General features: G+C 56.6%; 46 protein-coding genes (2 of these 46 only partly in view). 22 read left to right on the plus strand and 24 right to left on the minus strand.

Features of this window, described 5'->3' with window-relative positions:
- Positions 1-268, minus strand: the start of a protein-coding gene (locus HCH_RS05160; protein WP_011395097.1) for a LysR family transcriptional regulator. 635 nt of this gene lie to the left of the window's left edge; the window shows 268 of its 903 coding nt (coding positions 1-268); it begins with the start codon at positions 266-268; its stop codon lies off the left edge, out of view.
- A 137-nt stretch (positions 269-405) separates the two neighbouring features.
- Between HCH_RS05160 and HCH_RS05165 the strand changes: the two genes are divergently transcribed.
- The 5 genes from HCH_RS05165 to HCH_RS34110 all read left to right on the plus strand — a co-directional run bounded on the left by HCH_RS05165 (position 406) and on the right by HCH_RS34110 (position 3,589).
- On the plus strand, positions 406-1,035 hold the full coding sequence (locus HCH_RS05165) for an NAD(P)H-dependent oxidoreductase (RefSeq protein ID WP_011395098.1): 630 nt from the start codon (positions 406-408) through the stop codon (positions 1,033-1,035).
- Positions 1,036-1,126: 91 nt separating this feature from the next.
- Positions 1,127-1,678 (plus strand): TetR/AcrR family transcriptional regulator, encoded by a 552-nt coding sequence (locus HCH_RS05170; RefSeq protein WP_158304925.1) that lies wholly within the window; start codon positions 1,127-1,129, stop codon positions 1,676-1,678.
- 1 nt (position 1,679) lies between these two features.
- A complete protein-coding gene (locus tag HCH_RS05175) occupies positions 1,680-2,498 on the plus strand; it encodes a GNAT family N-acetyltransferase (protein ID WP_011395100.1) in 819 nt (272 codons plus the stop codon).
- A gap of 94 nt (positions 2,499-2,592) precedes the next feature.
- Positions 2,593-3,339, plus strand: a complete 747-nt coding sequence (allE, locus tag HCH_RS05180) for a (S)-ureidoglycine aminohydrolase (RefSeq protein WP_011395101.1) — start codon at positions 2,593-2,595, stop codon at positions 3,337-3,339.
- Between the two features lie 91 nt (positions 3,340-3,430).
- Entirely contained in the window at positions 3,431-3,589 is a 159-nt protein-coding gene (locus tag HCH_RS34110) for a hypothetical protein (RefSeq protein ID WP_158304926.1), read from the plus strand.
- Between the two features lie 79 nt (positions 3,590-3,668).
- On the opposite strand, the gene HCH_RS05185 is transcribed toward HCH_RS34110, so the two are convergent.
- From HCH_RS05185 to HCH_RS05230, 11 genes are all read right to left on the minus strand, one after another.
- Entirely contained in the window at positions 3,669-4,895 is a 1,227-nt protein-coding gene (locus HCH_RS05185) for a hypothetical protein (protein WP_011395103.1), read from the minus strand.
- Between the two features lie 6 nt (positions 4,896-4,901).
- On the minus strand, positions 4,902-5,384 hold the full coding sequence (locus tag HCH_RS05190; RefSeq protein ID WP_011395104.1) for a CesT family type III secretion system chaperone: 483 nt from the start codon (positions 5,382-5,384) through the stop codon (positions 4,902-4,904).
- 150 nt (positions 5,385-5,534) lie between these two features.
- Positions 5,535-5,753 carry a hypothetical protein gene (locus tag HCH_RS05195; RefSeq protein ID WP_011395105.1) on the minus strand — a complete coding sequence of 73 codons (219 nt, stop codon included), beginning with the start codon at positions 5,751-5,753 and terminating at the stop codon, positions 5,535-5,537.
- A gap of 167 nt (positions 5,754-5,920) precedes the next feature.
- Complete coding sequence (locus HCH_RS05200) at positions 5,921-6,151, minus strand: hypothetical protein (protein WP_011395106.1); 231 nt, start codon at positions 6,149-6,151, stop codon at positions 5,921-5,923.
- Complete coding sequence (locus tag HCH_RS05205) at positions 6,151-6,555, minus strand: type II toxin-antitoxin system YafO family toxin (RefSeq protein WP_011395107.1); 405 nt, start codon at positions 6,553-6,555, stop codon at positions 6,151-6,153. Before HCH_RS05205 ends, HCH_RS05200 begins: the two co-directional genes overlap by 1 nt.
- A complete protein-coding gene (locus HCH_RS34115) occupies positions 6,545-6,709 on the minus strand; it encodes a hypothetical protein (RefSeq protein ID WP_011395108.1) in 165 nt (54 codons plus the stop codon). The genes HCH_RS05205 and HCH_RS34115 overlap by 11 nt, the downstream gene beginning before the upstream one ends.
- Before the next feature lie 509 nt (positions 6,710-7,218).
- The gene (locus HCH_RS05210) at positions 7,219-8,721 is read right to left on the minus strand and encodes a CoA-acylating methylmalonate-semialdehyde dehydrogenase (protein WP_011395109.1); all 1,503 of its coding nucleotides are present in this window, start codon (positions 8,719-8,721) and stop codon (positions 7,219-7,221) included.
- A 110-nt stretch (positions 8,722-8,831) separates the two neighbouring features.
- Positions 8,832-9,731 (minus strand): myo-inosose-2 dehydratase, encoded by a 900-nt coding sequence (gene iolE / locus HCH_RS05215; protein WP_011395110.1) that lies wholly within the window; start codon positions 9,729-9,731, stop codon positions 8,832-8,834.
- A gap of 31 nt (positions 9,732-9,762) precedes the next feature.
- Positions 9,763-11,613 (minus strand): 3D-(3,5/4)-trihydroxycyclohexane-1,2-dione acylhydrolase (decyclizing), encoded by a 1,851-nt coding sequence (gene iolD, locus HCH_RS05220; protein WP_011395111.1) that lies wholly within the window; start codon positions 11,611-11,613, stop codon positions 9,763-9,765.
- A gap of 241 nt (positions 11,614-11,854) precedes the next feature.
- A complete protein-coding gene (locus HCH_RS05225; RefSeq protein WP_011395112.1) occupies positions 11,855-13,777 on the minus strand; it encodes a bifunctional 5-dehydro-2-deoxygluconokinase/5-dehydro-2-deoxyphosphogluconate aldolase in 1,923 nt (640 codons plus the stop codon).
- A gap of 431 nt (positions 13,778-14,208) precedes the next feature.
- Entirely contained in the window at positions 14,209-15,048 is an 840-nt protein-coding gene (locus HCH_RS05230; protein ID WP_011395114.1) for a TIM barrel protein, read from the minus strand.
- Positions 15,049-15,701: 653 nt separating this feature from the next.
- Here HCH_RS05230 and HCH_RS05235 point away from each other — a divergent pair.
- The 3 genes from HCH_RS05235 to HCH_RS05245 are packed head-to-tail and all read left to right on the plus strand — an operon-like array spanning position 15,702 to position 19,300.
- Positions 15,702-16,631, plus strand: a complete 930-nt coding sequence (locus HCH_RS05235; protein ID WP_011395118.1) for a sugar ABC transporter substrate-binding protein — start codon at positions 15,702-15,704, stop codon at positions 16,629-16,631.
- Positions 16,632-16,670: 39 nt separating this feature from the next.
- Positions 16,671-18,218 carry a sugar ABC transporter ATP-binding protein gene (locus HCH_RS05240; protein ID WP_011395119.1) on the plus strand — a complete coding sequence of 516 codons (1,548 nt, stop codon included), beginning with the start codon at positions 16,671-16,673 and terminating at the stop codon, positions 18,216-18,218.
- 59 nt (positions 18,219-18,277) lie between these two features.
- A complete protein-coding gene (locus HCH_RS05245; RefSeq protein ID WP_041598434.1) occupies positions 18,278-19,300 on the plus strand; it encodes an ABC transporter permease in 1,023 nt (340 codons plus the stop codon).
- An 87-nt stretch (positions 19,301-19,387) separates the two neighbouring features.
- Here HCH_RS05245 and HCH_RS05250 read toward each other — a convergent pair whose 3' ends face one another.
- The 3 genes from HCH_RS05250 to HCH_RS05260 form a co-directional block, all read right to left on the minus strand.
- Positions 19,388-20,419 carry a LacI family DNA-binding transcriptional regulator gene (locus HCH_RS05250; protein WP_011395121.1) on the minus strand — a complete coding sequence of 344 codons (1,032 nt, stop codon included), beginning with the start codon at positions 20,417-20,419 and terminating at the stop codon, positions 19,388-19,390.
- A 14-nt stretch (positions 20,420-20,433) separates the two neighbouring features.
- Entirely contained in the window at positions 20,434-20,895 is a 462-nt protein-coding gene (locus HCH_RS05255; protein WP_011395122.1) for a thioesterase domain-containing protein, read from the minus strand.
- Positions 20,896-21,059: 164 nt separating this feature from the next.
- Positions 21,060-21,875 carry a substrate-binding periplasmic protein gene (locus tag HCH_RS05260; protein WP_011395123.1) on the minus strand — a complete coding sequence of 272 codons (816 nt, stop codon included), beginning with the start codon at positions 21,873-21,875 and terminating at the stop codon, positions 21,060-21,062.
- Between the two features lie 99 nt (positions 21,876-21,974).
- Between HCH_RS05260 and HCH_RS05265 the strand changes: the two genes are divergently transcribed.
- On the plus strand, positions 21,975-22,319 hold the full coding sequence (locus HCH_RS05265) for a hypothetical protein (RefSeq protein ID WP_011395124.1): 345 nt from the start codon (positions 21,975-21,977) through the stop codon (positions 22,317-22,319).
- Between the two features lie 6 nt (positions 22,320-22,325).
- Here HCH_RS05265 and metE read toward each other — a convergent pair whose 3' ends face one another.
- Positions 22,326-24,611 carry a 5-methyltetrahydropteroyltriglutamate--homocysteine S-methyltransferase gene (gene metE / locus HCH_RS05270; protein WP_011395125.1) on the minus strand — a complete coding sequence of 762 codons (2,286 nt, stop codon included), beginning with the start codon at positions 24,609-24,611 and terminating at the stop codon, positions 22,326-22,328.
- Between the two features lie 102 nt (positions 24,612-24,713).
- On the opposite strand from metE, the gene HCH_RS05275 reads away from it, so the two are divergent.
- Positions 24,714-25,607: a LysR family transcriptional regulator gene (locus HCH_RS05275; RefSeq protein ID WP_011395126.1), complete on the plus strand. Its 894-nt coding sequence runs from the start codon at positions 24,714-24,716 to the stop codon at positions 25,605-25,607.
- Positions 25,608-25,639: 32 nt separating this feature from the next.
- Here the strand turns inward: HCH_RS05275 and HCH_RS05280 are convergent, their stop codons facing one another.
- The gene (locus HCH_RS05280) at positions 25,640-26,914 is read right to left on the minus strand and encodes a cation:proton antiporter (protein ID WP_011395127.1); all 1,275 of its coding nucleotides are present in this window, start codon (positions 26,912-26,914) and stop codon (positions 25,640-25,642) included.
- Between the two features lie 427 nt (positions 26,915-27,341).
- Here HCH_RS05280 and HCH_RS05285 point away from each other — a divergent pair, with 427 nt between their 5' ends.
- Positions 27,342-28,406 carry a MarR family transcriptional regulator gene (locus HCH_RS05285; RefSeq protein ID WP_011395128.1) on the plus strand — a complete coding sequence of 355 codons (1,065 nt, stop codon included), beginning with the start codon at positions 27,342-27,344 and terminating at the stop codon, positions 28,404-28,406.
- 184 nt (positions 28,407-28,590) lie between these two features.
- Here the strand turns inward: HCH_RS05285 and istB are convergent, their stop codons facing one another.
- Both istB and istA read right to left on the minus strand, forming a co-directional pair.
- Positions 28,591-29,346 (minus strand): IS21-like element ISSpu5 family helper ATPase IstB, encoded by a 756-nt coding sequence (gene istB, locus HCH_RS05290; protein ID WP_011395129.1) that lies wholly within the window; start codon positions 29,344-29,346, stop codon positions 28,591-28,593.
- Positions 29,347-29,357: 11 nt separating this feature from the next.
- Positions 29,358-30,899: an IS21 family transposase gene (gene istA / locus HCH_RS05295; RefSeq protein WP_011395130.1), complete on the minus strand. Its 1,542-nt coding sequence runs from the start codon at positions 30,897-30,899 to the stop codon at positions 29,358-29,360.
- An 88-nt stretch (positions 30,900-30,987) separates the two neighbouring features.
- On the opposite strand from istA, the gene HCH_RS05300 reads away from it, so the two are divergent.
- The 6 genes from HCH_RS05300 (at position 30,988) to HCH_RS05325 (ending at position 36,514) form a co-directional block, all read left to right on the plus strand.
- A complete protein-coding gene (locus tag HCH_RS05300) occupies positions 30,988-31,767 on the plus strand; it encodes a hypothetical protein (protein WP_158304927.1) in 780 nt (259 codons plus the stop codon).
- Positions 31,768-31,841: 74 nt separating this feature from the next.
- The gene (locus HCH_RS05305) at positions 31,842-32,240 is read left to right on the plus strand and encodes a helix-turn-helix domain-containing protein (RefSeq protein WP_011394583.1); all 399 of its coding nucleotides are present in this window, start codon (positions 31,842-31,844) and stop codon (positions 32,238-32,240) included.
- 22 nt (positions 32,241-32,262) lie between these two features.
- On the plus strand, positions 32,263-32,850 hold the full coding sequence (locus HCH_RS05310; protein ID WP_148212451.1) for an IS630 family transposase: 588 nt from the start codon (positions 32,263-32,265) through the stop codon (positions 32,848-32,850).
- A 440-nt stretch (positions 32,851-33,290) separates the two neighbouring features.
- Positions 33,291-34,157 (plus strand): MBL fold metallo-hydrolase, encoded by an 867-nt coding sequence (locus HCH_RS05315; RefSeq protein WP_011395133.1) that lies wholly within the window; start codon positions 33,291-33,293, stop codon positions 34,155-34,157.
- Positions 34,151-34,837, plus strand: a complete 687-nt coding sequence (locus HCH_RS05320; RefSeq protein ID WP_011395134.1) for a DsbA family protein — start codon at positions 34,151-34,153, stop codon at positions 34,835-34,837. The genes HCH_RS05315 and HCH_RS05320 overlap by 7 nt, the downstream gene beginning before the upstream one ends.
- A gap of 138 nt (positions 34,838-34,975) precedes the next feature.
- Positions 34,976-36,514, plus strand: coding sequence for a DUF11 domain-containing protein (locus tag HCH_RS05325; protein ID WP_011395135.1), 1,539 nt, complete (start codon positions 34,976-34,978; stop codon positions 36,512-36,514).
- Between the two features lie 83 nt (positions 36,515-36,597).
- Here HCH_RS05325 and HCH_RS05330 read toward each other — a convergent pair whose 3' ends face one another.
- Together HCH_RS05330 and HCH_RS05335 are read right to left on the minus strand one after the other, a co-directional pair.
- Positions 36,598-37,713 (minus strand): alkene reductase, encoded by a 1,116-nt coding sequence (locus tag HCH_RS05330; protein ID WP_011395136.1) that lies wholly within the window; start codon positions 37,711-37,713, stop codon positions 36,598-36,600.
- A 13-nt stretch (positions 37,714-37,726) separates the two neighbouring features.
- The gene (locus tag HCH_RS05335) at positions 37,727-38,170 is read right to left on the minus strand and encodes a VOC family protein (protein ID WP_011395137.1); all 444 of its coding nucleotides are present in this window, start codon (positions 38,168-38,170) and stop codon (positions 37,727-37,729) included.
- Positions 38,171-38,243: 73 nt separating this feature from the next.
- Between HCH_RS05335 and HCH_RS05340 the strand changes: the two genes are divergently transcribed.
- Entirely contained in the window at positions 38,244-39,167 is a 924-nt protein-coding gene (locus HCH_RS05340) for a LysR family transcriptional regulator (protein WP_011395138.1), read from the plus strand.
- A gap of 46 nt (positions 39,168-39,213) precedes the next feature.
- Here HCH_RS05340 and HCH_RS05345 read toward each other — a convergent pair whose 3' ends face one another.
- Both HCH_RS05345 and HCH_RS05350 read right to left on the minus strand, forming a co-directional pair.
- Positions 39,214-40,959 carry an alkaline phosphatase D family protein gene (locus tag HCH_RS05345; protein WP_011395139.1) on the minus strand — a complete coding sequence of 582 codons (1,746 nt, stop codon included), beginning with the start codon at positions 40,957-40,959 and terminating at the stop codon, positions 39,214-39,216.
- A gap of 115 nt (positions 40,960-41,074) precedes the next feature.
- Positions 41,075-41,989 carry a LysR family transcriptional regulator gene (locus HCH_RS05350; RefSeq protein WP_041598437.1) on the minus strand — a complete coding sequence of 305 codons (915 nt, stop codon included), beginning with the start codon at positions 41,987-41,989 and terminating at the stop codon, positions 41,075-41,077.
- Between the two features lie 170 nt (positions 41,990-42,159).
- Here HCH_RS05350 and HCH_RS05355 point away from each other — a divergent pair, with 170 nt between their 5' ends.
- Positions 42,160-42,864: a pirin family protein gene (locus HCH_RS05355; RefSeq protein WP_011395141.1), complete on the plus strand. Its 705-nt coding sequence runs from the start codon at positions 42,160-42,162 to the stop codon at positions 42,862-42,864.
- Between the two features lie 80 nt (positions 42,865-42,944).
- Positions 42,945-43,928 carry a hypothetical protein gene (locus HCH_RS32130; RefSeq protein ID WP_011395142.1) on the plus strand — a complete coding sequence of 328 codons (984 nt, stop codon included), beginning with the start codon at positions 42,945-42,947 and terminating at the stop codon, positions 43,926-43,928.
- On the opposite strand, the gene HCH_RS05365 is transcribed toward HCH_RS32130, so the two are convergent.
- Entirely contained in the window at positions 43,917-44,408 is a 492-nt protein-coding gene (locus HCH_RS05365) for a lasso peptide biosynthesis B2 protein (protein ID WP_148212483.1), read from the minus strand. The genes HCH_RS32130 and HCH_RS05365 overlap by 12 nt on opposite strands.
- Positions 44,409-44,572: 164 nt before the next feature.
- Here HCH_RS05365 and HCH_RS05370 point away from each other — a divergent pair, with 164 nt between their 5' ends.
- On the plus strand, positions 44,573-45,346 hold the full coding sequence (locus HCH_RS05370; RefSeq protein ID WP_011395144.1) for a substrate-binding periplasmic protein: 774 nt from the start codon (positions 44,573-44,575) through the stop codon (positions 45,344-45,346).
- A gap of 398 nt (positions 45,347-45,744) precedes the next feature.
- Positions 45,745-57,671, plus strand: partial view of a LysM peptidoglycan-binding domain-containing protein gene (locus HCH_RS05375; protein ID WP_011395145.1) — the 5' portion only. Its footprint extends 4,243 nt past the window's final position; only the first 11,927 of its 16,170 coding nucleotides appear in the window; its start codon is at positions 45,745-45,747; its stop codon lies beyond the right edge, outside the window.

The following is a 57,671-nucleotide window of genomic DNA, read 5'->3' on the forward strand; positions in this document are numbered from 1 at the left end:
CCTCTTTTTGCTGGCGCAGACAATCACTGACTTCATCCAGAGAGATGACCAGCGGCGCCGCCTCTTCATACAAACGCTGACCTTGCTGGGTTAACGCAACCATGCGCGTGCTGCGGGTGAACAGCGCCACATTCAGCTCTTTCTCCAGCTCAGTTATCTGTCGGGACACGGACGATGCGGACAAATGCAACTCGGCGGAAGCCTGGGCGAAGTTCAAATGTTTAGCGACGGACAGAAAAACGCGGAGGGCGTGCAGGGATCGGATCATTGTTGCGAATATTCAAAGTATGAAAAAGATAATTCGAGATTAAACAATAATGCCCGCCTCGCTAATCTACAACCCGTTTATATAGCCAAGGCGCTGCGAGCTATGAGTGGCGGCGCCGAATAACAGGAGCATGACGGATGAATAAGGTATTGATCGTAAACGGCGCGGAACCTAAAGCCGGGGTGGCGGACGGAAGCTTCAATGAGGGGCTGATCAGCGTGGCGAAACAGACGCTGCAACCGTTCGCAGAGGTGCGGACCACTCGAGTTATGGACGGCTACGATATCGCCGAGGAGCAGCAAAAATATCAATGGGCGGATTTGATTATTCTTCAGTTTCCCGTGTATTGGTTTTCCGCCCCCGCGGCATTGAAGCGCTACATCGACGATGTGTATGCGCATGGCGTTTTCTTCGCCGGCGCAGAGCGATATGGCGAAGGCGGATTACTCAAAGGCCGACGCTATCTGCTTTCCACCACCTGGAACGCCGCTGAAAAAGCCTTCCATCCTGACGGCGGCGTGCTGGCCGGACTGGCGGCGGATCAAGTGCTGACCTCCATGCATATCACCCAGCGATATGTCGGCCTCACGCCGTTGGAGAGCTTCGCTGCGTTCAATGTCATCGATGAACCGCGTTTCGAATATTGGGCGGAGCGCTGGCGGCGTCATATCAACTCACTCTATTCATCACCTTCCTTTGAGTTGTTGAATGGACATTCGCCGCAACATATTCGGCTGAATCAGGCGGACCTAAGCCCGTCAACTTGACAGAAATGATGTCGCGCCTCATCATCTTAACTGACTGCGTGGTCAGTTAAGATGATTGATGGGAGGTTTGGTGAGACCGCAGACGGGAAGAATGAAGTTACTGCAGGCGGCAATGACGCTGTTTGAAGCAAATGGCTACTTCGCTACAACAATTGAGCAAATCTCGCAGCAGGCTGGAGTTTCCAAAGGACTGACATACAACTACTTCAGGAGCAAAGAAGAACTGCTCATCGCCTTGGTGGAAGACGCTACCAGTAGAATGGCGTCAGTATCCTCTGAGTTGTCCGAAGGACGCAGCGCTTCTGAGTCTGTTGCTAGTTTCCTGAACGTGTTTTTTACGTTTCTAAAAACGGAAAAGACTTATCTAAAGCTCCAGCTAACCATTCTGCACACACCCGAGTTGCGCAAAATTGTGGACGCCGCCGTGAAGCAGCGAGCGGAAATGCTGCTGAAACAGGTGAGCCGTTGGATGAAGGATTTGGGGGTTGAGAAAAGTCGCGATAACGCCCGAATCATCCTGGCCATGCTGGATGGCGTCGCCCTGCATTATTTATCGATCTACGACAAATATCCGCTCGACGCCGTGCAGAAACAGCTCACGCGAAACATATTAGATCTCTGTCGCCAACATAAGGATGAGTGACATGCTGAAAATTACGCCTGTTGAAAACAATGACTCCCTGACGCCGCTAAAAATCGCCTATCTGAAGGGTTGCGTCGCCCCTCTCGATGGCATGTGGTTGAACGGGTTCCTGCCTTTTTCGCAGCATCTTGGGCTGTTCGACGGCGGTGCGCTGACGGGGTACGCCTGCGTCAACAGTGAGGGGTATGTATTGCAGCTTTTTCTGCCATCCAGCCACCAAAACCAGTACGCGCCAACATTGCGCCGTATTCTCGAACAGGGTGGAAAAGACTATTCACAAATTGCAGGAGCTTTTGTCAGCACTGCTGAGCCTGCATATCTATCGGCGTGTCTGGATGTGTTCAACAGTTTCCAGGTGAATGCATTGATGTACGAATACGACGTTAACGCCACAGAGACGCAAAGTGTGTCAGACATGCTGCCGATGGCGTTCGCCAGTAACGAACAGCTCTCAGAGTTTGTGGCTTTTACCGCGCATAATATTCAAGCGCCGGAGGAGTGGCTGAATTATTATCTGGGGGGCTTGATCGAGCGCAGGCAACTTTTGGGCTACTGGCGGGAAGGCGAACTAGTCGCCAGTGGGGAAATGCGGCATGATCCGACCTTTCAATCCGATTGTGTGGATATTGGCGTGATTGTGGCGCGGGAGCACAGAAAGCAAGGCATCGCTGAAAAAGTGATCCGAACCTTGTCCTCCCGAATCAGAGAAACTCAGCGGCGTCCAATCTGCTCCACAGAAAGAGAAAATATCGCTGCGCAGACAGCCATCGCCCGGGCGGGTTTCATCTCCAGGCACAGAATTGTGCGGTTTGATTGTTGATACCGTTCTGACAATGGACGGAGTGAAGCCTGCGTTGCAGAGTGGGCTTAGAGTTGCAGACTCATCGTGAACCATAACTAGAAGGCTGACAAACATGACCCTGACCGGCGCTACCCGCAGTAAATTGTCCCGCAACTATTCTCTGATGTGTCCCGACTCCCATGTGCCATTGAATCTGCCGCAGTGGAAAAACTGTCAGGTGATTTATACGGCGTCGCCGGAGATGGGGGCGAAGTTTTGTCAGTTTCTGGTGAATATGAAAGCCGGCGGTAGTTTTTGTTCGGAGAGCCAGACGGATGAGTTTCTGTTGTTAGTGTTGGAAGGCGCTATCGAACTGACTTTTGGCGGCGCTACACACCGCCTGCAGCAGGACGGATTCGCGCACTTGAAAGCGGGTGAGCGCTTTGAGTTAAAGAATCCTGGCGATACTGGACGGATATTAGCGTTTCAGAAAAAGTACGCGCCTATGCCTGGGGCGACCGGCGCTGTCATATCTTTCGTCAGTTCCTTGGCGCAAACTTCGGCGAAGCCGTTTCTCGGCGATGACGGCGCCTTACTGCAAACCTTGTTGCCCGAGGATTCGGCTTGGGATTGGGGCGTCAATGTATTTGAGTTTCAACCCGGCGCCACACTGCCCATCGTGGAAATGCATTTCATGGAGCATGGTCTGTACTTTCTGCAGGGGCAGGGCGTTTACCGTCTGGGAAGCGACTGGCATCTGGTGGAGCAGGGCGATGCGATCTGGATGGGGCCTTATCTGGAACAATGGTTCGCCGCGACGGGGAAAATCTCCAGCAAATATATCTACTACAAGGAAATGAATCGGGCGCCGGGGCTTTAATAAACGGCGTTCGCCGAAGATTTTGTATTTAAATCTCCTCTCGCATAAGCCATTATGACGCAAGACTTTCTACTGTTTTCGAGAACCTTTGATGTTAAAAAAGCTGCTGTTTCTTGTCGGGTGCGTGCTAGCCATTGTCGTCGCCTGGTGGGCGTTCAAATTAATCGGCAAGCTGGTGTTCTTCGCGGTGCTGGCTATCGGCGCCTATCTCCTGTGGACTAAGGTTATCAAGCCCAGTTCAGATGGGTGAAGTGGCGCTACGGCGGTCGTTATTTTTCTCGGGAAGCAGTTTGAAGACCGCTTCCCGAATGTGCTATTCGTCGGCCTGATTAGTAATTAGCTTTATGTTCGCTTTCAGAGTCGCTGCTGCTGTGCTCTGAGTCTGTATCGGTCGACCCATTTATTACCGGGTGAGATTGCGCGTTAATCTGGCCGTTCAGCAGGTTATTTACTGTGGTGTCGACGTTACTTTTGCTTCCCAGTGCGCCTTCGGAAATGCCTTGAATGCCTGGAAACACGACGCCTGGTCGGTTGCTGGCGCGGTGCAGGTAAAGCTCTCCGCTTTCCCCGAAAGGCGAATCCTGCAATGAGGCGGCGGAGCGTTCAACATGATCGCACACGGCGCAGGGGCGTTTTACCCCCGCTACGGGGATCAACAGCGGCCCTTCACTTTTATCTGAAGGCAAATTCTTGGCGAGATAGTCGTAAAGAGATTGCTCTGCGTGCATACACGCTTTGCCTTCATCGTTCTTTTTAGTGCCGCCTTCAACCAGGGACTTGTTTTTATCTGGATGCACTTGGCTATCGACCACTTTCACATATTGGTTGATCTGGCTATCATCGCCGCTTTGTAGCGCCTTGGCTGCATTTTGAATGGTATCGAGAATGGGGCCCACCTGCTGCTTAACTCGCTCTGCCTCCGCGTCCGACATTTGACGTCCCAAGTCATTGGCGGACACCTTTTCAGTCTGCGTGGCGGCTGCGCTCTTAAATTTGGCGAAGCCACTTTCATCAAGTAATTGGCTTGAGATGTTTTGTCGGTGACGGTCGTTGCGTTCATTGCCCGTTATCTTGCCAAGGTCTTGAAAAGACGCTTTCAGCCCTTCAAGCAACCCGGCTGTATTTTTATTGCAACTGATAAGCAGCTTGCCTTCATGAACCGTCGCCTGGACTTCCACTGCGCCCTTGGTATTTTCCAGCGCGAGGCTGGAAATCCACCTTAACGCCTGGTTTGTGGTATTGAGCCCTTCGTATTTCTTGCTCCCGGCGCTTTCTTGCGAACCATGCGCCTCTGCTCTTGTATTATTGTGTGCGTTGGCGCCGTCCATGCTGATGCGGACTAGCGGAACGTCACCGGGTGTGCTTCCGGTAAGGCGGCTGCTGCTGGTAAGCGGTGTAGAGGAGGTGGAGGCCATGGAGGTTCCAGTCTGCTGGGTCGCTTCCTGACCAAGACTCATGGTTTGCGGATGATTTTGCGAAGTTGATGACGACTGTTGGGTTGCAGCGGTATCTATGTGATGAACGCCGCTCTGTTGATTAACGCCGCTGGTTTGCATGGTGCTCTAGCCTCTGATCATGTGCATGTGATTGGGGGATGGCGCTTTGGGAGCTGGGGCGGGTGCTTGCCCGGTTGGCGCTTCATGTTGATAGTCGGCTATCACGGCGCGGAAGTGCACGGCGGTTTCAATGAAGTTTTTGAGTATGTTGGAAAACAGTATGGCGGTCAGCCCCTCTATTTCCTGTACAAAGCTCAACACCAGTGAGTGCTCCTTCGGGTTGACGCTGATCGCCGCGCCTTTGGTTCTTAGGCCAGGGAAGCTGTACTCAAGAACTTTAACTAACGCATTGGAGCTAAGCTCATCCAGGGAAACTAAGTCGCTCAAAAATACCAGTTGATTTTGATCATCGGGAAGGAACAGCGTTATGACCGTGTCGCCGACATACTGAAATCCGCAGACATTTTCTTCATTAAGCTGAAACTCTGGGAGATCATTTATCTGAGAAAACTCTTTTAAAAGCGTATTGATTCTCTGCTTGGGGTTCATAATCCAAACCTTCGTTAAGGGCTTTGAGGGTGTGAAGTGAGCTAATGCTAACTACACCTGATATATCGTTTGGTAACGACGGCGGTGATGAAGTTGCATTAACAAGCAGAGAGGTAGCGGAAGAGGGTAAGCAGAATGGAGGCGGACTGCTCAGTCATTAGCGTCCGTTTTATTTCCTTGTTTCTCGGCTGTGTTCGCATCAAACGTATAAAACAACTGCCAGTAGCAGTAAAGCGCTGCGCCGCTGGCGATCATGCCCCACAGAGGTTCGCCGGTGGCCCATTCCAGCGTCGCCCAGAACAAGCAGAATACCGTGATGGCGACACGTCTCCATACCGGGCGGAAAAATTCCAAATCTCGTTGCTGCATGGGCGTTGTCTCTATGTTCCGGGTGATGAGTTGACGCGACGTTTAGGGTAAACATCGACGGGACGGATAGTTTGCAGTATCCCGGAATGGTTGGCCAGTCCGGGAGAGTATTTTAGTAAATGCAAAAAAATGATCAGGAAATCCGGGTTGTCTCTGAGCTGGGAGCGCTATTCTTGATCTTCCCACGCATACGGCAGCAACTCGGCGACATCATCAAAGTCGATAAATGCAACGATCTTGCCTGACTGATCCTTGATTTCCCAGCCTTCGAGTGGACTCCACGCACTGAAGTCGTAAGCACCCAACCCACACTCATGCTCAATAGCTACAACGTAACGCCCTGCTTTTTGGGGCGCCTCTGCTCGGGTCCACTGGACCTTCTTAAGTTCGCGTTTCATTACCATTTCATCCTAAACTCTAGCGCTTCTTCCGCATAACTTTTGAGAGTTTTTTCCTCAGTTCGAAGAAACTCGTGACCATTATTCCATATAATTGTAAGTAGCATATAATAATCTGGGTTTAAGTATCCTGGACAATATAGCAAAAATGCATCACTAGTTCTTTTGTCCTGGATTCGTAAATGAAGTTTCTCAACTCGGAATCGCTTTTCGTCAAGCAAGTGGACGTGTTTGACCTTCTCTTCCCAAGCTAGCTTGGGGCTCATAGTGAGAACATCCTTGCCAAACATTTTACCTGGATCTCCGGTTTCAACATAATATTCGAAGGCATCAATCACCTTCTTTACAGCAGGAATGTTTTTCTGATATTCAATGTCTTTACCGTAGAAAAGTTTAACCGCCATGTCCTTTAAATCCTTTTGACTTCATTTCCTCTCGAATTTCTCGCTCTTTACGGGCCTTCGTCATAGCTGCTTTAATTTCTTCCAGCTCATGAATAGTTAGTGCCTCTGGCTGTTTAAGTGCTTTTTTCTTACCTTGAACGTCTTTTTCTGACATAAAAATACTCCTCTAGAAATCTACTTCCATTATATGGCTTGGTAAATTTGGTGGAATAGTGAGTTGGGCCTATATCAGAAAAGCTGCTCATCCGGTGCTAGTATGAAGCTCAAGATAGACGATGCTCTAGTGGCAATCATCTGCGATAAATTGGAGAGTGCCTGTAAATTATATTTTACAAATATTGACTAATGGACAGGAGTGAATTTTTAAGTGATATGACTATTTGGAGGGGGCGTAAATTTATGTATTTAATGCGTAAAGGGTGTTTTTTAATATTTTCTCTTATTAAGTGAGAAATATGACGAGTCTCGGGGTAATCAGAATATGTCGTGAAGACACTAGGTGATACATTCTGTGCGACCATTTATATAAAATTACATTTTGATAAAGAGGCGAGAGTTTAGCCGCACATCCCTGCCTCTTTGAAAATCAATTAGTTATTATTGTAGATGCTTTTTGTATTTGTCTGATTTGCTGAATCGTTAGGTTTTTCCGCCAGAAAGCGTCTACTTCATCGTCGGCATGGAAAACTCGGCGCCGGCGCGGAGGCCTGTTGGCCAGCGGCTGGTGATGGTTTTCATGCGTGTGTAGAAGCGTACGCCGTCTGGGCCGTGCATGTGCAGGGGGCCGAACAGGGAGCGTTTCCAGCCGCCGAAGCTGTGGAACGCCATGGGGACGGGAATGGGGACGTTGACGCCGACCATGCCGACCTGGATTTCTTCGCAGAACTGACGGGCGGTGTCTCCGTCGCGGGTGAAGATTGCGGTGCCGTTGCCGTATTCGTGTTCATTGATCAGGCGAATGGCCTCCGCGTAGCTATCGACGCGCACCACGCACAACACCGGCCCGAAGATTTCCTCTTTGTAGATGCGCATGTTCGGCTTCACATGATCGAACAGCGTGGGGCCGACGAAATATCCTTTCTCATTGCCGGCGCAGACGAAGTCGCGGCCATCGCGAATCAGCGCGGCGCCTTCTTCGATGCCAGAACCAATATAACTGCGCACCTTGGCGGCATGCTCTTTTGACACCAGCGGTCCCATATGGGCCTCTTCCGGCAGGCCCAGGCCGGGGCCGACGCGCATGTTGTCGATTTCGCTTTGCAGGCGGCTGACCAGGGTGTCCGCGACCTCATCGCCCACACAGACCGCGACGGAAATCGCCATGCAGCGTTCACCCGCGGAACCATAGGCGGCGCCCACCAACGAGCCGACGACCTGCTCAGGATCGGCGTCCGGCATGACCACCATGTGATTTTTAGCGCCGCCGAGAGCCTGCACCCGCTTGCCATGCGCGGACGCGGTGGCGTAAATGTATTCTGCAATAGGCGTGGAGCCGACGAAGCTCACCGCCTGCACGCGCTCGTCGGTCAGCAGCACGTCGACGGCTTCTTTGTCGCCGTTCACCACGTTGAAAACGCCATCAGGCAGGCCGGCTTCTTTCAGCAGTTCAGCCAGTCGCAACGGAACGGACGGATCTTTTTCCGATGGCTTCATCACAAAGGTATTGCCGCAGGCGATCGCCACCGGGAACATCCACATGGGCACCATGGCCGGGAAGTTGAATGGCGAGATGCCGGCGCAAACCCCCAGAGGCTGCATCAGGCTGTAGCTGTCGACGCCGCGGCCCACATTCAGGCTGTGCTCGCCTTTTTGCAGATGGGGAATGCCGCAGGCGAATTCCACCACTTCCAGACCCCGCACCAGTTCGCCCTGAGCGTCGGAGAACACTTTGCCGTGCTCCAGGGTGATCAGTTCCGCCAGTTCGTCCGCATGTTGCTCCATCAGTTCTTTGAATTTGAACATGACGCGGGCGCGGCGCAGCGGTGTGACTTCCTTCCAACTGGCGAACGCGGTTTGCGCTGCGGTGATGGCCGCTCGGGTCTCGTCAGCGCTGGACAGGGCGACGTTCAGGCGCTGCTCGCCGGTGGCGGGATTGAAAACCGGACCGACGCGGCCCGAGGCGCTGTCGCAACGAACGCCGTTGATGAAGTTACCAAGAGTTTGCATGTCGAATACCTTTTTCATTTGCTGCGGCGCGCCTGCGCAGAGGCGCGCGTCATCGGAGATGCAGGGCCCATGCCGGGCCGGATTTTGCTGTGTGGATCAGGCGCTGGCGGTTATGCCGATAGCGTTATGCCTGCTTCGGCGCACAGCCGTTTCAGGTTGTTGGCGCCCAGGGTGGCGAAAGTCAGGGGATGGGCGACCGCTGGGTCCTGCTCCGCTTCCACCACCAGCCAGCCGCTGTAACCGCTGGCATGCAGGCCTTTGAACAGGGTCGCGTAGTCAATGCCGCCGTCGCCGGGAACCGTGAACACGCCGTTGAGCACCGCATCCAGAAAACTCAGATCCCGGTTTTTGGCGTCCGCCAGCACTTGCATACGAATGTCTTTACAATGCACATGGTTGATGCGATCAGCGTGACGTTGCTGCACCGCAATGGGATCGCCGCCCGCGTAGGTAAGATGCCCGGTGTCGAGCAGCAGGCCCACGGAATCGCCGGTGTTGGCCATCAGCGCGTCGATCTCCTCTTCGGTTTCCACCACGGTGCCCATGTGATGGTGATAAGCGATCTTCACGCCGTGCTCCAGGCAGTAATCCGCCACTTGCGTCAGTTTGGCGCCGAAGGTTTCCCATTGGTCTTCCGCCAGGCGCGGACGGTGGGACACTGGCGTGTTTTGATCGCCATGCACGCAGCCTGTGACCTCGCAATACACCATCGCGGTGGCGCCAAGGGATTTCAGCAGATGCAGATGATCCTGAATGGCGGCGATTTCCGCTTCCACGCTGCGCTCCAGCAGTTGGCCGCTGAACCAGCCGGACACCAGACGCAGTCCGTGATTGTCCAGAATGGGTCCCAGTACTTCCGGCTTACGCGGGAATTTATGGCCGAGTTCGAAGCCGGCGAAGCCTGCTTGTTTACCCTCGCTGAGGCACACTTCCAGCGGCGTGTCGCCACCCAGGGAGGGCAGGTCGTCGTTAGTCCAGGTCAGAGGGTTGATGCCGATACGTACGCTCATGAGATATCTCCAGATATTCCGCCAAAAGTGATTACAGATTTTTGAACTGACGAGCCTTGAAGCTCTCGTAACGGCGGCGGGCCTCCTCGACCTGCGGACGTTCGGATACTTCTGCGACCGCCACGTCCCACCAGGCCCCGCCGTCTTCAGTGACTTTCAGGGGATCGGTGTCGATGGCGATCAGATAACTGATGTCGGAAGCCTTGGCGCGCTCCAGGGCGGCTTCCAGCTCCTTGATATTACGCACGCTTTCCGACTTGGCGCCCAACGCAGCGCCGTGGGCGGCGAAGTCGATTTTGGGCGCCCCGCCGTCAGCGGTGAGGCAATCGTCCAGCAGATTATTGAAACCGGGACCGCCGCAGGCTTGTTGCAGACGATGAATACAGCCGAAACCGCGGTTATCCAGCACCACGATGATGATTTTCTGCCCCAACATGACCGAGGTGGCGATTTCGGAGTTGAGCATCAGATAAGAGCCGTCGCCGACCATGACGAACACATCGGAATCCGGCTTCGCCATTTTGGCGCCGACGCCTCCCGCCAGCTCATAACCCATGCAGGAATAGCCGTACTCCAAGTGATAGCCTCTGTCATAGCGGGTGCGCCAGAGCTTTTGCAGATCTCCCGGCAGACCGCCGGCGGCGCAAACTACAATGTCTTTTTCCCCGGCGGCGCGATTGACCGCGCCGACCACTTCTGCATCGGTGGGCAGGTCGGCCTGATGGTCGGCGGTGGCGTTGTCCACGGTTTTATGCCACTGCGCGCGTAAGCGTTCGGCCTTTTCAATCCACTCTCCGTCGGGGCGCCAGTCGCCCAGAGCATCCTGCAATTGCGCCAGCGTCAGTCTGGCGTCCCCCACCAGGGGTTGTCCCTTGTGTTTGATCGCGTCGAAAGAGGCGACGTTGATGCTCAACAACTTGGCGTGGGGATCAATGATCGCGCGGGAGCCGGAGGCGAAATCGCCCAGGCGCGTGCCGACGGCGATGATCAGGTCCGCCTCCGCAGCGAGCGCATTGGTGGAAGCGGCGCCGGTGACGCCCAGCGAACCGATGTTTTGACGATGATCCCAGGGCAGGGCGCCTTTACCTGCCTGAGTTTCTCCGACTGGCAGAGCATATGTCGAAGCCAGTCTGTCCAGCTCCGCCAGCGCGCCGGAGTAATGCACGCCGCCGCCGGCCACCAGCAACGGCTTTTTCGAGGCTTTGATCATGGCGATGGCGTCAGCCAGCTCGGTGGCGTCCGGCGCCTGCCGACGCAGCCGATGGATTTTCTCCACAAAGAAACTTTCCGGATAGTCGAACGCCATGGTTTGCACATCCTGCGGCAGCGCCAGCGTCACCGGACCGCACTCGACGGGGTCCGTTAAGACACGCAAGGCCTGCGGCAGCGACGCCAGTAATTGCTCGGGACGAGTGATGCGATCGAAAAAGCGGCTCACCGGTTTAAAGCAGTCGTTGGAAGTCAGGGTGTAGTCGTGAAAGTTCTCCACCTGCTGCAACACCGGGTCGGGAATACGGGTGGCGAAGGTGTCGCCGGGCAGGAACAGTACAGGAATGCGATTGACGTGCGCCACGGCGGCGGCGGTCACCATATTCACCGAACCGGGACCGGCGGAGGCGGTGCAGGCCATCATCTGACGGCGGTTCTGGGTTTTTGCGTAGGCGATCGCGGCGTGGGCCATGCCCTGTTCATTGTGGGCGCGATAGGTGGGAAGCGCGTCGCGCACATGATGCAGCGCTTCGCCCAGACCGGCGACATTGCCGTGGCCGAAGATGGCCCACATCCCTGCGAACAGCGGCTTGATCTCGCCATCCACGTCCACCTTTTGCGCGATCATATATTTGATCACCGCCTGCGCCATGGTCAGTCTTATTGTTTTCATTCGGCTTAGCCTCTCGTCTTTGCTGATCCGGACCTTGGTCCGGTCGCCTTCCCCATGTGTTTCACGCAGGGATGGCGGGCTGTTATTAACATGGCAATCATATTGGCATGTTGATAATCAGGCGTATGAATGCGCCTGCGCGGCGGTTAGCCGCGGGAGACAGGGTCTGACCTGTGCAGTTCCTGTCGTTGCAGACAAATAGAAGGAAGCGATTTGTCTGCCGGGTGAATAAGTAAATCGGTCAGGGCTGCAGGCTGTTGCGTTGCTTCCAGCAGGCGACCAGTTCCAGGTAATTGGCGGCGACCGCGTCGATCAGCGCCTGATCGTTGAATTCGCCGCGCAGCCACTTGCGGCTGGGGGCGCTGAAAATCGTGCGGCCCACGGCGAAGCCTTTGCAGATATCGAAGCCGGCGCTGTCCATAAAACCTTTTTTCAGTTCCTCCGCCGGCGCGTCCAGACCCAGCATCACCACGCCGCGGCAATGGGGCGAACGTTGCGCAATCAGGTCGCTGATGCGACGCCAGTTGGCGGGCGACTGCGGCGGCAGTTTCCACCAGTCCGGTTTGACGCCCAGATTGTAGAAGCGCGCCATGGCGTCGATATAAACATTGTCGGTGACGTCCTGGTCGCGGGGCGGAATCAGCTCCAGCAGCATTTCATGACCGGAATCGCAACAGGCTTTGTACAGTTCGCGCACCTGACGCTCCTGCGCCATGCGCAGGTCGATGCAGTCTTCCGGGTGGTAGAACACCAGACATTTGACGATATGCTCTTTGGGCCAGGTCTTCAGGCGCGCGCTGACGCTGCGGCCGCCTTCCAGTTCCAGGGGGCGGGAGCTGGGAAACTCCACCGGGCGACCAATCCACCAGCCGCGTCCGCTGACGTCATTGAGCGCATCCTGTCCATAGGTGTCGTCGACCAGGACGCCGACCTGACTGTCGCCGATGCCTTTGGCGCCCAGCTCAGTGGCTTTTACCAGCAAGCGCTTTAGTTGTTTGATGCGGGACAGGTCGGCGCCTTCTTCTCTGGCCATATCGAACAACTGCTTGCGATGGTCGAAAGCCAGAATGCACAGGTCGCTCCACTGGGCGCTGTTGCGCTGGGTGGTGACCCGATGCAGATAATTCAGGCGCTCGTCCAGATCCGGGCGGGGAATGGATTGCGCCCGCGCCATATAGTCGTCCAGCTCTTCCGCACTGGGAATGGCGGGCGCGCAGCCGTGCCGGGACACCACCAGGGCGCCGCAGGCGTTAGCGTAAGCGCAGCAGCGTTCATAGGATTCGCCGTGCAGCCAGCCGCGCAGAAAACCGCTCATAAAGGCGTCGCCGGCGCCGAGTACATTGAGCACGTCTACACGTACGCCGGAGTGCGTCACGAAAGCGTCTGCACTGGCGGGAATGTCGCCGTCAAGCACGGTGCAGCCCTGAGCGCCCAGCTTCAGGACGATGGTCGCGCCGGTCAGCGCGCGAATCGCCTGCAGGGCGGTGATGGTGTCGGTGCTGCCGCCAGCGATGTGCACTTCCTCCTCGGTGCCCACAATCAAATCGAAGTGAGGCAGGATGCTTTGCAAATGCCGGGTGACGCCTTCGCTGGAAATAAAGCGGGTTTCGCCGTCGCCGAGGCTGGTCAGGCCCCACAACACGGGGCGGTAGTCGATATCGAGAATCCGCTTGGCGCCGGCGGCTTTGGCATATTCCAGCGCCGTCATGCTGGTGCGGTAAGTCTGATCGGTGGAGAAATGAGTGCCGGTGATCAATAAAGCTTTGGAGGAACCGATAAATTCGGGGGTGAAATCACCGCTGTCCACCGCCATGTCGGCGCAGTCGTTGCGATAGAAAATCAAGGGAAACGTGTCTTTGTCCTTGATGCCGAGGAGCACCAGTCCGGTCAGGCGCTCTTTATCAGTGACCACATGACTGACGTCGACGCCGGCGCGGGCCAGTTCTTCGCGAACGAAGCGTCCCATGTGTTCGTCGCCGACCCGTGTCAGCATGGCGGATTTCAGGCCCAGGCGGGCGGTTCCATATGCGATGTTGCCGGAGGAGCCGCCAAGGTATTTGGCGAAGCTGCTCATGTCTTCCAGTCGGCTGCCGATTTGTTCGCCGTAAATGTCGACGGCGGCTCTGCCGAGGCAGATCAGGTCCAGAGTTTTGTCTGTACTCATATTATTGTTTATCTCCCGTGGCCGGGAACTGCGGCTCCCATAACCATACATCGAATTCCCCCGGCCTGTCTCCGTGCTGACGCAGACATCGCCGACATTTCATTTTTCCAAAAGAATAGAATAAAAATTCTATAATGACAATAGATGGAAAATACTTTCTTTTTATCAGAGTGAGTAGGCTGCAGCCCCTGGCGCAAGCGGCGCAAAACTTAAGCGAGGCGATCCCTGACGACATCGTGAAGAGGGACTTTTCTTATTGCTACAGGTGGAATAGCGGGGATTTCTAACGATCTGTGGAACAAATATTCCAATAGCGGCGGTGATGGCGGCGGAGCGCTCTGGAGAGCCGCCGCGACCGAATTCGGAAATGAACAGGTCGCAGCCTCTGTCGTTGCAGACAACAAATAGAAGGAAGCTATTTGTCTGCCGGATTAACAGTGGGAGAGTGCGCTGCGAATGTACTCCATGCTCTCTTTCACGGCGCAGAGAGGGTCCGTGAGACTCCAGACCGCTTCGGAAAAAGGTTCGAAAGAGACCGGGCCGCGATACCCGGCGACCAGTAATTGCTGAAGTTGTTCGATATTTCCGAGTCGGTCGGCGGGGCCGACCAATACGCGGTCGCCGTCCAGCATGTCGCTAAAGCTGAGATTGGGATCTTCGATGCCGGAGATATGGACCAGCCCGGTGCGCAGGGGAAACAGTTGTTGTTCATTCGCGCCGCGATGATGAAAGGTATCATGGACCAGCTTGAAGCGGTCCGCCCCGCCAATGGCGTCAATGGCTTCCAGCGCTTCCTGTTTGAAACGCAGGGAGGAAACAGGGAAACCGAGGGGCTCGACATAGCCCAGTAGTCCGTGCTTTTGCAAAATGATATTTAACGCCTGTAACGCTCGGCTAAGCTCTGCGCTTTTGCCTGCGTTCGGCTCTACCTGGGTTCCTTCGTTTAAAGGACACATCACCAGCGCTTTGGCGCCGCAGGCGGCGGCCAGGCGTGCGAGTAGCTCCGCCTGTGCGGCGCGTTCGTCATTCCAGATGTTGAAAGGATAGAGGGCGTTGACGCTAAGAACCTCAATGCCCATTTCCGCCGCCCTGGCTCCAACGGCTTTGGCCTGATTCAGATCCGTGAGGCTGTTGTCGCCGATATCGTTGCGTAACTCAACCGCATTAAGGTTCAGCGAAGCGGCGGCGTCCAGCAGCGCCAGCGGTGTCAGGGAAGGGCATACCATGTGATTCAAAGCGAAACGAAGCAAGTCGGGAGAGGGGTGAGACATAGTCGGTTTACCTTGTTGTTATCTCTGTGCGTCGTGGACGTCACGGTTATCGCATCTGTCGCCGTCATTGACGGCGGAAATGACGCATCGCTAATTGGCTGAGCGGCGCCCAAGATACGTGCGAAAAAATTAAATCGACTCTCGGTTTTGCGTCAATCAATCCCATCACTGCGCCATCAAATTACCTCAAAAAACATCATTTAGGGATGGAAGTCAGGGGGAATCCTGAGGTGATTACATCAACGATTCAGCCAGGAAGATTTTGAAGGTTCAGAAGAAATCAGTTTCAGGCTCTTGATCGCTCCATATAAAACTCCAATGAAATAAATATTCCGTTTATATCGAGGCGGAGCGCCGGCTTTATATAACAAGGCCTGAGGGAAAACTCATGCAGTGGTGGAAAAAGGGTTGACAAATTTAGGCGGCAGGTGCAAATTGGAATATATGTTCCATCGTATGAATATCTGGAATAAAAATCTCGATATCAAGGATTCGGAACAACACTGAGGCGAAATAGCGGAATGGGGACTGCGGCCTTTGCGGACGCACAGAAAATGACCACAATACGCGTTGCGCCGACGTGATTCAAACCGGAACCAACAATAAAAAAGTGAGTGCAACGGGTACTCGAAATCAAAGAGGATAATTATAAGATGAAAAAGTTAGCCCTGAGTGTCTTGGCGTCAGCCATGTTTGCCGGCTCCGTTGCGGCCGCTGATCTTAAAATTGGCGTATCCATGGCCGTATTCGATGATAACTTCCTGACCGCTTTGCGTAACGGCATTGAAACCGCCGCTAAGGATAAGAGCGTAGATGTACAGATTGAGGACGGTAAGAACGAAGTCGGAACGCAACTCAATCAGATTCAGAATTTCATTGCGTCGGGCGTGGACGCCATCATCGTCAACCCTGTCGATACCGACGCCACCGTGTCCATAAGCAGCGACGCGGAAGCCGCCGGCATTCCCCTCATTTATGTCAACCGTCAACCTATCAACGTTAACCAGCTTCCGGACAACCAGGCGTTTGTCGCTTCCAACGAGGAAGTGTCCGGCACCTTGCAGACGGAAGAAGTGTGTCGTCTGTTGGGCGGCAAAGGCAACGTGGTGGTCATGATGGGAGAACTTTCCAACCAGGCCGCTATCCAGCGCACCAAAGATATTCATGACGTGATCAAGCGCAAGGAGTGCTCCGGCATGAAAGTCGTCGCGGAGCAGACGGCGGAGTGGTCCCGCCTGAAAGGCAACGACCTGATGACCAACTGGCTATCCGCCGGGCTGGAGTTCGACGCGGTCATCTCCAACAACGATGAAATGGCGATCGGCGCCATCCAGGCGCTGAAAGCGTCGGGGCGTAAGATGGACTCCGTCGTGGTCGCCGGCATTGACGCGACCCCTGACGCCTTGGCCGCCATGAAATCCGGCGATCTGGACGTCACGGTTTTCCAGAGCGCCAAAGGCCAGGGCGCGGGCGCGGTTGACGCCGCCGTTCGTCTCGCCAAAGGTGAAAATGTAGATCAAAAAGTCTGGGTGCCTTTTGAGCTGGTGACGCCGGCCAATCTGGATAAATACCTGAGCAAGTAAGACGAGTTTCCACCTTTGGCAATGCGGAGGGATTGCGTTATGAGTAGCGCATCAGTAGTGGAGGCGGTGTCTGTGAACAGCGCAATTCCCCAAAATCGCAATTACGAATACGTGCTCGAAGTGGCCAATGTCCGCAAGGAGTTCCCCGGCGTGGTGGCTCTGGACAATGTATCCCTCAGGATTCGTCCCGGGACGGTGCATGCGTTGATGGGGGAGAACGGGGCGGGCAAGTCGACCTTGATGAAGATCATCGCCGGCATTTATCAGCCCGACAAAGGACAAGTGTTGCTGCGCGGCGAACCGGTGCGGCTGGAAAAGCCCCTCGACGCACAGGAAGCCGGCATCGCCATGATTCATCAGGAGCTGTTGCTGATGAATCCCATGACCGTGGCGGAAAATATCTGGATTCGCCGCGAACCTAAGGGGCGATTCGGACTGATTGATCATGACGAGATGCGTCGCCGCACTCAGGAATTGTTCGACCGCCTCAATATCAATCTCGATCCGGAAGCGGAAATCAGTGAGCTATCGGTGGCCAGCCGGCAGATGGTGGAAATCGCCAAAGCGGTGTCCTTCAACTCAGACGTGCTGATCATGGACGAACCAACGTCGGCGATCACCGAAACCGAAGTCGCCCACCTTTTTGACATTATTCGCGACCTGCGCGCCAAGGGCATTGGCATCGTTTACATCACGCACAAGATGAATGAGCTGTTCGAAATCGCCGATGAGTTTTCGGTGTTTCGCGATGGCCAGTACATCGGTACGCACCTGTCTTCCAACGTCACCCGCGACGACATCATTCGTATGATGGTGGGACGGGAGGTATCGCAGATGTTCCCGAAAGAAGAGGTGGCGCTGGGCGATGTGGTGCTGTCCGTGAAAAACCTGAGCCGGGAAGGCGTATTCCGTAACGTGTCCTTTGATGTGCGCGCTGGCGAGATTGTCGGGTTTGCCGGGCTGGTCGGCTCCGGTCGCTCCAACGTCGCCGAAGCCTTGTTCGGCGTCGCCCCCGCCGACGGTGGGGCGATTCAGATCAACGGCGAATTCGTGCAGATCAAATCTCCCAACGAAGCGATTCAGCATGGCATGGCGTTTCTCACGGAAGACCGTAAGGAGACGGGCTGCTTTCTGCCTTTAACCATTCAGGAAAACATTCAGTCGGCGGTGTTGCATCAAAACTTCGTCAAGAAAGGCTTCGTGGCGGAAGCGGAGCTGGCGAAAGAGGCGGTGGAGATCTGCAATAAGTTGCGGGTGAAAACGCCCGGCATGGACGAAGTGATCGAGAACCTGTCAGGGGGCAATCAGCAGAAGGTGCTGATCGGCCGCTGGCTGTTGACCCACCCGAAAATTCTGATTCTGGATGAGCCTACGAGGGGCATCGATGTCGGCGCCAAAGCGGAAATACACAGCCTGATCACCCAGCTGGCCCACAAGGGCGTGGCGGTGGTGATGATTTCCTCTGAACTGCCGGAGATTCTCGGTATGAGCGATCGGGTCGTGGTTATGCATGAAGGGCGCGTCACCGGCATTCTGGACCGGGCGGAAGCGGATCAAGTGAAGATTATGGATCTGGCGGCGCAGTAAACCGTCAGTGACTAATATTGAGAGAGGTTGAAATGGCAACGACAACAACGAGTGGTCCCATGTCGACGGATAACGGACGCCTGACTCCCGCGTCAAAGAAACGCATGCCCCCTGAGCTGAGCATTTTGATGGTGCTTTTCGGCATCGCCGCTTTGTTTGAGGTGCTCGGCTGGTTCATTGTCGGGCAGAGCTTTCTGGCCAACATGAGCCGTCTGCAGATTATTATTCTCCAGGTGTCGGTGATCGGCATCATCGCCGTCGGCGTCACCCAGGTTATTATCACTGGCGGCATTGATCTGTCCTCCGGTTCGGTGGTGGCGATGACCGCCATGATCGCGGCGACCTTCGCCCAGGACAGCAACTGGCCCAAGATTATTTATCCCGCGCTGGTGGATATGCCGTTTGTCGTGCCGTTGGCGGCGGGACTGTTGATTGGCGCGCTGGCCGGCTTCATCAATGGCTGGCTGATCACCAAAACCAAGATACCTCCTTTCATCGCCACTTTGGGCATGATGGTGTCCGCCCGCGGCATTGCGCGCTGGTATACCGACGGCAGCCCGGTTTCCGGTTTCACCGAAAGCTTCACCATGCTTGGCAGTGGTCTGGGACGCTGGGCGCCGGTAGTCGTGTTTCTTCTGGTGGCGGCGTTTTTCCATGTCATCATGCGCTACACCCGCTTCGGCAAGTTCACCTACGCAATCGGCGCCAACCCTCAGGCGGCGCGGGTTTCCGGCATCAATATCGATGCGCATCTGATCAAGGTCTATATGATCGCAGGCTTGTTGGCCGGACTGGCGGCGATGGTGGCGATCGCCCGCATCAAGACCGCACAGGCGGGCATGGGATTGATGTACGAACTGGACGCCATCGCGGCGGCGGTAATCGGCGGCGTGTCGCTGTCTGGCGGACGCGGCCGCATCACCGGCACGGTTATCGGAGCGTTGATTCTCGGCGTCATGCTGTCCGGCTTCACCTTCCTGCGAGTGGACGCCTACTACCAGGACATCATCAAAGGCGCGATTATCGTCTGCGCGGTGGTGGTGGATCAGCACCGGCAGAACAAGCGTAAGAAGACCAGCTGACGCTGCGCTGCGATTCACGGTGACTCACCCAAAGAAAAAGCCCGGCGCGAATTGCGGTCGGGCTTTTTCTTATGGGGGCTGGCGAACTTAGATGTTTTCCCGAATGTGCAGCTCCGGCGCCAGCAAGACCGGCGCAAAGCGGGGTTCGCCCTTGTCGTTGAAAGCGCGCACGAACAGGGCGATGGCTTCGGCGGCCAGCCGTTCCACCGGGGTGGCGATCACCATGTCCACCAGCCCCTCATTTAAGGCGTCTCGCGTGCTGGGCGTCAGCTCATTGCAGATAACAATCAGCTTCCTGTCAGCGGCTTCGCTACGCAGCGCGGAGATCATCCCCGCCATGCCGCCGCCGGCGCTGTACAGGGCCGTCAGATCAGGATGCGACGCCAGCAATTGAGCGGTGGCTTCGGCAGCGAGGCGGTCGTCGTCGAGATTGAGAATCGGATCAAGCAGACGGAAGCTGCGGCCCAGCTCGCGAAAGTAGCTGATGAAACTGATCTCGGAAATTTCCTGGTTCAGGTAGCGGTGACTGCCAAGGAGAATTCCGACTTCTCCTTCTGTTTTCGCCAGTCTGGAAATCGCCCAGGCGGCGCTGCGTCCGGCTTTGCGACTGTCGAGGCCGAGATGTCCGGCGCAGGCCTGGGTTGAGAGTTGCGACAGCAAGGTAATGACCGGTATGCCCTGGTTGGCCAGTTGCTCGATCACTTGATTGATGGAGTGATGATCCAGCGCCACCAACGCGATAGCGTCTGAGGTTTCCGCCGCTTGTTGCAGTTGACTTGAGATATAGGCGGGAGAGACCTCGTCCATGAAAATCAGCTGCGTCTGGATCTGGTAATCGCGTTGTCGCGAGGCGGCGTTGACCAGCGCAACGCCCAATGTTTGATAAAAAGCTTCGGCGCTGCGCTGTAACAGCAGCGCGATGGTTTTGTGGGGCTTGGATTCCTGAAAGCGTTTCTTTAGTAATCCGGATGCGTGATAGCCAATGTCCTCAGCCGCCAGCAACACCCGTTGCGCCGTCGCTTCGCGCACCTTGGAGCGATTATTCAACACGCGGTCCACCGTGGCCGGGCTGACCCCCGCCGCCTGAGCGAGATCGGTGATCGTCGGGCGTTTTGACATAACGACGACCCGGCTCAATCCGCCTTCAACGCCACATAGCGGCCAGTAAAGCGCACCGCCGTTTCGCCGCCCGCAAGAATCTCCGCCACCAGCTCCCGACGGGCTTTGCCCCGTTGTTGATAGGCGTTGATAAATTCCTCCACTTGCCGGGGCTCGGCAAAGGCGCAGCGCACCGTCAGGCGCTTGTCGCGCAACGGCTTCAGAAACTGAATCTGGCTGTCCTGAATAACGATGTCCCCTTTGAGATCGTGAGACTTCAAGGTCAGAGTCAGCAGTCCCCAGCCGGACAACACGCACATGGAATACAGACTGCCGCCGAACGCCGTCGCTTTGTCGTTGATGTTATTCGCCAGCGGCGCCGACAAGGCCAGCGCCTGCCCGTCATATTGATCGACGCGTAACGCCATCGCACGGGTAAGGGGAATCTCATCATCAAAAATACGCTGCAATTGCGCAGCTAAAGACGCGTCATTCATAGCTTTTCCTTGGCGTAGATGGGTATATGCTAGGGGGTATTATAATCAGAGGACGCTGGCGGGAACCTATCCGTTCGTCGTGGATGAAGGTAATTGCTATCTATTACTCACAACCGGAGCGGTGGGCGTAATTCAGATACGTCGTAACTCAGCTACTCTTTCGGCTATAACCCTTCTTCCCGCACTTCTTCACTGACAAGTCTATACTGTCCCTCTCGGGATTCTCTCAGGTATTGCTCAATTTTCCCCTCTGCATGCAGTTGTTGCAGGCCCGTGTTGAAGCGCTTCAGACGTTCCAGGCTTTCCGGTTTTTCCATGGAGAACAGAAGATGCATGGTGGTGAGTGGTTTAAGCGGGTGCGGGTGGTGGGTTATGCGTCTGGCCTGTTCCGCTGGAAACAGGTCGCGAAGCTCGGCGTAACCTGCTTCCACGTCAGAGGGAAAGATGTCGAGGCGGCCCGCCAGCATTTTTCGCCAGTTCAGCTCGTCGGAGTGTACCCACTCAATCTCAAACAGCCCGTCCTTTGAGGCGTTCACAAAGTCGTCACCATAGTTGTAGCTGTTGGTGCCGCCGACTTTCAGGGAGCGTAAGTCGCTTAAATCTCTCCACTCAAACGTCTTGGTTTTGAGGTGAAAAAACACATAGCCGTATCTGCCGATGGAATCGCTGTAGTAATGATGGGCTTCCCGTTCTGGCTTATGGCTCCAGGGAAAGGAGGCGTCCGCCAGCCCCTCTTCGGACATCAGCAGCGTGCGTTTCCAGGGAAAGAACTGGAACACGACTTCATCTCCCGCCGCTTCGAACGCCTCTTTGACGATGCGCGCGGTGACGCCATAGTGCTTCAACTGAGGCGACACATAAGGAGGCCAGTCGCCGGTGGCCACGGTCAGCGTTTCTGAGGCGACGGGAGGAGCGATAAGGAAAAAGCTGAATAACACGGCGAAAGCGGAGCGGAATGGGCGGACGATAGACGAGGACATAAACATGCACCTGCGACGTTAGAGCTGTCTTAATAATTATAGGCGCTCTTGGCGGGATTACATTTCCTTACGCAATAATGAAAGGCGTTACCCGGTTTCGTGCACTTTCCCACTGATTACGATCCCCTGCGCGAGGAAGGTTATTCACTGCTGATCTCCTTTCATGGACTGGGCGAATGCGGCGACGCCACCGTCAATAACGGCGATGGGACTTACTCTCTGAATATGCAGATTCTGAACAAAGTGGCGGGAGCCGGGGTTCCCAAAATGATTCGGGATGGCGTGTGGGAGACTTCGTCGCCCATGATCGTGCTGGCGCCGCAGCTTCCAGCTGGCGCGCAGAAAAAGCGGAAAAAGCGGAAAAACAAAGCAGTAACAACAAAAAAGAAGAGGACCGGCGATGGCTCCGGTCCTCTGAACGCGCACATGCGCGGGGGTGGTTAGGGAATATCAGGCGGCGACAACATCGGCGCGCAATTGCTTGGCCGCGTTCACCATGTTTTGCAGCGCCGGGCGTACTTCCTCCCAGTTGCGGGTTTTCAGGCCGCAGTCCGGGTTCACCCACAGGCGGTGGGCGGGAATGCGCTCCGCAGCTTTACGCATCAGCTGCACGATGTGCGTCTCGCTCGGGATGTTCGGCGAGTGGATGTCATACACGCCGGGGCCGATTTCGTTCGGATACTTGAAGTTATCGAAGGCGTCCAGCAGCTCCATGTCGGAACGGGAAGTCTCAATGGTGATAACGTCCGCGTCCATGCCGGCGATGGCTTCGATAATGTCGTTAAATTCGGAATAGCACATATGAGTATGAATCTGGGTTTCATCCGCGACGCCATTGGCGGCGATGCGGAAGGAACTGACCGCCCATTGCAGATATTCCCGCCACTGTGCGCGTCGCAGCGGCAAGCCTTCCCGTAACGCCGCTTCATCGATCTGAATGATGCGAACGCCGGCGCGCTCCAGATCCTGCACCTCGGCGCGGATGGCCAGCGCCAGTTGATAGCAGGTAAGGGCGCGGGGCTGATCGTCCCGTACGAAAGACCAGTTCAAGATAGTCACAGGCCCCGTCAACATGCCTTTCATTGGGCGGTCGGTAAGAGACTGCGCATACTTGATCCATTCCACGGTCATCGCCTGCGGACGGCTGATATCGCCGAAAATAATCGGCGGTTTGACGCAACGGGAGCCGTAGGATTGCACCCAGCCGAACTGACTGAAGACATAGCCGTCCAACTGCTCGCCGAAATATTCCACCATGTCGTTGCGTTCCGCTTCGCCATGCACCAGCACGTCCAGGCCCAGGTTTTCCTGTTCTCTCACGCAACGCTCAATTTCCTGTTGCATCAGCGTGCGGTATTCGTTGTCCTGCAGCTCGCCCTGACGGTAACGGCGGCGCGCATTGCGAATGTCCGCAGTCTGTGGAAACGATCCGATGGTGGTGGTCGGGAAAGCCGGTAATTGCAGTCTTTGCGCCTGCCTGGCGGCGCGGGTTTGATAGTCGCTGCGACGATCGCCCATTTCCGCTGTGATCGCTTCCACCGCTTCTTTCACCGCCGGATTATGAACGCGGGGAGAGTGTTTGCGGCTGCTCACGCAGTCCTGATTTTCTTTCAATGCGTCCGCCACGGTGTTGCGGCCTTCGCTGAGCGCCGTCGCCAGGATCTTCACTTCATCCAGCTTCTGCAGGGCGAACGCCAGCCAGGATTTGATCTCCGCATCCATCTTCTCTTCGCTGTCCAGATCCACTGGCGAGTGCAGCAGTGAGCAGGACGGCGCCAGCCACAGACGCGATTGCAGTTTGTCGTAAACCGGTTGCAGCCAGTCCAGAGTCTGATTGAGGTCGGTCTTCCAGATATTGCGTCCGTTAACGACGCCCAGAGACAACACTTTATGGCTCGGCAGCCAGTCGATCAGCTTACCGATTTCCGCGCGCCCATTGATGGCGTCCACATGTAAACCGCCTACCGGGAGTTCGCAGGCCAGTTGCAGGTTGTCCTGCAGTTGTCCGAAATAAGTGGCCAGCAACAGTTTGGCTTTGCTGGACTTCAGGGTGTGATAGGCGAGGTTGAGCGCATATTTCCACTCGGCGTCCAGCTCAGTGACCAGAATGGGCTCGTCGATCTGCACCCATTCCACGCCCTGGTTCGCCAGTACGTCCAGCAACGCGGCGTAGACCGGCAACAGGCGCTCCAGCAGATCGAGTTTATTAGAGCTGTCTTTGCTCTTGCCCAGCCACAGATAGGTCACGGGACCGATAATGACCGGCTTGATGGTCGCGCCGGTTTGCTTTGCTTCCGCAATTTCCGCCAGCAAACGCGACGGATTGAGAGAGAATGCGGTGTCCGCAGTGAATTCCGGCACGATATAGTGATAGTTGGTGTCGAACCACTTGGTCATTTCGCCGGCGTGAACGCAATGGCAGTCGCTGTCTTGCGCTGAACGACCGCGGGCGACCCGAAAATAATTATCAAGTTCGCCGCCTTGCAGACGACTGACCCGTTCGGGGATGACCCCGAGCGTGAAGCTCATATCCAAAACCTGGTCGTAGAAGGAAAAGTCGCCCACCGGAGTCAGGTCCAGTTGGGATTGGTTACGCCAATGGCGCTGCCGCAGCTCCGCGCCGACGTTTAGCAGCTCCTCCTGGGAAATGCGTCCTTTCCAATAGTCTTCCTGAGCGAATTTCAATTCCCGTTTTGCGCCAATGCGGGGGAACCCCAGGTTGTGAGTGGTAATCATGTCGTGCCTCCTATGTCGATGACGTCATCATAGAAGGTCGGAATTATGAAAAATAATGTTAATATTTCATCTATCTATTAAATAAATTCATGAGTCGCCAATATGCTGGAACGCAATCATCTCGCCATCCTGCGGGAGGTAGATCGTTTAGGATCGCTGACCGCCGCCGCGGAAAGCCTGTGCCTGACGCAATCCGCCCTGAGTCATGCGGTGAAAAAACTGGAGCAGCAAATCGGCGCGGCGGTGTGGACCAAGGAAGGTCGCAATCTGCGCTTTACCCAGGCTGGAGAGTATCTGCTGGCGCTGGCCAAACGCCTGTTGCCGCAATTCGAGCACGCGGAGCTGGTGATGAGCCAGTTCTCCCAGGGGCAGCGAGGCGCTTTGCGCATCGGTATGGAATGCCATCCCTGTTATCAATGGTTGCTGAAAGTGGTGTCGCCCTACCTGCAGCGCTGGCCGGATGTGGATGTGGACGTGAAGCAGAAGTTTCAGTTTGGCGGCATCGGGGCGTTGATGGGGTATGAAATCGACGTGCTGGTGACGCCGGACCCGGTGCGCAAGGACGGGTTGTCCTTTCAGCCTGTGTTTGATTACGAGCAGGTGCTGGTAGTGGGCGAGAACCATCCACTGGCGCAGGCGCCGTTCGTCGAGCCTGTCCATTTACTTCAGGAAACCCTGATTTCCTATCCTGTGGACATCGACCGCCTGGATATCTACAACCAGTTCTTACTGCCGGCCAACTGTAACCCCCGGCAGCACAAGACCATTGAGACCACTGACATCATGCTGCAAATGGTGGCGGCGGGACGGGGGGTGGCGGCTTTGCCGAAGTGGCTGGTGGCGGAGTATGCGCAGAAGATGCCAGTGCGTCCGGTGCGACTGGGGCCGCAGGGCATCGCCAAACAGATTTTTCTCGGCGTGCGCGAGGAGGACGCCGGCACGGACTACTTGGCGTCCTTCGTCGCCATGGCGCGCGACGCCGAATGGAAGGGCTAGCGGTCGTCTGCTTAAACGCTCTGCTGGAGCGTTCAGGTGTCCTCGCGTCCAAAGGGGCGCCGGGTGGGGAAGGTGGACGTTTGTTTCTGCTCCGCGCCGGTGTCTGCGATATTGCGCTGAATATAGCGGCTGTATCGCTGCGCCAGCGGCGCGGCGGTGACGCCATGTAACAACACGCTGAGCAGGATGGTCAGCACGGCGACGCTGAAAAGCTGATCTCTCCCCGGCGCATGATCTTCCTGCATGACCAGCAGCACGTAGAGCAGGGAGGCCAGTCCCCGTGGCCCAAACCAGCCCAGAAACAGTTTGCTGGTGAACTGTAACTGGGTGCCAGTCAGGCTGACAATGACAGGGACAATGCGAATGACCGTCAGGCTCAGCAGCGCATAGAAAAAGTGCGTCCAGGTAAGGTCTGGCAAGGCATGGGGAATCATGATGGCGCCGAACAGCAGGAAGTTGATCAGGCTTAACAACTGTCCTTCGGTTTCCGCAAAGCGATGCAACGGCGCGCAGAAAACGTGAGTGCGCGTGCCTACCGCCGCGCCGGCGCAGAAGGCGGCGATAAAGCCGTTGCCGCCGCACAGCTCCGCCAGACCGTATGACGCCATGGCGATGGCGAGCAGGCCCAGGCGTTGATAAGTAGGGCTGACCCAGAGCCGCTGCACGCCGGTGTCCAGGACGCGTCCCGCGATCAGTCCGACTGCGACGCCGAACACCGGACCCAGCAACAGTTGCATCGCCGCCAGTTCCAGCCAATGACTTGCGCTGTGGTTTTCGCCAATCAGCCAGGACAGGCCGATGATCAGCAAAGGCAGCGCCATGCCGTCATTGAGTCCGCTTTCCACATTGAACGCTTGACGGATGCGCACCGGTACGCGTTTGTTATTGATGACCGCCTGCCCCAATGCCGCGTCCGTCGGCGCCAGAATCACCGCCAGGGTGAAAGCCCCCGCCCACCCCAGCTCGGGAAACATCGGGTAGGCGATCAATGCGCCGAGGCCAATACACAACGGCAACCCGAGGCCGAGCAGACGCAGTGGAATATTGTGCCCTTCCTTGAGCTGGCGCAGATTGATGCGCGACGCGTCGGTAAACAGCACCCATACCAGGGTAACCTCCGCCAACCAGTGCGCCAGACTCCACTCGGGATCAGCGGCGAGCAGGCCCAGACCGCGATCGCTGAGCAGCAATCCAGCCAAAGTGAAAAACAAGGGCGCGGTCATGGGCCCCTGCTGGGACCAACGAGAAATAAGCGCGAAGGCAATCACCGCAGCGCCAAACAGCAGGAGCGTCAATTCAAAGTTCATGGATGCTTAGTCATATCCGCCAGAGCGGACCAAAGATGAAAGTTTGCGGCTTCATGTCTTTTATTTTGTACCGACGTCAGTGTTCTTCGGAACTATTAAGTGGCCATGAAATAGGTCGCTTGTGAAAATGACAAGATAATTATTTTAAAATCAATTGATTATTTTTTGGTGAGTCGTAGCTAAGGAGCCTCTGAAAAACGTCGGCGAGGCCGCCAGTGCAAGGAAAAAGTCGGCGAAAAAGCGCAGTTTATCGTGAATAAATGAGCATTTTGAGCCGACTTTTGACGCAGTAATAGCAACGCAGGTAGTTTGTCAGAGGTTCCCTAAACCTTACAGAGAGATGTTTTACTTTATAACATGAATATTGCTCGATAACTTATGTAATGTTATTGTGCGATATAAGTGTTACTGATAGAGTGTTCCTGGTATGGTTCCAGACAGCTTGCTCATAGAAGCCAAAAAGTATTTGCAGGGTATCCTTGGTAGTGATGCTTGTAGTGATGATTGGGCAAAGCCTTGGGCAGAAGCCAGCCAACTGCCTTTTTTTCTGCAGACCGCTTACTACTACTTTCATGCCACGCTTTTCGGACAGCCTTGGCTGCTGATGCTGGCCCGTTCTCCGGAGGGGGAAACTCCTGCAGTGGTACGTAAGCACTGGCAGGTGGTTAGCAAACTATACAATGGCGATGTGATCTACATGATTGCAGCAGTCAGTTCTTATAATCGCAAACGGTTGATAGAACATGGGGTACCGTTTCTGGTGCCGGGCAACCAACTTTTCCTACCCGCACTGGGTGTGGATTTACGAGAGTATTTCAGGCCCGGTAGAAAGGCCGAGGTAACTCATCTTAGCGCTCCGGCACAGGTGGTGGTGCTACGAGAGATCCTGAATCATGACTGCTCCGGCATGCCAGCTAAGGATTTAGCCCAAATGTTGGGCTATAGTGCCATGACAATTACTCGAGCTGTTAATGAGCTGACTAATTGTCAATTAGCCATGGCAGAGAAAGTGGGGCGCGAAAAACACCTGAGTTTTCCATATGGTGGCCGTTCTTTATGGGAAGCTGCACAGTCTGTATTGCAAAGCCCAGTGACGAAACGTGTCTGGGTAAGCCAGCTAAGCCACAAATCATTAAACGTGAATTTAATGGGACGTATGACTGGCGAATCTGCCCTGGCTCATTACACGGATTTAGCCGATACCCATGCCAGTCAGTGGGCCATTACCTCTGATACATGGTCTGCCCTGACTAAAAGCAAGGATGTGCAGATATTGGCAAGCCAGCCCTCTGATGAAACTAGTCATTTGCGCAAAGATCGGGAAGTTATAGAACTGGAGCTGTGGGCGTACAATCCAGATGTTATTACGAGTAACAAATCTTGGGTTGACCCGCTTTCTCTCTGGCTGAGCTTTGAAGCAAACACTGATGATCGAATAGAAATAGCGCGTGAATCTTTATTGGAACAAGTATGGAGCACATTGTCATGGTAAAAGGCCTCGATATATTCAGGGATCACTTTAAGGACTTTCAAGGCAGCTACATCTTGATTGGAGGCGTCGCGTGTTATCTCTGCGTAAACCGCTGAAGGTTGCCACCCATTCCACGTGAAGCCTGCCACCCGGACCGGAGCAAGGCTGCCACCCATCGGAGCGTAGCGACGCGGGGTTTCTCTTCTTACTCCAAAGTCTCGGCGCCCGTCAACTTTGCCTGCTGTTTCCGCATGGACTCGCCCCTGAGATTGATCTTGTAGGCGTTGTGAACCAGACGATCCAGAATGGCATCTGCGAGGGTCGCGTCACCGATCAGTCCGTGCCATTCCTCAATGGGTAATTGGCTAGTGGCGATGGTGGAGCGCCCTCCGTGCCGGTCTTCCAGAACCTCCAGCAAGTCTCTTCGGTTCTCCGCGCTCAGCTTCATCAGCCCCCAGTCATCCAGGATCAGCACGTCAACCTTGGCGAGGCTGGTCAGGAGTTTCGAGTATTGGCCGTCGCCTTTGGCAATGATCAGCTCCCGCAACAGTCGGGTCAGGCGCACATACTGTGCGGTGTAGCCTTCCCGGCAGGCCTTATGCGCCAGGGCGCAGGCCAACCAGGTTTTGCCGACCCCGGTGGGGCCGGTGATGAGCACGTTCAGGCGCTCCTTTACCCACTGGCATCCAGCCAGTGACTGGACCAGTCCTTTATCCAGGCCTCGTGAGTTCCGGTAATCCAGGTCTTCGAGGATGGCGGCGTGTCGCAGCTTGGCCCGGCGCAACCGGCTGCTCATGCGCTGGTTGTCCCGCTCGGTCATTTCCCGGTCGACCAGCAATCCAAGGCGCTCCTCGAAGCTCAGGTCGCTGATGTCGGGGGTGGCCGACTGATCCTCCAGGGCGGCGGCCATGCCGGTTAACTTGAGAGCGTGGAGTTTATCCAGTGTGGGATGTTTCAGCATGTCAGGTTCCTTTAGTGGTAGTAGGCGGGACCGCGGATGTTGTCGTGGGTGTCGGGCAGGGCCAGCTCCTGCTGCTCTTCCAGAGGTTGCTGATCCAGGCGATGCTTGAGGATGGACTCAATGCTCTTGTAGCGGTAGCTACCCAGCGTGAGCGCCCGTTGGCAGGCGGCTTCGAGCCGTGTCTCCCCATAGCTCCGCCCCAACCGGAGAATGCCCAGGCAGGAGCGGTAAGCCTGCTGTGGGTGTTTGCGGGCGCCCAATGCGGTGCGGATAAGCTTCTCCGTCGCCAGCCCGGTCTTGGCCGCCCAGGCGATTAGCCGCTCCGCAGACCACTCACCGGCTTGGCGATGGGACTCTGGCATGTGAGCGGCGATGGTGCTATGCCGGCCCTTCTGATCCGAACGCCGATGGCTGGCGATCCGGTTGCCTCGGTAGAAGCATTTGATGGTGTTGTGGGTCATCCTGACCTCCACCTCTTTCTTGATCAGGGTGTAAGGCGCCGAGTAGTAATGCCCGTCGATGGCGATGTGGTAGTCGATGTGTACCCGGGCTTTCCTCCACTCAGCGTAGACATACGGCTCTGCGGGTAGCGGTTGTAGAACCGGTTTGTCCAGCTGTTTGAAGTGATCGAGCCGGCAGCCGGGCAACTTACGGAAGGGGCGGTTGTTGAGCGTCTCCAGTAGCTCACGAATGGTGGCGTTGAGTTGCCCCAGGGAGAAGTGCTGACGGTGGCGCAGGGCCGCCAGGATCCAACGCTCGACGATCAATACGCCGCCTTCCACCTTGGCCTTGTCGCGGGGCTTACGAACCCTTGTCGGGACAATGGCGACGCCATAATGGGCGGCCATGTCCTGATAGGTTGGGTTGAGATCCGGTTCGTAGCGGTGGGCCTTGCTGACACCGGAGCGAAGGTTGTCCGGAACCACCAGTTCCGGCGTCCCGCCCAAGAACTCGAAGGCCCGGATGTGGGAGCCAATCCAGTCTGGCAACGACTGGCTCCAGGTGGCTTCGGCATAGGTGTAATTGGATGCGCCCATCACCGCCACAAAAACCTGTGCTTCATGGATCTCACCGGTGGTGCGGTCAATAACGGGCACGGTGTGCCCGGCATAGTCCACAAACAGCTTCTCACCGGCCCGATGGTCCTGGCGCATCACCAAGTCCAGCTTGCCGCGCCAGATTCGGTAGTGCTCGCAGAACCAGCTGTATTGGTAGCCGTTCGGATTGGCTTCCCGGTACTCCTGCCAGAGCAGGAACAGGGTGACGTTCTTGCCCCGGAGTTCTTCGTGGATTCGCCGCCAGTCCGGAATACCCCGGGCCTGTGCTGGCAGGTCTGGCGGCGGCGGGAAGAGCAACTGCTCCAACTGGGCTCCACTCAGATTCTCTGGCAACGGCCAGCTAACATCCGCTTCGGCGGCCCGTCGGAGATACTCGCTTACGGTGGGGCGGCTGATGCCGCAGGCTTCTGCAACCTGCCGGTTGCTCAGCCCTCGCTCCCACTTGAGGCGAAGGACTTCTTTAATTTTACGCATGGATAACCTCTTCGCTGGCATCTGGCCCTCTCCGGATGAAAAGGGTCAAGAGTACCGTTAGTTATCCCGCGCCGGACGTTTTGATGGGTAATTCAGGCAGCGTGCCGGGGTGGCAGCTTTACCGTGGAATCAGTGGCAGCTTTGCCGTGGAATGGGTGGCAGGCTTCGTCTGGAATCAGTGGCAACCTTGGTCTGGAATACGCATTATCTCCTTATGGAAGACGCTGGTTTGGATTTCAGAGCTACCAAAGATTTGGATATTGTGTTGTGTGCGGAAGCTCTAGACTCGACATTCATAGCTCATTTCTGGACTTTTATCAAAGCCGGAGGCTACCAAAATCAGCAGAAAAGTACCGGGGATAAACAGTTCTATCGGTTCGATAGACCTACTGCTGATGGGTACCCTTTTATGCTGGAGCTATTCTCCAGAGCACCGGATCAATTGGACATATCAGATGATGCACATTTAACCCCCATACCCGCTGATGAGGAAATATCGAGTCTGTCAGCCATTTTATTGGATGATGATTACTATCAATGTATTCAGAAGGGTAAAAGCTTTATTAGTGATGTGCCAGTATTGGGAGCAGAGTTTATTTTGCCGTTTAAGGCCAAGGCGTGGCTTGATCTGACCCAGCGCAAACATGAAGGGCAGTCGGTAGACAGCAAGGTCATTAAAAAACATCGCAATGATGTTTTTCGTTTGTCGGTTTTGCTTGCTCCCGCTCAGAGAGTTGAGCTGCCTGAATCCATCATGCAGGATATGGAGGAGTTCCTCTTAGCCATGAATAATGAAGAAGGGATAAGACTGAAAGACTTTGGAGTTCCTAGTAGCCTTGAAGACACATTAAGAAATCTACGTACTATTTACCAGCTAAAGACTTCGTAGTTTAAGTAGCAAAATAAAAATTTTCTAATAAAATAGGCGACTTACGACCACTCAATCTGATCATATTTTGCACCGTGAAGTACGTCAATCATCTTAAGCCCGCTGAAATAAAGACTCTTACCGATGGATTTCGCTACAGCCCGAGCTCCCGCTTCCGTATTCGCTGTCACGCCATACTGCTCAGCAATAAGGGGTATAAAATCGATAAAATTGCCGACATTATCGACTTCCACCGCAACACCATTTCGATCTGGATTGAGCAGTGGGAAAGCATGGGAATATGCGGCCTCATTAGCGACGCCTCCCCGGGAAGACCGCCCATTTACACGGAGCAGGAACAAGAAAAGGTTTGTAAGTGGATTGACGAGCAGCCCCAACAACTACGAGACGTCCAGATACGTCTGGAGAAAGAAACTGGAAAAAGCGCTAGTCTGGAGACCGTTAAACGGAACTTAAAAAAAATCAAAGTATAGCTTCAAGCGATTCCGCTTTTCGCTGCGCGCGCTTCGGGATGAAGTCGCCTTCCGCCAGTTTCAGGGCGTTGTGAAAGATCTTCAATCCTGGGAGGATGCAGGCGAAATCGAGCTTTACTACTTTGATGAATCAGGCTTCAGTCAGCGTTCCAACTTACCTTATGGCTGGAGCCCTGTGGGGAAGCCGACGCAAATGAAATCCTATCCACACAATAAGAGACTGAACGTTCTGGGGTTTATGAGTCGCCGCCAGAAGCTGATATTCCATGCCACAGAGGAGCGGGTGGACTCCGCCAAAGTCGTAGCGCTTTTTAATAAGCTGGCGGAGAGCAAAGATCCGCTTAAGCCAGCCGTGGTGCTTCTGGACAACGCCTCCATACATCGCTCTGCGGAGTTTCGCCGACATAGGTTGGATTGGATAGATAAAGGCATCTGGCCGATCTATTTGCCGAAATATTCACCGGAGCTAAACCTGATAGAGATCTTGTGGCGAAAGGTGAAGTACAGCTGGCTGCCTTTGGATTCGTATGAGACTTTCGACAGGCTGAAAGAGTCAGTGAACGACATCCTGTCAAAGTTTGGACAGGAATATAAGATTAATTTCGTTTAGGTGCTTAGTAGGTTGCTTAGTTACTGTAATTGACCGATTAATCCGGCATCAAATGTGCGGCATAGAATGCCTACATTGGAGCCAGATTAATAAGATAATTATTGGGATATACCGCACCCATAGACAAACCTTTAACTTTGATGGAGCTCTACGTCTCCATCAATATGCGCTTTTGGTTGCCATTTCCACCTTATGAAGTCCCCACACGTTTTGTGTAGATTGTTACTTTTGATGCTTTGCCAAGGTTAGTTAAGTTATCACTACCTTCACCGAGCGTGGCTGAGATAGCCTCGCCCCTTTGCTATCAGCGACTAATGCACCAAGCCTGCTCTCCATTCGCTTAATCCATGCAACAAAGTTGTGCGGATTTGGCCGTTTTTCTGCGCTTATTTGGAAATTATAGTGCTCCCATCAATTATTCATATGAGGAGTCACTGATCATGTTTCGCAAATTAGTTTTAGCCGCATCCGTCGCTGTTTCATTTACTGCCGCTGTTGAAGCGAAAGAACCGCTGCAATTGAAGGTTTACAACGCTGACGGCAACAGCTTCAACGTTACTTCCACCGTCATTAGCGGTGAGACCGAAGCGGTGGTGGTGGACGCGGGATTCACTCGCGCTGACGCCTATCGCATCGCCGCCAATGTGCTGGACACCGGTAAAACGCTGAAAACTATTCTGGTCAGCAATGCTGATCCTGACTATTACTTTGGTGTGGAAGTGCTGAAGGAAATCTTTCCGGAAGCCGACGTTGTGGCGCCGCCTGCGGTGCTGGAACACATCAAGGCCAAACTGCCGTTCAAAGTGGAATTCTGGGGCCCGAAAATGGGCGCTAACGCACCGCGCAACCCGGTTGTCCCGGCGGCGTTGAAAGGTAACTTCATCACCGTGGACGGAGAGAAACTGGAAGTGCGCGGCATGCAGGGCGAGCTGGCGCACCGCCCATATGTGTGGGTACCTTCTTTGCGGGCGATTGTCGGCAATGTCGGCGTGCTGGCGGACATGCATGTGTGGATGGCGGATACGCAGAAGCAAAGCGAACGCGACGCCTGGGTTGCGCAACTGGACGAAATGAAAGCGCTGCACCCGGCTATCGTGGTGCCCGGACACATGCTGCCGGATTCCGATATGGACGTGAGCGCCATCGATTTTACCCGCACGTATCTGAAGCGCTTTGAAGAAGAAGCCAAGGATGCTAAAAACGCAGACGCCCTGATGCAGGCGATGGAGCAGGCGTATCCGAAGTTGGAAACCGGCATCGCTCTGGAAATCAGCGCGAAAGTAGAGAAAGGGGAGATGAAGTGGTAGAACTCGACTACTTTTACGATCCGCTCTGCGGGTGGTGCTACGGCGCAGCCCCGTTGATCAGCAAAGCGCGAGAGCTGATGCCGGTTAACCTGCGCGCTGGCGGTTTGATGATCGGCGCCAATCGACAACCGGTGAATGACGCGCTGCGCAATTATGTGATGCCCCATGACCAGCGGATTCACGCGCTGACAGGGCAGCCTTTTGGAGACGCCTACTTCAATGGCCTGTTGCGGGATCAGGAGGCGGTATTCGATTCGGAACCGCCGATCCGCGCGGTACTGGCGGCGGAAAGCCTGGGCGGCGACGCACTGGCGATGTTGCGCCGCCTGCAACAGGCGCATTATGTCGAAGGCGAGCGCATTGCTGATCTGGCGACCTTGACCCGGCTGGCGCAAAGCCTTGGCTTGGATGGCGAACGCTTCACCGCGCAGATGGCCGTCAACGCCAGCTCCACCGCCGCCCATATTCAGGCAGCGCGACGGGAGATGATGCGCCTGAGCCTGCGCGGCTATCCCTCACTGGCGCTGATTATCGACGGCTCCGTGGTTCCGGTGACTGTCGGCCCCTATCTCGGCAAACCCGACGCCTTCGCCGCACATCTGGGAGCATTGATAGGGAGCAAGGCGCAGAATGACGACACGGACGACGCGCCGTTTTGTACGCCTGACGGCTGTTCCTGAGACATTCATCTATCCGGGCAAGGACGCCCATCGCAACCATAACCAGACGTTTCGATTCCTATCCTGAATAGCGCACAACCGCTCTCAAGCGAGACGGGAAGCGATGGTTTGTATTGGTCTTAAAAGGAAGTTTCTGTGATGAAAAAATTAATAGCTGCGGGTTTGTTGAGCTGTCCGGCCCTGGGTTTTGCATTGGAAATCAGTGCGCCGATAGTGGGCAATGCGACCTTTTCCGATAACGATGTCGATGGGCGATTCGAGTCCATTTATTCCACCAGCTATCTCTATGTGCACTGGCGCAACGTTAATTACCTGAATCAACGCTATGCGCGGCGAGCGGTCATTGAGATAGATCTGAGCGAATTTCCAGACGACCGTCGTCTGGAGCAGGCATGGTTTGAGTTTGATCTGACTGGATACAGCAATAAGCCGAATGTGGCTTTTTGGGGCTACAGCGGCGACGGCGTGGTGGACTTATCCGATGCGGAAAGAGGAGAGGCGCTGATTGCGACTCAGGCCATTGATGGTACTGGAGACTGGCGGGTGGATCTGAGCCAGTATGCGCGCAAGTTGAAGGCTGAAGGGAAGCGCTATCTCGGCGTGAATATTCGCTCCACCAACGAGGGCAAAAGGGAGACCACCTACGACGATGAAATCACTTTTCCGGGATATCAGAGCAACAGTGATGTATTTAAAGGCGTTCGCTTCCTCATGAGTGATGAGCCCGGCGCGCCCTATACTCCCGACAATGTGTTGTTCCAGCATCATTTTGAATGGGGAATGCCTTCCCAGGATGAAGGCTTCCAGTTCAGAAGCAGCAACCGAGGCGGGCGTATGAACGTCGTCAATGGCCGTCTGCGGATGGATCAGACCAACTATTTTTCCACGCCAACGTCGAATGAGATGGATTGGACGGTGGATCTCAGCAATGCTTCGCAAGTCAGGTTGAGCTTTTATCAGGCTGAAACCAGTGATGAGGCCGCGATGCTTCCCGAGAGCTTTGCCGGTTCTGCGGAGGGGGATGGCGTCAGCATCAGCAACAATGGCGTGGATTGGTATCCGGTCGTCAATGCGGACCGTCTCGACCTCGGCGCTGCGGGCGGACGGGTTGAAGTCGATCTGGACGCACAGGTCGAGCGTATTCGCGCCACACTGGACTCGACCTTTGAATACGGTCCCGACTTCAAAATACGCTTCCAGCAATTTGGCGTCAGCAAATTTGGCTACGACGGCAGAGACTGGGGGGATTTGTTATTGACGGGCAGGCATGTCGGCGATGCAACGGACCTGGAAGCGGCGTTCGCTGCTCCGGTGGAAACGGTAGTCAACGCCGACACCGAGGTTAAATTTAATATCACTAATCTGGGCTCTTATAAGGCGGTGGGCGCTCGCGCCAAACTGACTTTACCGGTAAGCGCCCGCACCCTGTCCACACCTGCCGGATGCGAACGCGCAGGCGATCTGATCACTTGTTTCGCTGGCGAACTCGAACCGGGCGCGGAGAAAGAATTCGTATTGTCTTTCAAGCCCAGCCAGGAAGGGCGCTTGCCCATGTCGCTCACTGTGGGCGCGGCGACAAACGACCCTGTAGAGCAGAATAACGTTTCGAACCATGATATTCCTGTCCTGGCTGGACCTGCTCTCGTACCGGCGGATATTCAGTTGAATCCAAATTAAGCCCGCTTTTCAGGGTAAACAGGCCGATGGCGGCCTGTTTATATCTCGACTCTCTGATTAACCGTTTTTAAGTCCATTAAGCTTCATGATACTTGCGCGGCGCCGCTATAGGCGGGGTAGTCCGTATATCCCGCCGCATCGCCGCCAAACAAGGTAGATGGATCGGTGATGGCGTTCAGCTCCAGATTGTGTTGCAGGCGGTAGGGCAGGTCTGGATTCGCCAGGAACATGCGTCCAAAGGCGACATAATCGGCATGGCCTGCTTTGAGGATCGCGTTGGCTTTGTCGGCGTTGTAATTGCCCGCCACGATCACCGCGCCGCTGAAGACTTCCCGTAGATGGCGGCGGAAACTGTCCGGCACGGGTGGGGCGTCGTCCCAGTCCGCTTCCGCCAGATGGATGTACGCCATGCCCAGTTCGTCGAAGGTTTTCGCCGCCGTCAGGATGGCCGCAGGCGCTTCCGGATCGTCCATGCCTCTTTGAGTGATGAACGGCGATAAGCGGATGCCGACCCGATGTGCGCCGATGGCGTCGCACACAGTACGCGCCACCTCCTGCACGAAACGGATACGCTTGTCGAGGCTGCCGCCATAGTCGTCGTCGCGCTGATTGGCGGTGGCGCGCAGGAACTGGTCGATCAAATAACCATTGGCGCCGTGAATCTCCACGCCGTCAAATCCCGCCTCCATCGCGTTAAGCGCCGCCTGGCGGTAATCCCGAATAATCGCCTGGATGTCCGCCTGAGTGAGCGCGCGCGGGGTGGGGCAATCCAGCATCTCTCCTAAGCCGTCCTCGCCTACGATCCAGACTTTGGCGTCAGGGGCGATGGCGGAGGGCGCAACCGGCATGCCGTCTTCATGCAACGAAGCGTGCGACATTCTGCCGACATGCCAGAGCTGGCAAAAAATCCGTCCGCCGGCGGCGTGGACGGCGTCTGTGACTTTGCGCCAGCCGGCGATTTGTGCGTTGGTATAGATCCCGGGGGTGAAAGAGTAGCCTTTGCCCTGTGCCGAAATCTGCGTGGCCTCGCTGACGATCAATCCGGCTTGCGCCCGCTGGGCGTAATAGGTCGCCATGAGATCGCGAGGTGCGTCTTCAGGCTGGGCCGTGCGGGCGCGGGTCATCGGCGCCATGACAATGCGGTTGGCGATGTCCAGTGCGCCAATTACACCCGGGTTAAACAGTAATGGATAATGCATGGGAATACTCCGCTCAAGAGGGATAAGGGGTTTTGTCTTCGGCGAACAACAGTTCCAGCTTCAGTCCCTCTGGACCTTCCACAAAAACCTGATGTTCCCGTGAAGCGGGCACGGTGCGCTCGTTATAGGTCGCGCCGTGATGGCGTAAACGGGTTAAGAGTTGCTCGTAATCGGCGCCCGCCAGCGCGACATGATCAATGGCGCCGCGTCCTTCCAACGCGTTATCGCCAAGATAGGCGGCCTGCTCTTCGTCCGACGCATCCGCGCCGACCAAATGAACGATGGGACGGTCGTCGCTGTACAGCCAGGCGCCGGGAAAGCGGAAGCCGGGACGGTCGCCGTTCCTGAGTCCGATAACCTCTACGAGAAACGTCGTCATGGCCGTCAGGTCTTTGCTGCGAATCAGAACATGATTGATATACATGGGAGTCACTCTGTTGACGGATGCTGATGTCATGCAGCCTAATCCTTATAGAAAAAGTTTATAATCGCCGTAAATGTGTAATCTGTTTTCGTAAAAGCTGAATAATATGAGCAAGATTGACGACATTGAGCTGTTTGTCAGAGTGGTGCGCGCAGGCGGACTGGCGGCGGCCGGACGGGAAGTGGGCTTGTCGCCGGCGAGTATGACGGCGCGCATGAATGCGCTGGAGGCTCGTTATCAGACCCGGTTATTACAGCGCAGCACCCGCAGCATCGCATTGACTGAGGCGGGCGCGCGTTTTTACGAGGCGGGTCAGCGGGTTGTGGCGGAAATGGCGCAGGCGGAAGCGGCGCTGCTGGAGAAAGAAGGGGAGCTGCGCGGCTCGTTGCGCGTCACCGCCACCTCGGATTTTGGCCGGCATTATGTGGCCCCGGCGCTGGCGCAGTTTGTCAGCCTGCATCCCCAGGTGCGTCCCGCTTTGCACTTGCATGACGGAGTCGTGAACCTGATTGAAGAAGGCTTTGATCTCGCCATTCGCTACGGCAATCTGCCGGACAGCAATCTCATTGTGCGCCCTCTGGTGGCTGACAATCGTCGCGTGCTTTGCGCGTCGCCTGCGTATGTGGCGTCATTTGGACAGCCTCAAACGCCGGAAGACCTGCAGGCGCATCGTTGTCTGGTGATGACGCGTTTTGGAGAAATGTTGGCGGAGTGGCGTTTTCAGTCCGATTCAGGCTGGCGAACGCTGACGGTGGAGGCCTTTCTGGCGAGTAACGATGGCGCGCTGATCCGGCAATGGGCGTTGGCGGGGATGGGTATTGCGCTGAAATCCTGGTGCGATGTGAGTCGGGATATCACGCAAGGACGGCTGCTCCAACTGTTGCCGGATCAGGTCGTCGGCCTGCATGGCGCAGATGCGGGCGCAGTAGGGCTGCAGATGATCTACCCCAGCCGCAAATACACGCCAGCCTGCGTAAAGGCGTTTATGGATTATCTGGGCGAGTTCGTAAACAGTGAAGCCGGCCTGTGAGGCCGGCGTATCGGCTAGCCGCGGGATACAGGGCCTGATTAATACATCAAACTTCAATCAACTTGCGGTTATTCGACCCCGGCAGCGTTTTATAACTGACGGAACGCGCGGCGGCCAGTTGGTAGGTGGGGCTCTTCACGGTGTCGACGAAACGCCAGTCCGCCCTGGCTTCGTCTGCGGTGAACGTGGTCAGCAGGTAGCCGCGTTGATTGACGTTCAGGTATCGCAAGTCGCTCACCAGCGTGGTCACGCCCAACTCGGTCTGGGCAATCGTGGCCTCGTCATCCGGCAGGGAAAGGTAGGTTTCCAGACCGGGAGAGGACACTGACGCGGTGGCGAACTCCACGCCGACATGGTCGCCGGACAGGGTTTTCAGGTCGCTGGCCCAGGCGTTGTGGGTGTCTCCCGCCAGCGCCACCAGATTCTTGTTCATGGCCTTCGCCGTCTCGAACAACACTTCCCGTTCTGCTGCATAGCCGTCCCAGGCGTCCAGGTTGTAAGGCAGTACGGTCTCTACCCTTACGCGCTCGGCATCCGTCACGCTGGGATCGCCCATCAGGATACGGCCCTTGATGTTCGCCAGCTCGGCGAATGCAGGCAGGATGGTGTTGGGATCTGGATTCAGCAGCTGGGTCAGTAGTTCCGCAGGCAGCAGCATGCGCCCCATCAATATTTGCTGTCCCAGCACCTGCCAGGTGGCGTTGGACGCAGCCATGGTGTTTTGCAGCCAGTTTCGCTGTTCCGCGCCCAGCAGCGTACGGTTGGCGTCGCTGACGTCTGCGCTGAACTGAGGCGCGTTGAAGGCGCCGCTGACCGGGTCCAGATAATCGAGATAATCCAGTTGTTTGTCGCGGGCGAGCACGCGGGTGTCGAGCATGTAGAGGGACACCAGATCGCCGAACTGGAACTGGCGATAAATGATCTCCTGATTGTCATCCACAACCGGCCGAATCGGCATCCATTCGAAGTAAGCCTGCAGCGCCGCTATTTTGCGGTCTTCAAACTCGCCTTCGCCGTCATTGTGGTTTTTAGCGCCGGACTTCCAGGTGTCGTCAGCAATCTCGTGGTCATCCCAGACGGTGATGAACGGGGTTTTGCGGTGCAGCGCCTGTAGATTGGCGTCGCTGCGATACAGCGCATAGCGCTTGCGGTAATCGGCAAGCGAGAGGATCTCGTTGGCGTTGTCGTCCGGCAACGTGCGTCCGATGGCGGCGGCGTCTTCCGTCGCATAACCGCCGGCGCCGTATTCGTAGATGTAGTCTCCCAGATGTATGACCGCGTCCAGGTCGTCATGCAAGGCTGCTTCCGCGTATACGTTGAAGTGTCCGGCGGGATAATTGGCGCAGGAGAAAACGGCGAACTTGACCTGTTCCGGGCTGACCGTCGGTAGGGTTTTGGTGGCGCCTGCGGGAGAGGCCGAGCCGTTTGCGGTGAAACGGTAGTAATAAGTCGCTCCGGGTTGCAGATTCAGCACGTCCACCTTGACGGTGAAGTCCTGCGCAGCGGATGTCTGCGTGGTTCCGTTATGCAGCAGGTTGCTGAAGCCTGCGTCGTCCGCCACCTCCCAGGATACCGACACTTCAGCGCCGGTATCGTCGGGGAGGGCGCGGGTCCAGATGATCACGCGGTCGCTGAGCGGATCGCCGCTGGCGACGCCGTGACTGAAGGTCACCTGATAGGTTGAATTGGCGTCGTCATCGGAGCTGCACCCCGCCAGACCAGTGGATATCGCCAACGCCCCCATGCCGGCGGCGGTGACTCTGATAAATTCGCGTCTGCTTATTCTTTTCATTATTCCTTTCTCTGTCCTGCCTGTGAAAGTTGCGCGGAAGATAGAGGGATAATGTTACATAAATGTTTAATTTCGCTAGAAAATGCGGCCTTATTTCAAAAACTTGTGGAGAACGTCACGAAAACAGATCCCAGTAGGGCTGATCGCCGAATCGGGCCTGCATGAACTTGACGAAGACGCGTACTCTGGCCGCCAAATGCCGGTTAGGCGGGTATAGCAGACTCAGATAAACCGGCGGGGCCTGATATTCGGGCAGCACGCTCACCAGGCGGCCAGTCTGTAACTCCGGGCCGGCGATAAACGTGGGCAGCAAGGCGACGCCAAGGCCCGCCACCGCCGCGTCGCGCAGGGCTTCTGCATTATTGCAGCACAGCACCCCGTTCACCCGTACGCTGGTTTCCGGAGCGTCGCCGCGACGCAGTCGCCAGGTGTAGCCGGAGGCGAGATTGCCGTAATGCAGACAGGGGCGGCTGGCGAGTTCTTTGATAGTGCGAGGGCGACCATGCTGTTGCAGATAGCCCGGCGACGCGCAAAGCAAACGTTTTGCTTCCACGATGGTGTGCTCAATCAACGAGGGCGCTTCGCGGGTTTCCGCCACTCTCACTGTAATGTCGAAGCCTTCCGAAACCGGATCGACGAAACGGTCGTCCAACACCAGGTGTACGCGGATGTTGGGATAGCGGGTCATGAAGTCAGCCAGGGCGGAACTCAAATGCATCGTGCCGAAAGACATGGGCGCGTTGATTTTCAAATCGCCTTGAGGCTCCGCATGATCGGATTGAATGGCGGTTTCCGCTTCCCGCAGGTCGTTGAGAATGGATTTTGCGCGCAGATAAAACGCCTGGCCTGTGGGCGTCAGAGATACGTGGCGGGTAGTGCGCGCCAGCAGGGTGACGCCCAGCTCATCCTCCAGCGCAATCACCCGCCGATTCACCTGCGAGCGCGACAGCCCCATCTCGCGCGCGGCTTTGGCGAAGCTCTCTGCTTCCGCCACGTTTACGAAGGCCGTAAGCCCCGCCAGTTTATCCATGTACGCCTCTTTGTTATTGCCGGGCCCTGCTCCGAGGCCATTGCATAAATACCTTTTACCTTTCGTATATTGTCGCATACTGAGCGACACAATGGCTTATTTTTGACTAATTGTTTACTTTTTTGAGGAATATAAACTGTCTCCTCATAACGAACACAGGAGGAGACAGTATGAATATCCGTCGAGGGCATGAGCGTGGCGTCGCCAACTTCGGTTGGCTGCACTCAAAACATACTTTTTCATTCGGACACTACTTCGATCCTGCACACATGGGCTTTGGTCCCTTGCGCGTGATCAATCAGGATCAAGTAACGCCCGGCGCGGGCTTCGATACGCACGGACACAGCGATATGGAGATCATTTCCTATGTGGTGTCCGGCGCGTTGGAGCACAAGGACAGTATCGGCAACGGTTCTGTGATCGTGCCGGGAGAGCTGCAACGGATGACCGCGGGAACCGGCATTCGCCATAGCGAATACAATCATTCGCGCACAGAAGGCGTGGAGTTCCTGCAAATCTGGATTCACCCGGAGCAAAAAAGGCTGAAACCGGGGTATGAACAGAAGGCGTTCGCGCCGGAATCCATGACCGGCGTCTTTCGCCTGATCGGCAGCCGCAATGGCGCGCAAGACTCGGTGACGATTCATCAGGACGTCAACTTGTACGCCGCCCGCCTTGATGGCGCAGAACCTGTGTGTCTCGACATCGACCCACAGCGCGGCGCGTGGGTGCAGGTGGTCAAAGGAAGTGTGGAGTTGAACGGGGAAGCGCTGACGGAAGGCGATGGCGCGGCGCTGGAAAACGTCAACAAGCTCACTTTCGCCAACGCGGATAATGCGGAAGTGCTGGTGTTTGATATGAAAATGCAGGCGTAGGGGAGCGGGAGGCTCGATACTGTAGGGAGGAACCCGTTAATATCCATGGGGTTGTCAAAAGCGAGCAAGGATAGGTATCTATGCTGATTCCCTATGAACTAACCACGGTGAACGAGCGCCTGCTGCTACGGTGGATTAATCCCGACCGGCTGGAGTTGCGGCCGGGATTTTTTCATGAGGCGGTGGAGGCGCTGCCGCAGGAGGAGCAGTGCGCCGGGCTGACCCATTTCGATGAGCTGCTGAACGGGGAGGGCGCGGAGCCTCAACCTGCGGGCCTGATCTTTCATACCAGCCGATGCGGCTCCACTTTAGTGTGTCAGATGTTGAAGCAGCATCCGCAGGCCCTGGTGTTGGGGGAGCCGTTTCTGCTGAATCAGATTGTGCGTCACCATCTGCTGTCCCCCGCTCGCAAGATTGAAGCGCTGCGCCGTTGCACTGGCCTATGGGCGCAATGGGCGGCGGAGACGGGACGGCGTCTGGTGATCAAGTTGTCTTCCTGGAACCTGATGCATATTGATCTCTATCAGCGTGCGTTTGATTGTCCGATGCTTTGCCTTTATCGCGACTACCTATCTGTGCTGGAGTCATTGTTGCGGGGGACGCCCAAGTGGCTTGGCGCTGATTGGCCGCCGCGCCCCTTCACCGAGGTGGACGCCAGGCTGTTACCGGATGCGTCGCTGTTGGCGCCGCTGCAATCCGGCGTCATGTCGGCGGAGTCTAAATTGCTGGGAACGGCGGCGGGAACCTATCTGGGGTTCGGGCGGGCGATGTTGGCGGCGCTGGAATCTGATGCGTCAGTGCGGGTGATGGGGTATGAGTCCATAGCGGGCGCGTCAGCGGCGCTGGCTGAGCACTTTGGCTTGCAGCCGTATTCGGGTTTACAGCAGGATATGTCGGAAGCGACCCAGCTCTATTCGAAAGGCGACTCTACTTACCAACCGCCTGATGCGAGGGACAAGCTAAAACGTCTGGATGCGCAGCTTGAGCAACACTACCCGGCCATGAGGCTTGCCTTGCAGGAGGTTTATTCGCGCCTGCAATCACATCGGCAATTACTCGGATAAGGAGCGCGGCAGGTAAGTGGAAGCCTTCACATAGCTCTCGCTGTCCGCTCCCCCGGTGATGATTGTGCTCTCAACTCTGAGCCAGGCATGCGCTTTCAACCCGCCGTCAGAACCGCGTTCTTTAAGAACGCCAAGGTGGATGACGTAAGGCGCCTTGTAAAAGCCCAGCAGCGTTCTGGCCATAATCGCCTGCGCCAGACACTTGCACTCCCACGGGGTATAGCGGGCGACCAAGCGGCAGACGGCCCCGATGCGTCGCGCCAATAATTGCTGCTCCGCAGGGGCGTGAAACAGCGCCTCATGATTCGCAGTCACGCGCCCCAATATCCAGGCGAAACGTCGAAACGGTAAACTCCAAATCATCACACGCACCAGCGCGCTGTAAGGAAACAAAAACGCCAGCCACAGCTTCTCCTGGCGCGGAAGTCGCCAGGCGGTTTGGAGTTTATGGTAGATGCGCGGCATAGAACGAATTGTCACAAGCGCGGGTCCCGGGTCATTCAACAATTACTTGTCTATGGCATGTAGTGTAGTTGAAAAATGGCTGTTATAAGCAGGTCCAGAAAAATGCTTCAACTTGCCCCCTTGTGTGTCGCTGTTTATGCTTTCTAGACAGAATAATCTCAGAAGAGTCTCAGTAGCATATGGCGCGAATTCGTGGCGTAGTCCTGGCATGGCTGCTCATCCTCGCCGGGCATACCGCATCCGCCGCTGAGACGGTGCGCATCGCTATTGGCGAATGGCCGCCCTATCTTTCCGAAGAACTGCGACATTACGGTTTGGCGGCGCATATTGCGGAGGTCTGTTTCAACGCCGCGAATGTGGAGGTAGAGGTTGGCTTCTTTCCTTGGAATCGGGTCGCGCTGTTTGTGGAAAACGGCCTTTGGGACACCTCGATTCTTTGGGTGAAAACCGAAGAACGGGAGAAGGTTTATCTGTTTTCCGATGTGGTGTTCGAAGGTTCCGCAGTGTTCTTCTATGCTAAAGCGCGCCCTTTTCAGTGGCGGAACTATAAAGACCTTGTGGGATTGAAGTTCGGCGGTCTGATGAGCGCCAGCTACCCCTGGTTTGAAGCCGCCAAGGAGCAGGGAATTAATCTTGAAATGGAAGTCGTGTCAGACGAACGCCTCAACCTCGCCAAACTGCTGTCCGGCCGCATTGACGCCTTCTCCCTGGATAAGTACGTCGGCCTGTATATCCTGCACAAAAACTTTCCCCAGGAATCCAATCTCATCACCTACCACCCGACCCCCATCGAATCCTGGCCTTATCGCCTTATCTTCACCAAAAATCCACGCGGAGAAAAAATGCGCAACGCCTTCAATAAGGGACTCAAAATAGTCCAGGAAAACGGCTTGCTGGAACAGCTGTTGGACGATGCGGCTAATGGGCGGTATGTGAGCCGTTTGGCAGAGTAACTCCGCAGGTTCTATATCGTTATTAATCAGGCAGACAAATAGCTTCCTTTTATTTGTCTCCCGCGGCTAGCCGCCGCGCAGGCGCATTCATGCACCTGATTTTTAGCATGGCAATATTATTGTCATGTTAATAACTTTTGATGGCTCCGAAGTAGCAACAAAGTGCTTGTCACTGAATGTGCTTGATGGGTAAACTCCCGACGCTAAAGCTAACTATCTGTTTTGTTTAAATATTGAGCGGTATCGTGTCCAATAGGGATATGGAACAGAGCGCAGCATCCTGCGCGCTATACACAACATTATTATTGTCCAGGCCGCTGACGACAGGCGCAAAGTCTGCCGTCAGCGGCTTTTTTATGCGTTAAAAAAGTCAGTCGAAGTATTTCAGGAGTCATCGAATGGTTGCGGTCGTTTCAGGGGAAGGTCTGGGATTGTTTGGCGCGTCCTTGTCAGGCGCGGGCGCGGGGTTATCGCAAGCGGGCGTCGGTCAGAGCGGCGAGCGGGTCTACGTCAACGCCGCGACGGGCAACCTGGTGCTGCAGCGCCGCGATGAACTGCTGTTAGGCGCGGGGCGCGACGCCAGTCTGATCCGCACCTACAACAGCCAGGGCCGCTTCACCGACGACAACGGCGACAACTTCTACTTCAGCTTCAACCAGCGTCTGGAATTCAACGGCGGCAATCTGAACAAAGCCGGCAGTCTGATCACGCGGATCGCCGGCGACGGCAGCCGCACGGACTATCGTTATGACGAGAGCCGCGGGCTGTATGTCTCCAGCGTCGGCGAAGGGGCCCACGACACCCTGGAGTTCCGCGGCGGCACCGGTTCTGACGCGTTCCTGTGGACGGAAGGCGAGAGCGGCGCGCAGGAAGTGTACAGTTGGCAGGGCAAACTGAGCGCGCTGGCCCATCGCGACGAACCGGGACGAGTGACCATCAGCCGCAGCGCGGCCGCAACGACCCTGACGACGGCGTCGGGGGAGAAACTGGAGATTCAGTACGACGGCGCCGGCCGGGCGGTGCTGGTGAAGACGGTGGGCGCGGACGGCGCGCAACGCAACCAGACATATTACGGCTATGACGCCCAGGGCCGTCTGACGACGGTGACGGTGGACCTGACCCCGGCGGACAACAGCATCGGCGACGGCCGCACCTTCGTGACGCGCTACAGCTACGACGGCGACAGCAAACGGGTGGCGAAGATGCAGGCCAGCGACGGCGTGTCGGTGAGCTTCCAGTACCAGGACATCGGCGGCGAATACCGGGTGACCCGGGTGACCCAGGGCGACGGCGCGGACGCTATTGTCACCACTTACGCCTACGATCTGGCGCAGCGCACCGCGACGGTGACGCGGGTGTTGGACCCCGCGACGCTGAGCGGCCTGCAGACGGTGCTGCGCTACGACGAACGCACGCGCCTGGTGGAAATGCGCCTGCCGCAGCAGGACGGAACCCAGAGCGTGCGCCGCTACGCCTACGACGCCGACGACAATCTCATCCAAAGCACGGACGCCGACGGCCACAGCGAGACCTACCGCTACGACGCCATGGGCAATCTGCTGACCCATACCGACCGTTTGGGGGGCGCCACCGACTACACCTATAACGCCCACAACCAGACCCTGACGGAGACCACGGACGGCGCCACCCAGCGCTACGTTTACGACAGCGCGCACCGTTTGCGTTACCGCGTGGACGCCGAGGGCGGGGTCACCGAATTCCGCTACAACCACCTGGGCCAGCTGACGGCGACCCAGGGGTACCTGGCGCGCTACGACCTGAGCGGCCTGAGTTCCAATCAAGCGCTGAGCGAAGGACCTCTTAATACGTGGGCGCCCGGCGCCCGGGCGCAGGGAACCAGCCTGACGGAATACGCCTACGACTTCCGCGGCCAGCTGAGCCGTCAGACCCGCTACAGCAAGACTGACGCCACGGGCGCGGGAATCGGCGCGGCGACGACGCACTTTATCTACGACGCGGAAGGACGCCTGCTGAAACAGGTCAACCCCGAGCAGGCGGCGCCGACGGAGAACGCGAGCGCGGCCCCGGAGAGCCTGGGGCATCGCACGGGAGAAACGCTGTACGTCTACGACGGCCTGGGCCGGCTGCTGTCGGTGAAGGACGCGCTGGGCGCGGTGACCACGCAGACCGAATACCAGGGCGCGACCATCCTGAGCCGCGACGCGGCGGGTCTGCAAAGCGTGAAGACGTACAACAGCGCCGGCGCGCTGATCGACGTGGTGGAGCGCGACGCCGGCGGCGCCCAGCTGGGCAAGGCGCAACAGTACTACGACGCCCAGGGCCGGGTGATCCGCAGCGTGGACGCGCAGGGCGCGCAGACCCGCTACATCTATGACGGCCAGGACCGGGTGCGTTTTGAAATCGACGCCCTGGGCTACGTCACGGAGAACCGCTATGACGCCCTGGGCCGGGTGACGCAAACGCGTCGCTACGAGGCCGCCTATGGCGGCGCCGACGTGAACCTGACGGCGCTGGAAACGTTCGCCGCGGGCCAGAGCGCGATCACGACGCGACGCTTCTATGACGCGGCGGGCCAGGTGCGTTTCGAAATCGACGCCCAGGGCTATGTGACCGGCTACGAGTACGACGGACAAGGGCGCGTTGCGAAGAAGACCCGCTACGACAAGGCGGCGGACCTGAACGCGGCGAATCTGGCGTCGCTGGCGGCGCATGCGCCGAGCTGGCGCGGCGACGGCGTCGTGCAGATCGACGCGGGACGGATTATCAAGACCGCCGCCACCGGACTCAGCGGAGGCCGGGCGGTGGCGAACGAAACGCTGCGACAAGGCCGCGGCGCGCTGGAGTTCACCGTGGCGGCGCTGCCGACCGGGGCGTCCCTGGGCGCGGTGGGTTTCAACAAGACCCCGGAGACCGTCCTGAGCGGGAACGCTTACCTGAATGAAGTGGACCTGGGCGTTTTCATCCGCGACCCGGACGGGGCGGGTTCGCAGGGCCACAGCCTGATGATCCAGGTGAACGGCGTGCGCACGGAGCCAACCTCGGCGACGCCGATTCAGGTCGGCGACCGCCTGCGCATCGAAATGCGGGGCGCGGACGCGCGCATCCTGCTTCAGCGCCCTGGCCAGCACGGCTTCACATTGATACAGACCCTGACGGGCGTGGTGGATGCGAACGCGAATTACACGGCGCAAACCAACCTGTACGGCGCCGGCGCGGCCATTGAGGGCGTGGCGCTCAGCGGCGATGCGGACTACCACAGCGCGGGCGTCTCCACCCGCTACGTCTATGACGCCAAGGGCCAGGCGCGCTTCGAGATCGACGCGCAAGGCTACGTCACGGAGAACCGCTACGACGCACTGGGGCGCGTGGTGGAGACGGTGCGTTACCTGGATGCGCAGGCGTTGACGCCTTCGCAGCTGGCGCAACTGCAGCGGCAGGCGGACAGCGGCGCGGCGGGCGGCGTGGGAGACGTCGTCTTGGACAGCGAAACCTTGCCGGCGCCGGCGGGCTGGAGCGAGTCAACCAGCACAGCGGGCTATGAAGGCCGACAGTACCTGACGGCCAAAGGGGCGTCCGCTGCGGTCGAGTGGCGCTCGGCGCTGACGCAGGCGGGACGCCATGGCGTGTACGCGACCTGGACCGCGCACGCCAATCGGGCGAGCAATGCGACCTATCGGGTTCATCATGTGGACGCCGCAGGCAAGGCGACCGTGACGGACGTGAAAGTGAACCAGCGGACGCAGGGTGGTCAGTGGGTGTTGCTGGGCGACTTTGATTTCGGCGCAGAAGGCCGGGTGGAGCTGCTGGGCGGCGGAGATGGCTATGTGGTGGCCGATGCGGTGAAATTCGCGCGCGCGAACTACGCCACGCAGAGCAAGAAAGTCGTGTACGACGCCCAGGGTCGTGCGCGTTTCAGTCTGGACGAACAGGGCTATGTCACCGAGAACCGCTATGACGCGGCGGGCCGGGTCGTGGCCACCCTTCGCTACGATAGCGCTTACCAGGGCGACGCATGGGGCGAGAGCGACCTGGAGAACTTCGTCAACGGCAAAACCCCGGCTTCCCATTCTCGTTTGATTTACGACGCCAAAGGCCAGGCGCGTTTCACCATCGACGCCCTGGGCCTGGTGACGGAGACCCGTTACGACAGTCTGGGCCGTATAACCGAAAAACTCAGTTACAGCTCCGCCTACACGGGCGCCGCTTTTACCGAAAGCGCCCTGCAGAGCTTTATCAGCGGCAAAACGCCCGCTGCCCATTCCCGGTTGGTCTACGACGTCAAAGGCCAGGCGCGCTTCACCCTCGACGCCCTGGGCCAGGTAACGGAGACCCGTTACGACAGCCTGGGGCGGGTAATTGAAACGCTAACTTACAAAGGCGTTTATACCGCTGCGAGCACTACCGAAAGCGATCTGCAATCCTTTGTCAATGGTAAAACCATTCTTACTAAATCTCGTGTGATCTATGACGCCAGAGGCCAGGCGCGCTTCACCCTCGACGCTTTGGGGTATGTCACCGAGAACCGCTACGACGCCCAAGGGCGGGTAACGGAGAAACAACGCTTTAATGCGATCTACACCGGTGCGGACTTTAGTGAAAGCGCCTTGCAGACGTTCACGAACGGCAAAACCCCGGCTTCCCATTCCCGATTGGTCTACGACGCTAAAGGCCAGGCGCGCTTCACTCTGGACGCTCTGGGTCAAGTGACGGAGAACCGCTACGATGCGTTGGGTCGAATAACCGAAAAACTCAGTTACAGTTCTACATACACCGGCGCGGCATTTACTGAAAGCGCCTTGCAGACGTTCACGAACGGCAAAACCCCGGCTTCCCATTCCCGATTGGTCTACGACGCCAAAGGCCAGACGCGCTTCATCCTCGACGCCCTGGGCCAGGTGACGGAGAACCGTTACGACGCCCTGGGCCGGGTGACCGAAAAACGCAGCTACAGCCATGCCTATAACGGCGGCGTATTCACCGAAAGCGCCCTGCAGACGTTCGCAAACGGTGAGGCCCCCGCCTCCCGCACTCGTTTGGTCTATGACGCCAAAAACCAGGTGCGTTTTACGGTCGACGCGTTGGGACAAGTAACCGAGACCCGCTACGACGCGTTGGGACAAGTGATCGAAACGCGCAGTTACGATGGCGTTTATACGGGGACCAGCGCTACCGAAAGCGCTTTGCAGTCCTTTGTCAGCGGCAAAACCGTTCACGCTCGATCTCGCGTGGCCTACGACGCCAAAGGCCAGGCGCGCTTCATCATCGACGCCCTGGGTTACGTCACCGAGAACCGTTACGACGCCCTGGGACAGGTGGCGGAAAAACTCAGCTATGACCGCGTTTACGCCGGTTCGGATTACAGCGAAGCGGCGCTGACCCAGTTCGTTAGCGCGCAAAGTCAGCCGCGCAGCGGGCGTTTGGTGTATGACGCCAAGGGGCAGGCGCGGTTTGAGATTGACGCGCTGGGCCATGTGACGGAGCGGGAATACGACGCGGCGGGACGGGTGATCGCCACCTACCAATACGATGGAGCGCTGCCGGCGGATGCGACCTACACCGAAGCGGGCGTGGAGCAATGGCTGCCGCAGGCGGCGGAGTGGTCGAAGCGCACCGGCGCGCTGGTGGGCGGTTCGTCGCGCATTGAGCAGCTGGACGTACCGGAAGCGAGAGAGTTTACCGGCAGCGTGAGATCGCGGCAGACCATCCGCGGTGAAGGCTATGTGGAGTTCAGTCTGCCCTCGGAAGGCGTCAATGCGGTGTTCTGTGGTTTCAGCGAGAAGGATGCGGGGACTTCCTACGAGGATCTGAACTTCGCGTTTTACCGCAAGCAGGGCGGCGTGGTGCGCTGCTATGAAGATTCGGCCAAGGTGAAAGAGCTGGGCGTGTTGCCCGGGGACACCCGTTACCGCATCGAGCTGAAAGACGGCAAGGTCAACTACTACATCAAGCGGGAAAGCGACGCGACTTTCACTTTGGTGCACACCTCCACCAGAACGGTGGAGCCCGGCAAGGCGTACGCCATCGACAGCTCCTTCTACAAAGGCGGCTCCCTGCTGAAAGACGTGGTGATCGGAACGCGACTGGACGCCCCGGCGGGACGCGTGAACGTCAGCCGCACGATCTACGACGCGCGCGGTCTGGCGCGCTTCAGCCTGAACGCCCTGGGGCAGGTGACGGAGACCCGTTACGATGCGGCGGGCAGAGCGACGCAGACGCTGCGCTACGAAACCGCCTACAGCGGCGCCGATTACAGCGAAACGGCGCTGGCGCAGTTCGTCGCGGGCGAGACCCGGGCGCAACATGCCTACATGGTGTACGACAGCCTGGGTCAGGCGCGCTTCAAGCTGGACCACCAGGGCCATATCACCGAACTGGAATACGATCACAACGGTCAGGTGACGCGCACGCTGAGTTACGTCGCGGCCTATGACCTGAGCCAGCCGCTGACGGCGGCGGCGCTGGAAACTTATGTGCAAGGCCACGCTTCAGCCGGGGACCGGGTGGAGCAGGTCTTCTACGACGCCCGCGGCCTGGAAATCTACCGGATAGACGCTGGCGGACGCCTGATCGAACAGGAATACGACCACGCCGGTCGTCTGACCCACCGCGTGCGCTACGCCGCCAGCCTGAATCTCGGAACCGCCGCGACCCTGACGCAAGTGACGCAGGCGGCGGACGCCCATCGCAGCGCGGCGGCGAACCAGCACAGCCGTCTGGTTTACGACGCCCTGGGACGTCTGCGCTACAGCCTGGACGGCGAGAATTACGTCTCGGAAACCCTGTACAACGGACAGGGGCAGGTGACGGAAGAACGCCGTTACGCCGCCCCCTGGACCCAGGCGGCGACCCTGAGCGCCCTGACGGGGCTGCACCCGGACGCCGAGACCCGCATCACCCGCTACGCCTATGACGACGCCGGCCGCAAGATCAGCCAGTCGCAGCGGCTGATGACCGGCGGCGCGGAGACCTGGATTACTGAAAGCTACGCCTACGACGCCCACGGCAACCGCACGGCGGTGACCGACGCGCGGGGCAACGTCACCAGCTTCGCCTACGACGCGGACAACCGCCTGATCGCCAAACTGACGCCGAAAGACGCTATCGACGATGCGGACATCAGCGCCAGCGCGCGCAAAGGCGCGGTGACGCGCTACCAGTACGACGGCTTCGACAACCTGATCCAGGAAAGCCAGTACGTCACGGAAGTATCGATCCATGAACGCACGGCGGCGGATTACGCCACGGCCAACGTTCCGGCCAATAACGATCCGGTCAGCGGAGACCGGCATACCCGTTACGAATACGATGCGCTCAACCGTCAGGAGCGCATCCGCACGCCGGAGCTGAATGGCGTCTCCACACTGACGCGCAAGGAATACGACCGCTACGGCAACGTCACGGCCTTGATCGAAGCGGAAGGCTCCGCTCTGGAGCGCACCACGCGTTACGAATTCGACGACCTGAACCGGGTTGTGAAGGAAACCAAAGCGTTCGGGACGGCGGACGCCAGCAGCACGGGCTATGTTTACAACGCCTTCGGCCAGGTGGAGCGGGTGATCGATCCGCGCGCTTACGCGTTGGTGGAGAGCAACGACGCCTGGGCGCAGGAAATGCGCGCGCTGATTCGCAGTGTCGCCAGTGGTGGGAGCGTTAATCGTGCGGAAGCGATGGCGCTGCAAATTCCTGCGCACTTGAAAGCGCAGCTGTACAGTCTGCCGGACAAGGCGGAGAACCTGAACAGCTTCCATAAGCAGGCGCTGTATGAGCTGTACTCCCGCCAACAGCGTTTCGACACGCTGGGCCGCAAAATCTCCGAGACGGACGCCAACGGTCAGGTCAAGTCCACCACCTACGACGCCTTTGGCAATATCGCTAAAGTGATTGATGGCGTCGGCAAAACAGGCTACTTCTACTACGACAGCCTCAATCGCCTGCGTTACAGCGTCGATCCCGCCGGCTACGTCATAGAAAACCAGTACACCAGCACCGGCAAAGTAAAAAGCAAGATCGAGCATTATGCGCCGATCAGCCTTTCCGGACTGAACGAAAGCACGGCGCTCAGCGTCATCGCCGGCCGCATCAGCAGCGTCAATACGGGGGCGGTGAATCCCAACGCGCATATTTATCAGGTCGGCGGACGCACCGATTACGTCTTCGACACGCTGGACCGGGTCAGCGATATCGTTTATCGCCATACTCAGCTGGATGGGGCGGTGAAGAACTATGTGGAGCGTTTTGAGTACGACAAAGCGGGCAACCGCATCCGCATGGTGGACAGGCTGCAGAACTACCAGCAAGGACAGGGCGTCGTTGAAACCCAGGCGTATCGCTATGCCTACGACGCCGCCAACCGCTTGATCAAGGAAGTGACGCCGGCGGTCAGGGTATACCGGGCCAACGACGACCGCTCGGTGACGCTGCTGGCCAACGCAGGCGTGGAGACGCGTTATCAGTACGACGCCCTGGGCAACAAAGTGAAGGTGACGCAGGCGGCGAATATCGCAGAACAGAGCCGCACTACGGAATACCGTTATGACAAGCTGAACCGGGAGGTTCTGCGCATTGATCAGGCGATGGACGGCATCTACGACGCCGGCGCCAACGCCACTTACAACAACGTCAGTCTGCATACCCGCACTGAATACGATCAGATGGGCCAGGTCGTTGCAACGACCCGGCAAGCGCATCAGAACGGAACCACGCCTGTCGGTGCGGCGCGAGTGGCGCGCTATGGTTACAACGCCTTGAGTCAACAGATCTGGGCGGTTAACGCGGACTTTGGTCTCTCCGCCATGACCTACGATGCGGCGGGTAACCGCATTCAGGTGCGCCAGTATGGCGAGCGCTTGACGCTAGGGTATGGTGCGACGGAAGTCGCGGCGTTGATGAATAAGGACAGCGACGACTATCGTGAGCTGAACAGCTATTACGACCGGGAAAACCGCGTTATCGCCACCCGCACCCGTGACGAGCAGTTGTTTGACCTCAATGCGGTCATTCATGGCGGCGGGGAGGACACAGAGCGCACGGGCTATTACGTCGGCGCGCAAACGACGCAGTCCTATTACGACGGCAACGGGCAGGTGGTGAAGTCCGTGGACGCCAACTACCAGCCGACCTACTACTTTTATGACGATCGCGGCAATCGCATCCTGCAGGTGGACCCGCTGGGGGGCGCCATTGCGTGGGAGTATGACTATCGCGGCTCGGTGACGAAAGAAACCCAGTTCGCCGTGCCGCTCAAAGGAACGACCTTGCAGGCGCTGGCGGCGGATCAATCCAGTCGTAGCGCCCAGGCGTTGATTGCAGAAGCGAAAACGGACCCGGCGCCCAGCGGAGACCCGGACAAACCGGCGCTGCGCAACGCCGACAACCGGGTGACGGAGTTCCGCTACGATAACCTGGGCCGCAAGGTGCAGGAGATCAAGAAGGAGGTCGCCTACAGCGCCATCGACAAGAGCAGTGGCGCGCTCAGTCATACCAGCGGCGACCTGGTCACCGCTTACACATACGACGGCATGGGCAATGTGGTGAAAGTAGTGCGCCCGGGCGTCAATCACGTCACGGAGTTCACTTACGACAATCTGGGGCGGCAAGAGACGCAGACCGGAGAAACCTTCACGGACTTCGAAGGCGATACGGTGCGTCGACGTCAGAGCCAATCCTATAACGCGTTTGGCGAGCAGGTGAGCATCAGCGCTACGGCGGTTCGCGCCGACGGCGGCGCGTTCAGCAGCAGCCGTGAAGGCGTCAGCGCAGACCGTAAGACGAAGCAAACGCGCACTGAGATTCATGTGCTCGACCGACTGGGCCGCACAATCACGTCTCTGGATGCGGATAATCGTCGTATCCAATACAACTACGACAGCTATGGCAATGTGACCCGTCAGCAGACGCTGGTCGGCGGCTACAGCAGCGGTTCGACGCATAATCGCACCCTGGACGTCTTCTTTATCTATGACGCTCAGGATCAGGAAATCAAACGCTGGGAAGTGGACCCGACCTATCTAAGCGAAACCGTCAGCAGCGAAGTGCGCTACAACGCCTATGGCGAGATTGAAGCGAAAGGCAAAGCGGGACAGTGGCAGGAGCAGTTCGTCTACGACCATATTGGACGCGTGCTTAAAACCAATAAGGACAACGGCGCCTGGAAGCTGTATCTGTATGACGCCAACGGCAAGGCGACGATGGAGATGCTGACCATCGACAGTTTTGAGCTGGATGGGAAAACCGTCACCCTGAAAGACATCAAGAGCGCCGCGGACGCCGCCAAACTCTCGCCGAAAGACGTACAGATCCGCGTCAGCGTGTATGACGCCAAAGGGCAGTTGACGGACGTGGTGGAGCCGCCCATGACCTTTGAAGGGTTAAGCGGGGAGATCCGTTGGAAAGGCGCGGAGGGCGTACAGGGGCAACCTGGCTACGATAGCGGCACAGCGCCTACGTTAGGGCCGTGGGTTGGGGCGGGTGATCCTGCATTGGGACTGGCGCTTGTCGATACGAATACGATTGCGGCGGGGATGCCCGTAAGAGATACCGTCTGGATCGACATAAATGATCCCGAAACGGATTCAATAGCGAAAATCCAACAAAAGTATGGGACGGGAGAGAAAACAACCGTTGGGACAGTCCCGGGCTTTGATCCTAATGATGATTCTGTCGCTACTCAGGAAATCCAGTTGGCCAGAATCGATATCAACCTGAGAGAAAATAGTGCGGCGTTAAACATCAGCTTGTTGGACTCGGAAGTAAAAAGCTGGAAGCTGACTTATCTCTCATTGGACGAGCATATAGTTGACAGCGGAGTTCGTGAGGGCGCCTCCAGCGAACAGCTTGAGCTGCAGGGATTGAAGGCGGCGCGCTATGGTTATCGATTGGAGTTGCGCGACGATAAGGGTGTTGTGCTGGGCGAGCTCGTTGGCGATCAATTGGCGACAGAGCAAGATAAAACGCCGTCCGCCTGGGTCCTGCCGGTGGAGAATCAAACCGCTACTGTGACCATGACCGCCAAAAAGGTGGTGAAAACCATCGTGGATAAATATGTAGATTTAAATAACTACGCTAATACTAAAACAACGGTGCAAACTGAATATGTTCTGAAAGCGGAAACCAGAATCAGTGATCGCTGGGTGGAATATGACAACAATGGCGCTGTTGCAACTGAAAAGTGGGTGACCTCTGCGCGCTCAATTGAGTCGCATAAGTTTCAGGAAAAAGTGGATTTGGAACAAACGCGCCGACTAAATAGGGAATTTTCAAGCATATCTCCTTCAAGAAGAGTAAATGAAAAAGGTTTGCCTGCGGGAGATACTATATACAGCTCAAAGTCGACTATCCATATTAAGCAGAATCTTCTAGATGTAATGAGTGCTCCCAGGTCTAACTTTGAAATTACTGTACCTAATATTAAAGCTTTGCAGGGTGAGCTTTTAATACTAAAGATGGAAGGCCCTTTTGTAAAAAAACCTATAACTTTGGCGGAGGTTAAGGCCGGGCATACTGTTAAGCTAGAAAATATAACTTTTGCAGAGCCATGGGCTACTGAGTTTAGCTTGTATTGTGGAGATACATTAATCGCTAAGCAAAAGGTCGATTATGATTTTGGGTGGCCAAGCTCTAATGACTTTAATTATGTTTTAAATGTACCTTCCCTTATATCTTTTTCTAGTTTTGGGACTGATGCGAAGGAATTGATTGGAGATTTCTTTATCGCAGGTCAAAGATACCCAAGACAATCTACGTTTAGTGGAAATAAAGTAATTTGGGCTCTTGGTGATTTTTTTGAGCGCCCCTTTTATGCACAGACTGCGGTAAGAGATGCATCGGGTGGGCATATCTCTAAATTAACATTAAGTAGAGATTCCAGCTCTAGCGATGTGGTCGTTTTGAGAGAGTTTGACTACATCCATGGAGGCGGCAGCTTAACGGAAGAAACCTGGAAAGGTCACTCAGAGTCAGCGCCTAGCACACAAACCACTGCTCCCTGGTCAGGCGACACACTACAAAATAGCTATCTACGCAGTCTCGCATATCATTACGTAAAATCTGCGGGAGCTACTACGCAAGACGAAGGTTTCAACGCCACTTATGGCTCCGTCGAAGGCAATATTATTCGTCGTCAGAATCGCTATAACGCGTTTGGCGACGTGGTTGCGGAAGTGGATGGTCGGCGTACCAAGGAGAAGTACGACAACAATGGCGATCTGGTGTATGACGAGCATGGCCAGCCCGTCCAGGTCGCTGTTTCAGGCAATGTTACCCGTTATGAATACAACCAGTTAGGGAAGCTGGTCCGAGAGGTGAAGCCCGAGACGGATATCAATCCTGAGAAGTCTGATGCGGT

Source organism: Hahella chejuensis KCTC 2396 (assembly GCF_000012985.1).
Taxonomy (GTDB): domain Bacteria; phylum Pseudomonadota; class Gammaproteobacteria; order Pseudomonadales; family Oleiphilaceae; genus Hahella; species Hahella chejuensis.

What these genes read in the sequence shown, in the direction of transcription:
- istA (WP_011395130.1), bottom strand. Translation starts at nt 30,899, where the DNA reads ATGCCAGCGAAGAGGTTATCCATGCGTAAAATTAAAGAAGTCCTTCGC.
- HCH_RS05330 (WP_011395136.1), bottom strand. Translation starts at nt 37,713, where the DNA reads ATGCATTATCCATTACTGTTTAACCCGGGTGTAATTGGCGCACTGGAC.
- HCH_RS05345 (WP_011395139.1), bottom strand. Translation starts at nt 40,959, where the DNA reads ATGAAAAGAATAAGCAGACGCGAATTTATCAGAGTCACCGCCGCCGGC.
- iolE (WP_011395110.1), bottom strand. Translation starts at nt 9,731, where the DNA reads ATGAGCGTACGTATCGGCATCAACCCTCTGACCTGGACTAACGACGAC.
- HCH_RS05245 (WP_041598434.1), top strand. Translation starts at nt 18,278, where the DNA reads ATGTCGACGGATAACGGACGCCTGACTCCCGCGTCAAAGAAACGCATG.
- HCH_RS05230 (WP_011395114.1), bottom strand. Translation starts at nt 15,048, where the DNA reads ATGTCTCACCCCTCTCCCGACTTGCTTCGTTTCGCTTTGAATCACATG.
- HCH_RS05250 (WP_011395121.1), bottom strand. Translation starts at nt 20,419, where the DNA reads ATGTCAAAACGCCCGACGATCACCGATCTCGCTCAGGCGGCGGGGGTC.
- HCH_RS05340 (WP_011395138.1), top strand. Translation starts at nt 38,244, where the DNA reads ATGAGCAAGATTGACGACATTGAGCTGTTTGTCAGAGTGGTGCGCGCA.
- metE (WP_011395125.1), bottom strand. Translation starts at nt 24,611, where the DNA reads ATGATTACCACTCACAACCTGGGGTTCCCCCGCATTGGCGCAAAACGG.
- allE (WP_011395101.1), top strand. Translation starts at nt 2,593, where the DNA reads ATGACCCTGACCGGCGCTACCCGCAGTAAATTGTCCCGCAACTATTCT.
- HCH_RS05175 (WP_011395100.1), top strand. Translation starts at nt 1,680, where the DNA reads ATGCTGAAAATTACGCCTGTTGAAAACAATGACTCCCTGACGCCGCTA.
- HCH_RS05255 (WP_011395122.1), bottom strand. Translation starts at nt 20,895, where the DNA reads ATGAATGACGCGTCTTTAGCTGCGCAATTGCAGCGTATTTTTGATGAT.
- HCH_RS05190 (WP_011395104.1), bottom strand. Translation starts at nt 5,384, where the DNA reads ATGAACCCCAAGCAGAGAATCAATACGCTTTTAAAAGAGTTTTCTCAG.
- HCH_RS34110 (WP_158304926.1), top strand. Translation starts at nt 3,431, where the DNA reads ATGTTAAAAAAGCTGCTGTTTCTTGTCGGGTGCGTGCTAGCCATTGTC.
- HCH_RS05280 (WP_011395127.1), bottom strand. Translation starts at nt 26,914, where the DNA reads ATGAACTTTGAATTGACGCTCCTGCTGTTTGGCGCTGCGGTGATTGCC.
- HCH_RS05235 (WP_011395118.1), top strand. Translation starts at nt 15,702, where the DNA reads ATGAAAAAGTTAGCCCTGAGTGTCTTGGCGTCAGCCATGTTTGCCGGC.
- HCH_RS34115 (WP_011395108.1), bottom strand. Translation starts at nt 6,709, where the DNA reads ATGTCAGAAAAAGACGTTCAAGGTAAGAAAAAAGCACTTAAACAGCCA.
- HCH_RS05185 (WP_011395103.1), bottom strand. Translation starts at nt 4,895, where the DNA reads ATGCAAACCAGCGGCGTTAATCAACAGAGCGGCGTTCATCACATAGAT.
- HCH_RS05165 (WP_011395098.1), top strand. Translation starts at nt 406, where the DNA reads ATGAATAAGGTATTGATCGTAAACGGCGCGGAACCTAAAGCCGGGGTG.
- HCH_RS05350 (WP_041598437.1), bottom strand. Translation starts at nt 41,989, where the DNA reads ATGGATAAACTGGCGGGGCTTACGGCCTTCGTAAACGTGGCGGAAGCA.
- istB (WP_011395129.1), bottom strand. Translation starts at nt 29,346, where the DNA reads ATGCTGAAACATCCCACACTGGATAAACTCCACGCTCTCAAGTTAACC.
- HCH_RS05370 (WP_011395144.1), top strand. Translation starts at nt 44,573, where the DNA reads ATGGCGCGAATTCGTGGCGTAGTCCTGGCATGGCTGCTCATCCTCGCC.
- HCH_RS05210 (WP_011395109.1), bottom strand. Translation starts at nt 8,721, where the DNA reads ATGCAAACTCTTGGTAACTTCATCAACGGCGTTCGTTGCGACAGCGCC.
- HCH_RS05205 (WP_011395107.1), bottom strand. Translation starts at nt 6,555, where the DNA reads ATGGCGGTTAAACTTTTCTACGGTAAAGACATTGAATATCAGAAAAAC.
- HCH_RS05170 (WP_158304925.1), top strand. Translation starts at nt 1,127, where the DNA reads ATGAAGTTACTGCAGGCGGCAATGACGCTGTTTGAAGCAAATGGCTAC.
- HCH_RS05240 (WP_011395119.1), top strand. Translation starts at nt 16,671, where the DNA reads ATGAGTAGCGCATCAGTAGTGGAGGCGGTGTCTGTGAACAGCGCAATT.
- HCH_RS05195 (WP_011395105.1), bottom strand. Translation starts at nt 5,753, where the DNA reads ATGCAGCAACGAGATTTGGAATTTTTCCGCCCGGTATGGAGACGTGTC.
- HCH_RS05315 (WP_011395133.1), top strand. Translation starts at nt 33,291, where the DNA reads ATGTTTCGCAAATTAGTTTTAGCCGCATCCGTCGCTGTTTCATTTACT.
- HCH_RS05285 (WP_011395128.1), top strand. Translation starts at nt 27,342, where the DNA reads ATGGTTCCAGACAGCTTGCTCATAGAAGCCAAAAAGTATTTGCAGGGT.
- HCH_RS05260 (WP_011395123.1), bottom strand. Translation starts at nt 21,875, where the DNA reads ATGTCCTCGTCTATCGTCCGCCCATTCCGCTCCGCTTTCGCCGTGTTA.
- HCH_RS05225 (WP_011395112.1), bottom strand. Translation starts at nt 13,777, where the DNA reads ATGAGTACAGACAAAACTCTGGACCTGATCTGCCTCGGCAGAGCCGCC.
- HCH_RS05275 (WP_011395126.1), top strand. Translation starts at nt 24,714, where the DNA reads ATGCTGGAACGCAATCATCTCGCCATCCTGCGGGAGGTAGATCGTTTA.
- HCH_RS05325 (WP_011395135.1), top strand. Translation starts at nt 34,976, where the DNA reads ATGAAAAAATTAATAGCTGCGGGTTTGTTGAGCTGTCCGGCCCTGGGT.
- iolD (WP_011395111.1), bottom strand. Translation starts at nt 11,613, where the DNA reads ATGAAAACAATAAGACTGACCATGGCGCAGGCGGTGATCAAATATATG.
- HCH_RS05200 (WP_011395106.1), bottom strand. Translation starts at nt 6,151, where the DNA reads ATGAAACGCGAACTTAAGAAGGTCCAGTGGACCCGAGCAGAGGCGCCC.
- HCH_RS32130 (WP_011395142.1), top strand. Translation starts at nt 42,945, where the DNA reads ATGCTGATTCCCTATGAACTAACCACGGTGAACGAGCGCCTGCTGCTA.
- HCH_RS05355 (WP_011395141.1), top strand. Translation starts at nt 42,160, where the DNA reads ATGAATATCCGTCGAGGGCATGAGCGTGGCGTCGCCAACTTCGGTTGG.
- HCH_RS05335 (WP_011395137.1), bottom strand. Translation starts at nt 38,170, where the DNA reads ATGACATCAGCATCCGTCAACAGAGTGACTCCCATGTATATCAATCAT.